General features: G+C 63.2%; 42 protein-coding genes (2 of these 42 running past the window's edge). 20 read left to right on the top strand and 22 right to left on the bottom strand.

What is annotated here, in order from left to right:
* Window positions 1-1,325: the 5' portion of an aminopeptidase P family protein gene (locus tag J5X93_RS08810; RefSeq protein WP_043213896.1), read on the bottom strand. It extends 484 nt beyond the left edge of the window; 1,325 of the gene's 1,809 nt are visible here — the first part of the coding sequence; its start codon is at window positions 1,323-1,325; the stop codon falls past the left edge of the window.
* A 175-nt stretch (window positions 1,326-1,500) separates the two neighbouring features.
* On the opposite strand from J5X93_RS08810, the gene J5X93_RS08805 reads away from it, so the two are divergent.
* Both J5X93_RS08805 and J5X93_RS08800 read left to right on the top strand, forming a co-directional pair.
* On the top strand, window positions 1,501-2,613 hold the full coding sequence (locus J5X93_RS08805; protein WP_043213895.1) for a DUF3182 family protein: 1,113 nt from the start codon (window positions 1,501-1,503) through the stop codon (window positions 2,611-2,613).
* Window positions 2,597-3,367: an alpha/beta hydrolase family protein gene (locus tag J5X93_RS08800; protein ID WP_182941350.1), complete on the top strand. Its 771-nt coding sequence runs from the start codon at window positions 2,597-2,599 to the stop codon at window positions 3,365-3,367. The genes J5X93_RS08805 and J5X93_RS08800 overlap by 17 nt, the downstream gene beginning before the upstream one ends.
* Here J5X93_RS08800 and J5X93_RS08795 read toward each other — a convergent pair.
* Window positions 3,346-3,726, bottom strand: coding sequence for a hypothetical protein (locus tag J5X93_RS08795; protein WP_043213891.1), 381 nt, complete (start codon window positions 3,724-3,726; stop codon window positions 3,346-3,348). The two genes, J5X93_RS08800 and J5X93_RS08795, sit on opposite strands and share 22 nt — an antisense overlap.
* A gap of 88 nt (window positions 3,727-3,814) precedes the next feature.
* On the opposite strand from J5X93_RS08795, the gene soxR reads away from it, so the two are divergent.
* Entirely contained in the window at window positions 3,815-4,255 is a 441-nt protein-coding gene (gene soxR / locus J5X93_RS08790) for a redox-sensitive transcriptional activator SoxR (RefSeq protein WP_182818458.1), read from the top strand.
* Window positions 4,256-4,268: 13 nt separating this feature from the next.
* Here soxR and J5X93_RS08785 read toward each other — a convergent pair whose 3' ends face one another.
* Complete coding sequence (locus tag J5X93_RS08785; protein WP_182818455.1) at window positions 4,269-5,249, bottom strand: GlxA family transcriptional regulator; 981 nt, start codon at window positions 5,247-5,249, stop codon at window positions 4,269-4,271.
* An 82-nt stretch (window positions 5,250-5,331) separates the two neighbouring features.
* Here J5X93_RS08785 and J5X93_RS08780 point away from each other — a divergent pair, with 82 nt between their 5' ends.
* Complete coding sequence (locus tag J5X93_RS08780; protein WP_043213887.1) at window positions 5,332-5,889, top strand: cysteine hydrolase family protein; 558 nt, start codon at window positions 5,332-5,334, stop codon at window positions 5,887-5,889.
* A gap of 4 nt (window positions 5,890-5,893) precedes the next feature.
* On the opposite strand, the gene J5X93_RS08775 is transcribed toward J5X93_RS08780, so the two are convergent.
* Window positions 5,894-6,457 carry a helix-turn-helix domain-containing protein gene (locus tag J5X93_RS08775; RefSeq protein ID WP_043213886.1) on the bottom strand — a complete coding sequence of 188 codons (564 nt, stop codon included), beginning with the start codon at window positions 6,455-6,457 and terminating at the stop codon, window positions 5,894-5,896.
* Window positions 6,458-6,541: 84 nt separating this feature from the next.
* Between J5X93_RS08775 and J5X93_RS08770 the strand changes: the two genes are divergently transcribed.
* The 7 genes from J5X93_RS08770 to J5X93_RS08740 all read left to right on the top strand — a co-directional run bounded on the left by J5X93_RS08770 (window position 6,542) and on the right by J5X93_RS08740 (window position 13,700).
* On the top strand, window positions 6,542-7,492 hold the full coding sequence (locus tag J5X93_RS08770) for a DMT family transporter (RefSeq protein WP_182941352.1): 951 nt from the start codon (window positions 6,542-6,544) through the stop codon (window positions 7,490-7,492).
* Between the two features lie 150 nt (window positions 7,493-7,642).
* Entirely contained in the window at window positions 7,643-10,558 is a 2,916-nt protein-coding gene (locus J5X93_RS08765) for a monovalent cation/H+ antiporter subunit A (RefSeq protein WP_043213883.1), read from the top strand.
* Window positions 10,558-10,902 (top strand): Na+/H+ antiporter subunit C, encoded by a 345-nt coding sequence (locus J5X93_RS08760; RefSeq protein WP_043213881.1) that lies wholly within the window; start codon window positions 10,558-10,560, stop codon window positions 10,900-10,902. Before J5X93_RS08765 ends, J5X93_RS08760 begins: the two co-directional genes overlap by 1 nt.
* Window positions 10,899-12,578: a monovalent cation/H+ antiporter subunit D gene (locus J5X93_RS08755; RefSeq protein ID WP_182941368.1), complete on the top strand. Its 1,680-nt coding sequence runs from the start codon at window positions 10,899-10,901 to the stop codon at window positions 12,576-12,578. The genes J5X93_RS08760 and J5X93_RS08755 overlap by 4 nt, the downstream gene beginning before the upstream one ends.
* Window positions 12,575-13,063, top strand: a complete 489-nt coding sequence (locus tag J5X93_RS08750) for a Na+/H+ antiporter subunit E (protein WP_070574068.1) — start codon at window positions 12,575-12,577, stop codon at window positions 13,061-13,063. Before J5X93_RS08755 ends, J5X93_RS08750 begins: the two co-directional genes overlap by 4 nt.
* Window positions 13,060-13,338, top strand: coding sequence for a K+/H+ antiporter subunit F (locus tag J5X93_RS08745; protein WP_043213878.1), 279 nt, complete (start codon window positions 13,060-13,062; stop codon window positions 13,336-13,338). Before J5X93_RS08750 ends, J5X93_RS08745 begins: the two co-directional genes overlap by 4 nt.
* Entirely contained in the window at window positions 13,335-13,700 is a 366-nt protein-coding gene (locus J5X93_RS08740) for a Na+/H+ antiporter subunit G (RefSeq protein WP_043213876.1), read from the top strand. Before J5X93_RS08745 ends, J5X93_RS08740 begins: the two co-directional genes overlap by 4 nt.
* Before the next feature lie 28 nt (window positions 13,701-13,728).
* Here J5X93_RS08740 and J5X93_RS08735 read toward each other — a convergent pair whose 3' ends face one another.
* From J5X93_RS08735 to J5X93_RS08715, 5 genes are all read right to left on the bottom strand, one after another.
* Window positions 13,729-13,935 carry a hypothetical protein gene (locus J5X93_RS08735; RefSeq protein ID WP_043213874.1) on the bottom strand — a complete coding sequence of 69 codons (207 nt, stop codon included), beginning with the start codon at window positions 13,933-13,935 and terminating at the stop codon, window positions 13,729-13,731.
* Window positions 13,932-14,402: a hypothetical protein gene (locus tag J5X93_RS08730; protein WP_043213872.1), complete on the bottom strand. Its 471-nt coding sequence runs from the start codon at window positions 14,400-14,402 to the stop codon at window positions 13,932-13,934. The genes J5X93_RS08735 and J5X93_RS08730 overlap by 4 nt, the downstream gene beginning before the upstream one ends.
* Window positions 14,403-14,679: 277 nt before the next feature.
* A complete protein-coding gene (locus tag J5X93_RS08725) occupies window positions 14,680-14,958 on the bottom strand; it encodes a hypothetical protein (RefSeq protein WP_180962689.1) in 279 nt (92 codons plus the stop codon).
* Window positions 14,910-15,104, bottom strand: a complete 195-nt coding sequence (locus J5X93_RS08720; RefSeq protein ID WP_043213867.1) for a hypothetical protein — start codon at window positions 15,102-15,104, stop codon at window positions 14,910-14,912. The genes J5X93_RS08725 and J5X93_RS08720 overlap by 49 nt, the downstream gene beginning before the upstream one ends.
* 179 nt (window positions 15,105-15,283) lie before the next feature.
* A complete protein-coding gene (locus J5X93_RS08715; RefSeq protein WP_043213866.1) occupies window positions 15,284-15,688 on the bottom strand; it encodes a TraR/DksA family transcriptional regulator in 405 nt (134 codons plus the stop codon).
* A gap of 327 nt (window positions 15,689-16,015) precedes the next feature.
* Between J5X93_RS08715 and J5X93_RS08710 the strand changes: the two genes are divergently transcribed.
* On the top strand, window positions 16,016-20,560 hold the full coding sequence (locus tag J5X93_RS08710; RefSeq protein ID WP_250034621.1) for a DUF6543 domain-containing protein: 4,545 nt from the start codon (window positions 16,016-16,018) through the stop codon (window positions 20,558-20,560).
* Window positions 20,561-20,595: 35 nt separating this feature from the next.
* On the opposite strand, the gene J5X93_RS08705 is transcribed toward J5X93_RS08710, so the two are convergent.
* The 8 genes from J5X93_RS08705 to J5X93_RS08670 all read right to left on the bottom strand — a co-directional run bounded on the left by J5X93_RS08705 (window position 20,596) and on the right by J5X93_RS08670 (window position 32,822).
* Complete coding sequence (locus J5X93_RS08705) at window positions 20,596-21,369, bottom strand: enoyl-CoA hydratase (RefSeq protein ID WP_182941373.1); 774 nt, start codon at window positions 21,367-21,369, stop codon at window positions 20,596-20,598.
* A gap of 13 nt (window positions 21,370-21,382) precedes the next feature.
* Window positions 21,383-22,510, bottom strand: coding sequence for an acyl-CoA dehydrogenase (locus tag J5X93_RS08700; RefSeq protein ID WP_182941375.1), 1,128 nt, complete (start codon window positions 22,508-22,510; stop codon window positions 21,383-21,385).
* Window positions 22,511-22,518: 8 nt separating this feature from the next.
* Window positions 22,519-23,712, bottom strand: coding sequence for an acetyl-CoA C-acyltransferase (locus J5X93_RS08695; RefSeq protein WP_182941377.1), 1,194 nt, complete (start codon window positions 23,710-23,712; stop codon window positions 22,519-22,521).
* A 12-nt stretch (window positions 23,713-23,724) separates the two neighbouring features.
* A complete protein-coding gene (locus J5X93_RS08690; protein ID WP_090345834.1) occupies window positions 23,725-24,492 on the bottom strand; it encodes an SDR family NAD(P)-dependent oxidoreductase in 768 nt (255 codons plus the stop codon).
* An 11-nt stretch (window positions 24,493-24,503) separates the two neighbouring features.
* A complete protein-coding gene (locus tag J5X93_RS08685; protein WP_182941379.1) occupies window positions 24,504-26,150 on the bottom strand; it encodes an AMP-binding protein in 1,647 nt (548 codons plus the stop codon).
* Between the two features lie 121 nt (window positions 26,151-26,271).
* A complete protein-coding gene (locus J5X93_RS08680; RefSeq protein ID WP_182941380.1) occupies window positions 26,272-30,759 on the bottom strand; it encodes an NEL-type E3 ubiquitin ligase domain-containing protein in 4,488 nt (1,495 codons plus the stop codon).
* 69 nt (window positions 30,760-30,828) lie between these two features.
* Window positions 30,829-31,860: an AraC family transcriptional regulator gene (locus tag J5X93_RS08675; RefSeq protein ID WP_043214117.1), complete on the bottom strand. Its 1,032-nt coding sequence runs from the start codon at window positions 31,858-31,860 to the stop codon at window positions 30,829-30,831.
* 98 nt (window positions 31,861-31,958) lie between these two features.
* Window positions 31,959-32,822 (bottom strand): LysR substrate-binding domain-containing protein, encoded by an 864-nt coding sequence (locus J5X93_RS08670; protein WP_043214119.1) that lies wholly within the window; start codon window positions 32,820-32,822, stop codon window positions 31,959-31,961.
* A 113-nt stretch (window positions 32,823-32,935) separates the two neighbouring features.
* Here J5X93_RS08670 and J5X93_RS08665 point away from each other — a divergent pair, with 113 nt between their 5' ends.
* The gene (locus tag J5X93_RS08665) at window positions 32,936-34,042 is read left to right on the top strand and encodes a 2-aminoethylphosphonate--pyruvate transaminase (protein ID WP_043214121.1); all 1,107 of its coding nucleotides are present in this window, start codon (window positions 32,936-32,938) and stop codon (window positions 34,040-34,042) included.
* Between the two features lie 37 nt (window positions 34,043-34,079).
* A complete protein-coding gene (phnX, locus tag J5X93_RS08660) occupies window positions 34,080-34,907 on the top strand; it encodes a phosphonoacetaldehyde hydrolase (RefSeq protein ID WP_043214125.1) in 828 nt (275 codons plus the stop codon).
* Between the two features lie 100 nt (window positions 34,908-35,007).
* On the opposite strand, the gene J5X93_RS08655 is transcribed toward phnX, so the two are convergent.
* Complete coding sequence (locus J5X93_RS08655; protein ID WP_090345844.1) at window positions 35,008-35,565, bottom strand: NADPH-dependent FMN reductase; 558 nt, start codon at window positions 35,563-35,565, stop codon at window positions 35,008-35,010.
* A 154-nt stretch (window positions 35,566-35,719) separates the two neighbouring features.
* On the opposite strand from J5X93_RS08655, the gene J5X93_RS08650 reads away from it, so the two are divergent.
* Window positions 35,720-35,938, top strand: coding sequence for a hypothetical protein (locus J5X93_RS08650; RefSeq protein WP_043214129.1), 219 nt, complete (start codon window positions 35,720-35,722; stop codon window positions 35,936-35,938).
* Here J5X93_RS08650 and J5X93_RS08645 read toward each other — a convergent pair.
* The 4 genes from J5X93_RS08645 to J5X93_RS08630 form a co-directional block, all read right to left on the bottom strand.
* Complete coding sequence (locus J5X93_RS08645) at window positions 35,922-38,183, bottom strand: Orn/Lys/Arg family decarboxylase (protein ID WP_102081781.1); 2,262 nt, start codon at window positions 38,181-38,183, stop codon at window positions 35,922-35,924. The two genes, J5X93_RS08650 and J5X93_RS08645, sit on opposite strands and share 17 nt — an antisense overlap.
* A gap of 129 nt (window positions 38,184-38,312) precedes the next feature.
* Window positions 38,313-39,089: a DNA polymerase III subunit epsilon gene (gene dnaQ, locus J5X93_RS08640; RefSeq protein WP_043214132.1), complete on the bottom strand. Its 777-nt coding sequence runs from the start codon at window positions 39,087-39,089 to the stop codon at window positions 38,313-38,315.
* A 131-nt stretch (window positions 39,090-39,220) separates the two neighbouring features.
* Window positions 39,221-39,667 carry a ribonuclease HI gene (gene rnhA, locus J5X93_RS08635; protein WP_043214135.1) on the bottom strand — a complete coding sequence of 149 codons (447 nt, stop codon included), beginning with the start codon at window positions 39,665-39,667 and terminating at the stop codon, window positions 39,221-39,223.
* A gap of 39 nt (window positions 39,668-39,706) precedes the next feature.
* Window positions 39,707-40,465, bottom strand: coding sequence for a class I SAM-dependent methyltransferase (locus J5X93_RS08630; RefSeq protein ID WP_043214136.1), 759 nt, complete (start codon window positions 40,463-40,465; stop codon window positions 39,707-39,709).
* 82 nt (window positions 40,466-40,547) lie between these two features.
* Between J5X93_RS08630 and gloB the strand changes: the two genes are divergently transcribed.
* The 5 genes from gloB to J5X93_RS08605 all read left to right on the top strand — a co-directional run.
* Entirely contained in the window at window positions 40,548-41,315 is a 768-nt protein-coding gene (gloB, locus tag J5X93_RS08625; RefSeq protein WP_043214138.1) for a hydroxyacylglutathione hydrolase, read from the top strand.
* Between the two features lie 100 nt (window positions 41,316-41,415).
* Window positions 41,416-42,843 (top strand): lytic transglycosylase domain-containing protein, encoded by a 1,428-nt coding sequence (locus J5X93_RS08620; RefSeq protein ID WP_090345848.1) that lies wholly within the window; start codon window positions 41,416-41,418, stop codon window positions 42,841-42,843.
* A gap of 167 nt (window positions 42,844-43,010) precedes the next feature.
* Window positions 43,011-44,843: an extracellular solute-binding protein gene (locus J5X93_RS08615; protein ID WP_202959342.1), complete on the top strand. Its 1,833-nt coding sequence runs from the start codon at window positions 43,011-43,013 to the stop codon at window positions 44,841-44,843.
* Window positions 44,840-46,687 (top strand): extracellular solute-binding protein, encoded by a 1,848-nt coding sequence (locus J5X93_RS08610; RefSeq protein WP_182941382.1) that lies wholly within the window; start codon window positions 44,840-44,842, stop codon window positions 46,685-46,687. The genes J5X93_RS08615 and J5X93_RS08610 overlap by 4 nt, the downstream gene beginning before the upstream one ends.
* Window position 46,688: 1 nt before the next feature.
* A protein-coding gene (locus tag J5X93_RS08605) for a microcin C ABC transporter permease YejB (protein ID WP_043214147.1) crosses the window boundary here: on the top strand, window positions 46,689-46,931 show its beginning. 831 nt of this gene lie beyond the right edge of the window; only the first 243 of its 1,074 coding nucleotides appear in the window; the start codon lies at window positions 46,689-46,691; its stop codon lies off the right edge, out of view.

Below are 46,931 nucleotides of genomic sequence, written 5' to 3'. Positions count from 1 at the left end.
AATGCAATCATGCCCTTGAGCACACGGGTACAATCCTGCTTCTGCTCGAGGCTGGGAACGCCGATCGGCACCATCCGGGTGATGTCAGTGGTACCCCCTACATATTGGCCACCAGAATCGATCAACAGCAAACCATCGCCTTCGATCACCGCATGGGACTGCTCAGTCGCCCGGTAATGCGGCATGGCACCGTTGGCGTTGAACGCTGCGATGGTGGAAAAACTCAACGACACGAACCCCGGCCGGCGCCCACGCGCCGCGCTCAATCGTTCGTCGATAGTCAGCTCGGTGATGGTTTGCTTGCCTAAGTTGGCCTCAAACCAGGCGAAGAATTCGCACAACGCCGCGCCGTCCTGCTCCATTACCTGACGGATATGCACCAGATCTTCTTCGCCCTTGCGGGACTTGCTCAAGGTGGTCGGATTGATACCCTCGAGCAATTGCACATCGGCGCTCAGGTGATCCAGCAAGCCACAGGTGACACGGGCCGGATCCACCAGCAAGCGGGCATTTGGGGGTATCGCGGCCAAGGCCCGGCCGATTTCTGCATAGTCGCGCACCGAGATCCCATCGACCGCCAGCACATGGCGCAGGTGATCATCGACCTTGTCCAGGCCGACGAACAGCGTTGCCTGCTCCTGCCCGATCAACGCGAAGGAGACAAATACCGGGTTGTAGGAGACATCGCTGCCGCGCAGGTTGAACAACCAGGCAATGTCGTCGAGAGTGGCGATGAAGTGCCAATCGGCGCCGCGCTCAGTCAGGGTCTGCCGCAGTTCGGCAAGTTTTTCCGCACGACTGACGGTCGCATGAGGCGGTAGATGCTGGTAGACCGGATTGCCTGGCAGAGCCGGCCGCCCGTCCCAGACCCGCTCCAGCAAATCCAGATGGGTCAGCAAGCGCACTTCGCGGGCCTTCAGTCGCTCCTGCAACTGCCGGGCGGAGGCCAACGCCATCACTGCTCCATCGACGGCCACCGTTCCCTGGTACCGAACATGCTCACCAAGCCACTCCAGCGCCCCTGGTTGGCCAGGCAGCAACTTCATCAGCTCGATGCCACTGCCCGCCAGTTCATGCTGGGCCTGCTCCCAGTAGCGGCTATCGGCCCACAGCCCGGCGAAATCGGCCGTGACGACCAAAGTCCCTACTGAGCCATGAAAGCCAGACAACCACTGGCGGCCTTGCCAGTGCCCTGGCAGATACTCGGATAGATGGGGGTCAGCCGAGGGGACCAGCAAGGCATCCACGCCTTCGCCGGCCATTATCTCGCGCACACGCGCCAGGCGGGCCGGAACGCTTTGCTGAATCGGGGACTGAATGTTCATGCGCACTCCTGCGGATACACCATCGGCTATTCCAAGCCGTTGATAATGGAGCAGCCGGCGATGCCCTGCAATCGCCGCGCGGCATCGGCGAGCCACGGCCATTGATCATGTCGGCTGAACTTTGCCCGCCCAAGTGCCTTCAGACTCCATACATCCCAGCGGACAGACTTCGCCTATGCCCCAGTCCAGCGACCCGAAAACCGCCGTTGTCCTGCTCGACACACGTGAACACACCCCCGAGCACGAGCACGCGGTCCATCTCAAAATCGCCAATTACCTGGCTCGACTGCTGGGTATCGATCGTGTGGAAACCCGACTGCCCTCGACCAGCACCGGTGCCTTCTATTATCTGCCCACCGAAACCCTGGTTGATTCACAACGCTACCGCGCCATGGGCATCCTCGACGAAGACGACCTGTTCGGTGGTGTGGTGCCTTTCCCATTCGTGGCGACCAAGGCGATTTCCCACCCTTTGCCGGCCAATGCCAGCTTCCCGCCCGGCTGGAGCGACGCCTTCGCCCAGGACGCGTGCGATGCCCTCTTGCGGGGCTATACCGTTTTCAGCAAAGCCGACGCTCGGCAAGCTGCGCGCTTGCTGCTAAACGAGGGTCCGCTGCGGGTCAAGCCGGTACTGGCCTGCGCCGGGCGAGGACAAGCCGTGATCGAAGAGGCACAGGACCTCGAACCGATGCTTGCGCAAATGGACGACAAGGCGTTGGCGCTCGTTGGCCTCGTGCTCGAAGAGCATCTGGAACAAGTACAGACCTTCAGTGTCGGCCAGGTGCGGGTGGGACAATTGAGCTGCAGCTACTACGGCACCCAACGCCTGACTCACGATCACTCGGGCACCGAAATCTACGGTGGCTCGGACCTGATCGTGGTTCGAGGGGGCTATGAGGCCTTGCTGCAACTGCCACTGGAAGATCATCTGCGTCTGGCGATCACCCAGGCCATGACCTACGAACGCGCCGCCCAGCAGCACTTTCCAGGCTTCATCGCTTCGCGCCGCAACTACGATATCGCCCGCGGTCTGGACGCGCGCCAGCACCTGCGCAGCGGGGTGTTAGAGCAATCCTGGCGCCTGGGCGGTGCCAGCAGCGCCGAGGTCCTGGCCCTGCAGGCCTTCGCCGATGACCCAGCCCTGTTGCAGGTACGCGCTTCGAGCCATGAAGTCTTCGGTACCGCCAAATTGCCGGCCGACGCCACACTTTTCTACCAAGGAAACGACAGTGAACTTGGACAACTCAGCAAATATGCACGGATACGCCACCATGACCATTCAGAGTGAAACCGTAGAGTTGCAGGTCGAGGACGGCCGCATCGCCGGCACCGTGGTCAGCCCCGGCAGCAAGATGCCGGCCATTCTCTTCGTCCACGGCTGGGGCGGCAGCCAGCAACGCGACTTGGCACGGGCACGACAGATCACCGGCCTAGGCTGCGTGTGCATGACCTTCGACCTGCGCGGCCACGAGAAGACCGAAAGTCAGCGATTGACCGTCACCCGCCAACAGAACCTCGAAGACCTTCTGGCCGCCTATGACCGCCTGGCCAGCCACCCAGCAGTGGACCCGAGCGCCATCGCGCTGATTGGCAGCAGCTATGGCGGCTACCTGGCGACTTTGCTCACCACTCACCGGCCAGTCAGATGGCTGGCCTTGCGGGTCCCGGCATTGTATTGGGACGAAGACTGGGGCACCCCCAAGCAAGCCTTGGACCGCCAGCGCCTGAACAACTATCGCCAGCGGATTCTGGGCCCAGCCGACAATCGCGCCCTGGCAGCTTGCGCCGAATTCACAGGCGATGTGCTGCTGGTGGAGTCCGAGCATGATGATTATGTGCCGCACAATACGTTGATGAGCTATCGCTCGGCGTTCGTTGCTGCCCATTCCCTGACCCATCGCATCGTCGATGGGGCGGATCATGCGCTGTCCAGCGAAGAGAGCCAGAAAGGCTACAGTTCGATCCTCGCGTCCTGGATCGCAGAAATGGTCATCGGCGCCCGTCTGGACCGTTACCCGCATTACGCCCCGTGGTATGCCTGAGGCTCACCGACCTGGCAATGCAGACCGCCATCCTCGCCTCGTACGAGGCTGCGCAACGTCTGGAAGGCGGCGAAGTTCACGCCCCGTGCTTGGTGCTGGCACAACAGGTCGAGAAACGGCTCCTCGACGAAGAAGCTGGCAGCCGCTGCCCATTCATGGCGTGATTGCCATTGCAGGTATTGGAGCACCCGACTGCCGTCATCGCTGGCTTGAATACTGACGCCAAGCAAACCGTCACAACGCACTGCCAGCTCTTCACTGCGCACTACCAAGGCATCAGCCAAGGCATGCTGGCAAGCTGCCGGCACTTCGTATTCAATCATCTGGGTAAACCATAAAGAATGGGGCTGAGCCGCCATGGACAGTCTCCTTGTTGCGGATGCTTGCTGCACGATGGCTAACAAGGCTAAAACCTCCAGTTAACTCAAGGTCAAGGGATTTTTTTCCATGTCTGGCACCCATCAGATGATGCTGAGCGTCGGCCAGTTGGCGGCCCGAAGCGGCGTGGCGGTCACCGCATTGCACTTCTACGAAACCAAGGGGCTGATCCAAAGTACGCGCAACGCCGGCAACCAGCGCCGCTATCCGCGCTCGATGCTGCGTAGAGTCGCCGTGATCAAGATGGCCCAGCGATTGGGTATCGCCCTTGCCGACATCGCCAAAGCCCTCGACAGCCTGCCCAACGATCACGTACCGACCGCCGAGGACTGGCGCCGGCTGTCGGCGCGATGGCGTGAGGACCTCAATCGCCGTATCGACGAACTGACCCTGTTGCGCGACCAGCTGGACGGCTGTATCGGTTGCGGCTGCCTGTCACTCAAAGAGTGCCCGCTGCGCAATCATCAGGACCGCCTGGCCGAGGAAGGGCCAGGGCCGCATCCGCAATGACAACCGCAGTCTGTCATGCCTGGACGAAGCGCCGGCGGTAATCGCTGGGTGTCGATCCGGTGATGCGCTGGAAGACCTTGCGAAACGCTCCCGGATCCTGATAGCCCACGCCCCAGGCGATCTGATCCACGCTGCGCCGCGTGAACTCCAGTAGCCGGCACGCCCTCACCACCCGTACCTGTTGGCAGTATTCGGTTGGCCGCATGCCGGTCGCCGCTCGAAAGCGACGCAAGAAAGTGCGCGGCTCAAGACCTGCGCACAACGCCATGGTCGTAAGGTCCACCTCCTGCGCGCCACTTCCCTGCAACCAGTGCTGGACTTTGAGCACTGCTTCGTCGCCATGGTCCAGCCGCGGGTTGAAGCGTGCGCCGGGTGAGGTCGTGGCAAGAGGCTCGACGGCCAAATAGCGTGCGGTCTCACGGGCCAGGGTCGCGCCGAGAAAGCGCTCCAGCAGGCGCAGTCCCAGATCGGTCCAGGCCATCAGACCTGCCGAGGTCAAGATGTCGCCATCATCGAGCAATGGCTGATTGGCCACCACCTCGATATTGGGAAAGCGCTCGGCCAGTGCCTGCGCGTAGTTCCAGTGAGTGCTGGCCTGACGGCCATCGAGCAAACCACTGGCGGCAATGAAGAACACTCCGATGCACACCGAGGCGAGCACCGCGCCCTGCCCATGCCATTGGCCGAGCGCGGCGCGATGATGCTCGAGCACCGTAGGCCCGGGGGCCGACGCCAGGCTTGGCGGAATCACCAACGCACGTACCTCATGCGAAGGTTGCGGCAAGCTGTCATGGATAGCCCGAACTTGCCCGTCGCCCTCGACCTGCCAATGGCTGACGCGCAACCTCGGCAGATCGCCCGCTCCAAGTTCCGCGGCCACCCGGTTGGCTACCGCGAACAGATCCGTCAGGCCCATCACCGCCGCACCCTGGGCGCCGGGATAGATCAACACGCCGATTTCCAGGATGTTGGGGCTGTCAGTTTTTGCCGTCATTGTGTCGATCGCGCCAATCCCAGAGGTGGTCGTCCAAGCCTATAACTATCCACATCCAACCACTACTGCCATAGGAGGCAGCATGAGCAAGCAGGCCCTGATCATCATCGACATCCAGAACGACTACTTCCCCGGCGGCAAGTGGACCCTCGACGGCGCCGATGCAGCCGCCGACAACGCCGCCCACCTGCTCGATGCCGCTCGCGAGCGGGGCGACTTGGTGGTGCATGTACGCCATGAGTTCGACAGCGCCGACGCGCCGTTCTTCGCTCCGGCCTCCAAGGGCGCGCAGATCCATCCCAAGGTCGCACCAGCGCCGGGAGAACCGGTGGTACTCAAGCATCAGGTCAACGCCTTCCGCGATACCGATCTCAAGTCCCTGCTGGACGAGCATCAGGTCAAGGCCGTGACCATCGTCGGCAGCATGAGCCATATGTGTATCGATGCCGCGACGCGCGCCGCCGCCGATCATGGCTACCAAGTCACAGTGGCCCATGATGCCTGCGCCACGCTACCTCTGGAGTTTGCCGGCGAGCTAGTTCCTGCCGCCCAGGTCCACGCCGCTTCCATGGCTGCCTTGGCGTTCGCCTATGCCCGCGTCGCGAGCACCGAGCAACTGCTCGGCGAATACGGTGCCTGAAAGGTCATATCACCACATTGCGCACGAACCGCGTGGGCTCGCTGCCGTCGTTGCGATAGGCGTACCGGCAATTGCTGGGAAACACGTGGAACTCGCCGACCTGCAAGCGAAGCTCGCGCGATTCGATCAGTAGTGTCAAGCAACCTGCGACCACGTAGATCTGCTCGCTCCACCCCTCGGCGTCAGCGTCGCTGACATAGCACTCCCCTGGCGCCAGGGTCCACTCCCACAATTCGACTTCACGCATGGCGGGGCTGCTGCCCAACAGCACGGCCTTGCTTAGTGGATGCTCGCCTGCCCAGGCCAGCTCGTTGATTCGGCTCGGATCGCGTTGTCCAGGCGCCTGGATAAGCGTGCTGAAGACCACTCCGAGCGCTTCGGCGATCAGGTCGAGCGTCGTCAGGCTGACGTTCTTTTCACCCGCCTCGATGGCGACCAGCATGCGCCGGCTGACCCCGGATCGTTCAGCCAGGGCCGTCTGGCTCAACCCCGCGGCATGGCGCAGTTGGCGGATGTTCTGACTGACATGTTGCAGCACCGAAGCACGGTGCGAGGCATCTTTGTGCACTATATTGCTCACAGATTAGGATTGCGCAGTATACTGCCCACTTTGCGGCGGATTGTGCGCCGCCCTCTTTGAGCGCGCAAGACCATGACTCCATCCTCCAGCCCGTCGAAAACCACCGTATCCCTGCGTTTGAGCAAGGCAGAACTGGTACTGGTATTCATCACCATGCTCTGGGGTGGCACTTTCCTGTTGGTGCATAACGTCATGACTGTCAGCGGCCCGATGTTTTTCGTCGGCCTGCGTTTTGCCGCCGCAGCGCTGTTCGTGGGCCTGGTGTCGGCGCGCTCACTACCGGGGCTGACCCTGACCGAGCTCAAGGCCGGCATGCTCATCGGCGTATCGATCATGCTGGGGTATGGCTTGCAGACCATGGGCCTGCAGACCATCAGCAGCAGCCAGTCGGCGTTCATCACAGCCCTTTATGTCCCCTTCGTGCCGCTGTTGCAGTGGCTGGTGCTCGGGCGCCGCCCGGGGCTGATGCCAAGCCTCGGGATTTGCCTGGCCTTCATCGGCTTGGTGCTGGTGGCAGGCCCTGATAGCGGAACCTTGAACCTCAGCGAAGGTGAGCTGCTGACCTTGGTCAGCGCCGTTGCCATCGCAGCCGAGATCATCCTGATCAGCCGGTATGCCGGCCAAGTCGATGTGCGTCGTGTCACGGTGGTTCAACTGCTAACCGCCTCGGCCCTGGCCTTTCTCATGATCGTTCCGACCCAGGAGCGCATCCCGGACTTCTCCTGGCTGCTTCTATGTAGCGCCATCGGCCTGGGCGCCATGAGCGCGGTGATCCAGGTAGCGATGAACTGGGCGCAGAAATCCGTATCCCCCACCCGCGCCACCCTCATCTACGCCGGCGAACCGGTGTGGGCCGGCATCGTCGGGCGCATCGCCGGGGAGCGACTGCCAGGCCTGGCATTGCTTGGGGGCTTGCTGATCGTGATCGCCGTGGTGGTCAGCGAATTGAAGATCCGCCGCACCGACGAGGGGCCGGCCACGCAAGAAAGCCGCGACGCTCACGAACGCGAACCAGGCCTGTGAAGTCCCGCTCAGCAGCTATGCTTTGAAAAAAACTGTTATAAAAAAACAGCTTTTCACACCCCATATGTAGGAATGTTCAACCGCTTGCGTGTTGGTGATCAACTCCTCGGCACGTATGATCCTTGGCAAACTCCTCCAGATTAGAACGCTATGTCATTGATAGTGCTATTGCTTCTGCCGTTCGTGGGCAGTTGCCTGGCAGCCGTGCTGCCGCACAACGCACGCAACGCAGAGTCCATTCTCGCCGGGCTCGTCGCCCTGGCGGGCACCATCCAGGTAGCATTGCTGTACCCGCAGATCGCCCATGGCGGCGTCATCCGCGAGGAGTTCCTCTGGTTGCCCAGCCTCGGGCTGAACCTGGTCCTGCGCATGGACGGCTTCGCCTGGCTGTTCTCCCTGCTGGTGCTCGGCATCGGTACGCTGGTGTCGCTGTATGCGCGCTACTACATGTCGCCCCAGGACCCTGTGCCCCGCTTCTTTGCCTTTTTCTTGGCGTTCATGGGCGCCATGCTCGGCCTGGTGATTTCCGGCAATCTCATTCAGCTGGTGTTCTTCTGGGAGTTGACCAGCCTGTTCTCCTTCCTGCTGATCGGCTACTGGCACCACCGCAGTGATGCTCGCCGGGGCGCCTACATGGCGCTCATGGTCACAGGTGCCGGCGGTTTGTGCATGTTGGTCGGGGTGCTGCTGCTCGGCCATGTGGTCGGCAGCTACGACCTGGACAAGGTCTTGGCTGCCGGCGACCTGATTCGCCAACATGCGCTGTATCCCGTCCTGCTTCCCTTGATCCTGATCGGAGCGCTGAGCAAGAGCGCCCAATTCCCTTTCCAGTTCTGGCTGCCCCATGCGATGGCAGCGCCAACCCCCGTCTCTGCGTACCTGCACTCGGCCACTATGGTCAAGGCGGGAGTGTTCCTGCTGGCCCGGCTGTGGCCGGTGCTTTCGGGCAGCGAGGAATGGTTCTGGATCGTCGGCGGTGCAGGTGCCATGACCCTGCTGCTCGGCGCCTTCTGCGCCATGTTCCAGAACGACCTCAAGGGCCTGCTGGCGTATTCCACCATCAGCCACCTGGGCTTGATTACCCTGCTGCTGGGCCTGAACAGCCCGCTGGCCGCCGTGGCCGCGGTGTTCCACATCCTCAACCATGCCACCTTCAAGGCCTCGCTGTTCATGGCCGCCGGCATCATCGACCATGAAAGCGGTACGCGTGACATTCGTCGCCTGAACGGGCTGTTCCGCCTGATTCCGTTCACCGCCACCTTGGCCATGGTGGCCAGCGCCTCGATGGCAGGCGTTCCGCTGATGAACGGTTTCCTGTCGAAGGAGATGTTCTTCGCCGAGACCGTGTTCATCAGCTCCACCGCCTGGGTCGAGGCCACATTGCCGGTGATTGCCACCCTGGCGGGCACTTTCAGCGTGGCATACGCGCTGCGCTTTACCGTCGACGTTTTCTTCGGCCCCACCGCCCAGGATCTGCCGCATACCCCCCACGAGCCGCCGCGCTGGATGCGCGCACCGGTCGAACTGCTGGTGCTGACGTGCCTGGTGGTGGGCATTTTCCCCGCTCAGTCGGTCGGCCCGTTGCTGGCCGCAGCCGCGTTGCCGGTGGTCGGCGGGACCTTGCCTGAATACAGCCTGGCCATCTGGCACGGCTGGAACGCCCCGCTGATCATGAGCCTGATCGCCATGTGCGGCGGTGTGGTGCTCTACCTGCTGTTGCGCGAGCAACTGCGTCGAGGCCGCTTCCCACACCCACCGCTGATCGAACGCTTCAACGGCAAGCGCCTGTTCGAGCGTGGCCTGGTGCGCCTGATGCTGCTGGCCCGCCGCCTTGAAGGGCTGCTGACCACCCGCCGCTTGCAGAAGCAACTGTTCATGCTGGCATTGGCGGCCTTCCTCGCCGGGCTCCTGCCGATGCTAGACAGCGGCCTGAGCTGGGGTGATCGACCGAAAATCCCCGGGTCGGGCGTGTTCGTCGCGCTCTGGCTGATCGCGATCGCCTGTGCCATCGGCGCCGCTTGGCAGGCCAAGTACCACCGCCTGGCGGCACTGATCATGGTCAGTGTCTGCGGCCTGATGACCTGCATCACCTTCGTCTGGTTCTCCGCGCCTGACTTGGCGCTGACCCAACTGGTGGTCGAAGTGGTGACCACCGTGCTCATCCTGCTCGGCCTACGCTGGCTGCCACGACGTATCGAAGGCGTCTCGGCGCTAGGTGCTACTCAGGAGCGTGCGCGCCTTCGCCGCCTGCGCGATCTGCTGCTGGCCGTATTGGTCGGCGGTGGCATGGCCTTGCTGTCCTACGCCATGCTGACCCGTCCTACGCCCAACGACATTTCTTCGTTCTACCTCAGCCGAGCCCTGCCTCAAGGCGGCGGTACCAACGTGGTCAACGTGATGCTGGTGGATTTTCGCGGCTTCGATACCCTCGGCGAAATTACCGTCCTGGTGGCCGTGGCCCTTACCGTATTTGCCCTGCTGCGGCGCTTCCGCCCACCGAAGGAAAGCATGCAGTTGCCGGCCCAGCAGCGCTCGCTGGCGCCAGATGTGGTCACTGATTTGATCAACCCGCGCCATGCCACCGACACCGCCCTGGGTTTCATGATGGTGCCGGCCGCGCTGGTTCGCCTGCTGTTGCCGATCGCATTGGTGGTGTCGATGTACCTGTTCATGCGCGGCCACAACCAGCCAGGCGGAGGATTCGTCGCTGGCCTGGTGATGTCGGTGGCGTTCATCCTCCAGTACATGGTCGCCGGTACCCAGTGGGTCGAGGCCCAGATGAGCCTGCGACCGCTGCGCTGGATGGGCACGGGCCTGCTGTGCGCCACCCTGACCGGCGCCGGAGCCATGCTCCTGGGCTATCCGTTCCTGACCACCCACACCGCCCATCTGCACTTGCCTGTGCTGGGTGACGTGCACGTGGCCAGCGCGTTGTTCTTCGACATCGGTGTCTACACCGTCGTGGTCGGCTCCACGCTGTTGATCCTCACTGCCCTGGCGCACCAGTCGGTACGCGCCTATCGACCGGGCACGCCCACTAAATCCAGCCAAGCAGGAGCCGCCTGATGGAAGAAGTCATTGCCGTGGCCATTGGCGTGCTAGCCGCCTCCGGGGTCTGGCTGATCCTGCGCCCACGTACCTACCAGGTCATCATGGGCCTGTGCCTGCTGTCCTATGGTGTCAATCTGTTCATCTTCAGCATGGGTAGCCTGTTCATCGGCAAGGAGCCGATCATCAAGGAAGGCGTGACACAGGATCTGCTGCATTACACCGATCCTCTGCCTCAGGCGCTTGTGCTCACCGCGATCGTCATCAGCTTTGCCATGACCGCACTGTTCCTGGTGGTGTTGCTGGCTTCGCGCGGCCTGACCGGCACCGACCACGTCGACGGCCGGGAGCGTGAAGAATGAGCCTGATGAACCAACTGATCATCGCTCCCATCCTGCTGCCGCTGGTCACAGCTGCCTTGATGCTGTTGCTGGGCGAAAAGCGTCGTCCGCTCAAGGGGCGCCTGAACCTGTTGTCCACGCTGATTGGCCTAGGCATCGCCATCGTGTTGCTGACGTGGATACGCGGCCAGGGTCAGGCCGAATCGATCGGCGTCTACCTGCCCGGCAACTGGCCCGCACCGTTCGGCATCGTCTTGGTGGTGGACCACCTGTCCGCACTGCTGTTGACGCTCACCGGCATCATCGGCGTCAGCGCCCTGCTCTTCGCCAGGGCCCGCTGGGATGGCGCCGGCGCCAGCTTCCACGCCCTGTTCCAGATCCAACTCATGGGCTTGTATGGCGCCTTCCTGACAGCGGACCTGTTCAACCTGTTCGTATTCTTCGAGGTGCTGCTGGCCGCCTCCTACGGCTTGCTGTTGCATGGTTCGGGACGGGCTCGGGTCAAAGCTGGCCTGCATTACATCGCCATTAACCTGTTCGCTTCCTCGCTGTTCCTGGTGGGCGCAGCGATGCTCTATGGCGTGACCGGAACCCTGAACATGGCCGACCTGGCGCTGAAGATCCCGCTGGTGCCGGAGGCTGATCGCGGCTTGCTGCACGCCGGCGCGGCAATCCTGGCCATGGCCTTCCTGGTCAAGGCCGGTATCTGGCCGCTGAATTTCTGGCTGGTGCCGGCCTATGCCTCGGCCAGTGCACCGGTCGCGGCACTGTTCGCCATCATGACCAAGGTTGGCCTGTATGCGGTGCTGCGCCTGTGGACCCTGCTGTTCTCCAGCCAGGCCGGCGCTTCGGCGCACTTCGGCGGCCAATGGCTGGTCTATGGCGGCTTGGCCACTTTGGCGGTGGCGGCACTGTCCATCCTCGCCGCCCAGCGCCTGGAGCGCCTGGCCGGCCTGAGCATCCTGGTCTCCGCCGGCACCCTCCTGGGGGCCATCGGTTTCGGCCAGCCGATCCTCACCGGCGGTGCATTGTTCTACCTGGTGAGCTCGACCCTGGCCCTGTGCGCGCTGTTCCTGCTTGCCGAGCTGGTGGAGCGCTCGCGCTCGGCCAACGAGGCGCCGCTGGATGAAGAGGACGATGCGATTCCTTCGCCACTGGAGTCGCTGCACCCACCCAAAGGCATCAATCTGGACGACGAACAAAAGGCGGTGATCGGCCAGATCATTCCTTGGACCATGGCATTCCTGGGGCTGAGCTTCATCGCCTGCGCCTTGCTGATCATCGGCATGCCACCGCTGTCGGGCTTCATTGGCAAACTGAGCCTGATCAGCGCGTTGTTCAATCCCCAAGGTTTGGGTGTGCCGGCCGATCAGCCGCTGTCCGCCTCCGCCTGGTGCCTGGTGGCGCTGTTGATCCTGTCGGGCATGGCCTCGCTGATCGCCTTTGGCCGTGTGGGTATCCAGCGTTTCTGGAAGCCAGAGGAGCGTCCTTCTCCCCTGCTGCGCCGCTATGAATGCCTGCCCATCGTCATCCTGCTAGGTCTGTGCATCCTGCTCAGCGTCCAGGCCGAACCCTTGCTGCGCTACACCCAGGACACGGCCGCCAGCCTGCAAACGCCCGATACTTATATCCAGGCGGTGATGGCGACGCGTCCGGTCCCTGGCCCGACCACCGCCGACATACAGGTGCAGCCATGAGCCGATTGATTCCCGCCCCACTGCTGTCACTGTCGCTGTTTGCCCTGTGGCTGCTGCTCAACCTGTCAGTCAGCCCCGGCAACCTGTTGCTCGGCGCTGCCCTGGGTATCCTTGCGCCCCTGCTGATGGCCCCGCTGCGTCCCCAGCACGCCCATGTCCGGCGGCCGTGGGCGGTGGTGCGGCTGATCTGTCGTGTCGGCCTGGATGTCATCCATTCCAACCTGCTGGTGGCCCGTGGTGTGCTGTGCGCCGGCCATCGCCCGCCGCGCTCGGCATTCGTCCATATTCCCCTGGCGCTGCGCGATGCCCATGGTCTGGCGGCGTTGTCGATGATCACGACGGTGGTACCAGGCACGGTCTGGTCGGAGCTGGCGCTGGACCGCAGCGTCTTGCTGCTGCATGTGTTCGATCTGGAGGACGAAGCAGCTTTCATCGAGCACTTCAAGCACACTTACGAGCGCCCGCTGATGGAGATTTTCGAATGACCGGCCTGCTTGCCAACGCCGTCCTCGCCAGCCTGTTCATCTTTGCCATCGCCATGGCATTGGCACTGGTCAGGCTGTTCCGTGGTCCCTCCGCTCAAGACCGGGTCCTGGCCCTGGACTACCTCTATATCCTAGGCATGCTGATGATGTTGGTCCTGGGTATCCGCTATGCCAGCGACACTTATTTCGAAGGCGCCTTGCTGATCGCGCTGTTCGGCTTCGTCGGGTCCTTCGCCTTGGCTAAATTCCTTCTGCGTGGCGAGGTGATCGAATGAACGAAGCCTTCGATATACCGCTCTGGCTGGAGCTGGTCACCGCCTTACTGCTCTTGGCGGGCAGTCTGTTCGCCCTGATCGGCGCTGTGGGAATGTTGCGATTGAAAGATTATTTCCAGCGCATGCACCCACCGGCCCTGGCCTCGACCTTGGGCGCCTGGTGCGTGTGCCTGGCCTCGATCCTGTATTTCTCCTGGCTCAAGCAAGGCCCGGTATTGCACGCCTGGCTGATACCGGTGCTGCTGTCGATCACCGTACCTGTGACCACGCTGTTGCTGGCCAGGGCGGCCCTGTTCCGCAAGCGCACAGCGGGAGAGGCTGTACCAGAAGAAGTCAGCAGTGGGCGGGACGGCGGAAACTGACGCCCGCATCAAAACCTCGGGGGTAGCCTCACCCCTGCGACAGGCGTTGCAGCTCCCGGCGCACCATGGCGGCGAATTCAGGCGGGCTGAGTTGGTACAGCTGGCCTGCAACCCAGGCCAGCCAGGCATTGCCCAGTGCCTCGCGCTGCGCCAGCAGCCGCTCAGCCTGCTCGACGGCCTGCGCCTGATATTCTCGATGAAATTGCGCCCTGCCGGTGGGTGCTTTGTCGCTCATTCGCTGGCCTTGAACGTGGTCAGCTCGCCCTTTCGCCATTTGGCGACCTTGCCGGTCACGGCCTTGAGCAACTTGCCGAGGCCTTCCTGCACTTGTTGCTGCGCCGCGAACACCAGCATCACGCCATGGCCTTCACGAAAGACGATACCTTCACCTTCCGGCACCGAAACGAAGGCATAGTCACCAACGCCATAGACGTTCAGCTTGATTTCCCGAAAGCGCAGCTCCAGCTTACCGCCCTCGCGGCTGGGCAATACTGCCGCGCGGAAGTGGTCGCCCACTTTCAATTCAAGGTGCTGCTTGTTGTCGACCACCAGAGCGTCATCGGTATCGATTTCGGCCATGTAAAGGCCATCGGGGCTCTGCTCGGTGACATAGACGAAACGCCCGTGAAACAGCTTGGCCAACTTGGCCCGCAAATCGCCCAGGGCGAACAACGCGTGGGTATCCAGTGTACTGACTGCCAATGAAGAATTCCTCGAACCGGTTACAGGCGCCCCAACCGAAGCCGGGGCGCAGACATATCAAGTCGATGTCATGAAAGACTAATGAAGCGATGCACGAAACGTCTGTGCAGGCATGCGATGCGGCAGGCAGGAATCGTTACTCTAGCTTGCCAGCCAAGACCCCAAGACGGCTTTTCGGCAGTTTCTTCAATAGGAAACGTAATGTTCTGACAACAAATTTGCAGGAAAAGATGCAATAGATAATGTCAGGCCCTTTGCAGTACAGGCCCGGTATCCATCAGCGCATTACAGGGGAAAGAATATGCACGAAAACACCGAAATCCGTCGAGAGTCCAAGCGCATTTCTTGCCTTAGCAGAAGCGACCCCCGGTTTATCGTCATTCCCGCCGGCATCGATTTCTTTCATATTGCCGAACGCACCACCGGCCGCATCAAGGGTTTTCGGCGTCGCCATCAGGACGCCTGCGACCTGGCACGCCGGCTTGAACAATAACGCCTGGCCACTGCTCAGGCTGCTTTGCCCTTTTCCAACTGTGCCAACCATGCCGCCTGGCATTCGACTGCCTCTTTGCGACTGCCAAAGGCCGTACCGCGGCGCTCGCCGTTGACCAACACCACCCAGCAGACACGTCGGCCCATGGCCTGCAGTGTCGCAGGTACACCTGAACCAATCATGACAGCGACATCGACTCGGCTATTCATCATCCCCTCCGGAACTTAATTAGCAACCTAACGATATCGCCATCATACGCCCGCCCGGCAAGCGGAAAAAGCGCGCGCCAGCACAGCTGTATTGCATCTACGGCAACAAATGCGCCCAGCAGACGAAAACGCAAAAGGCCCCATGAATCGCTTCATGGGGCCTCTGCTGGACATGACGATCAGATCTGGCGCTGGTGGCGGTCGAGCTGTTCGTGACGTTCCTGGGCTTCGATGCAGTATTTGGTGGTTGGGCTGATCAGCAGACGCTGCAGGCCGATAGGCTCACCGCTGTCGTCGCACCAGCCGAAGCTTTCGTCAGCGATGCGGCCCAGAGCCATTTCCAGCTGCGGCAGCAGGCGCTGGTCACGCTCGATGGCGTTGACCAGCCAGTGGCGCTCTTCTTCCACCGAGGCCACGTCGGCCGGATCCGAAGGCGTGTCCAGGCTTTCGATGGTGGCGCGGCTCAGCTCGATGCGCTCGTGGGTTTCGACTTTCATCGCTTGCAGCAGGCCAGTGAAGAAAGCCAACTGTTCGGCATTCATGTAGTCATCGGCCGACATAGCCAGCAACTGTTCCTTGGTCATCGATTTCTCTATGAAAATATAGGCATTTTGGGCGATTCGGGTGTCGCCAACGACAGTTCGTGGGCAACGAAATTCTTAAAGCGCCAACCGGCTCTGTTTTACAGGGGGCGGCAGTCTAAGGCGGCGGGCCGTGTGGGGCAACACCATTGATCCGTGAATTTACCCGAAATGCCCCTTGTTGCGACCAGCACCACGGCATCAGCTCGTCGGTTTTACGCTGCAAAAGGCAAAGCCAGGCGAGGCGCATGCACAACGTGGTAGCGGGCTACCGACCTCGGCGTCACGAAGGCGGCTTTGCTAATGGACCGTTCATATTCGGAGCTGTCCATGAGCAACCCTTCCCAACGCCCCGCAAGCCCAAGCCTGGAATGCCAGGTGGCGATCCGCTTCAGCACTCGCCCGAGCCTGTTCGACATCGCTGACCAGGTGCTTGCCGAACAATGGCTGACACGCCGCCTGCCGTCCAGTGAGGACCCTCGTGAGCTGTTTCTGGTCAGTCTCGGCCCGGCGTCGGCGCCACCTTTTATCCGCCCGTTGAGCCATGTGCTCGTCGAGCGTTATTGCCTGCGCCGTACGCTGAATCTGACGCCTCACGAAGATTACGTCACCTCCGTACCAGAACATGCGCCCCAGAAGGCATTGTCACTGGATCTTGACCCTCTGGCACTCATGATCAATGAATGCGGCCCGTTCATGCTGGAAGCCTATCAGCAAGCCCTGATCAGCTTCTGGAGCGATACCGATGACAAGGGACAGACGCCCTGGCAGTGGTACAGCGATTACCTGCAGCAACAGTTCACCCAGGCCGTTCTGGACAGCAAACGTGACACGACACTGCCTGAGCAGGCCCTGACGACGGCGCAATGGGTGCAGGCGCATCCTGACCCACGCACACACGCCAGCCTGGAGCCCTTCCAGATTCAGGTCAACAATCTGCGCATGGACTTCATGAACAACTGGCAGCTGGATCCGGAGCTCTCCAGTGCGCTATTGATCGAACACGGTGGCGCCCCAGCCGAGAAGAACACGACATTGCTCTTCACCCCTACCGGGAAATTGACGTCCTTCCCTTCACGCCAAGCGCTGCTGGCCCACACCGCCAGGCCCTGGCCATCGTTGCCCGGTGTATCCGGGCCAGACGTACACCTGATTGTTCCGACCTTGCCCTATTTTCAAAGCCAGGCACTCGGAGTGCTGTGCCAGCAGTTACATGGATCGCATCTGACAGCCTGGCCAGAAGACGATCTGGTCCGCGCGACCGATCTGTCGACCGCCCTGGACCGCCTGACATCGATGTTCGGCCTGTGCAGCCCGGCCGAGGCCACCCTGCACGAGCGCCTGGCAGGCCATTTGCCCGTCTGGCTGAAGGAAGCTTCCCCGAAAAAACTGTTGCGCTACAGCACGCTGCTGACCCAGATCGCCCAAGGCTATCATGACGCCCAGTACACCTCCTGGCTCGATGGCGTGCCCGATGCCCAGACATTCGCCACGCAGCAACTTCTGGCGCGCATTCAGAAGGATCACCCCGAGGCCAACCTGGACCTCTCGACGCTCAGAGTCGTCAATGCCCAAACCACCGTAGCCGCACTGCCGGTCCAGGAAACCATCGCCACGGACAATGCGCCACACACCGAAACCTTCACCCTGCCTCAACTGGCAATCAGCAACCTGGGGCTGTTACGCCCAGGCAAGGTCACGGTCCAGGCACTCGACGGCAAGCCGGTGCCGGACTGGTTCGATGAATCCTACTTGCGCAACCTCATCACCAAGGTGGATGTCGCACAGCACTACCCGGCCGTGCTGCTTTCCACGCTGCTCGATGATCCGATGCAACGGTCTCGTCGGGAATCGTTGCTCAGACGGCAGTTGCACACACAACTCCCCGCCCTTGCCTTGGAACTGAACCTGCGAGGCAAACCAATAGGCTTCGACGTCATCAAGGATATCGGAGACGTATTTGGCGAGGCCCCGCAACGCAGTACTGCCTGGCAAATGCGCCCACTCGGATTGCTTAGAAGCCTGGATGCCAGCCCCGACCATCCGCTCAACACCTGGCTGATCGAAGCACAAACCGCCACCTCACAGCCCTGTCTGCTCTACCGCCCGCTGCACAGCGAGCCCTTGTTAGCTTTCGAGGACAGACAGGCGCTGCTTGACGCAATTGCCGCCCCCGGTCCACTACAAGATGACCTGCTCGAGCGTTTGCCCGAACAGGCCCGCAAGATCTACGCCCATGGGGGCTTTCTCGAACCGCACCTGTTCCATCCCCTGGAAGATGACTGGGCCGTCCCGTTCGGCGCCCCCGCCCCGGTCACCCTGGCGCAGGAGCCAGCACTGACCGACCCGGCCCACGCCATCTACCACGGGTGCATCGATGAAACCATCAGCCAATTCCAAGCCCATGCCCAGACCAGCGCCCAGGCCCGTTGGGAGCGCTGGAAATCCCTGGGCTGGCTGCTGCTCAATACTGCACTGCCCTTCGCAGCCGAACCGTTGGCCGCACCGATCTGGACCATCCAGCTGGAAACCGCCTTCCTCGAACTGGTGGGCGAGCACCAATACCAGAGCGCGGGCGAACGCATCGCTTCCCTCGTGGAGTTTCTCGTCAATCTGGCGCTGCTTCTACTCAACCATGCTTTCAAGCGTATCGAGGTGGTGCGTGAAGCCGCTTCGCGCGGTTCTCAAGCCGACTCTGCCACAGCCTTGCTACCGGCCCTGCCGACCTTGACAGTGTCGCCACGTGAGCAAGTCCTCGACTTTTCCTGGGCAAACCCCAAACGCACGCTCGACCCGCTACAGCGAAAGACTCTAGAAGGACTCTGCGCGGATATCCCCTTGGCCCGGTTGGGCAAGCCCATCCCCAGCGGCCCCTTGAAAGAGCTGTTTCTCTATAAAGACAGAAGCTGGGTTGCGATCGACGACAAGGTCTACCAGGTCGAGTTCGACGCCAATCAGCAATGCCCGCGCATCGTCAACAGCAAAGACGAACTCATCAAAGGCCCTTGGCTGCGACGCGATGAAGCCGGTCGCTGGCAACTGGATCTGGGCCTGCGCCTGCGCGCTGGCATGCCCCTGCACCGCCGGGTCGAACAGTTGCGCAACGCCAACCAACAAGAGTTGGCAGCGCTGCAGGCTCAGATCCAGCAGGACGTGACCTACCAGAAAAGCCAACGAGAATACCTCGACAAGGTGGCACGGCTCGCCCACCGCCACGCACCCGACAGCATCCTGCGCAACTATCTGGCAAAGCTCGAGGACTTCACCACGTTCTGGCAAGAACACTTGAAACGCATCCATCAATTCAACGGCCTCAAGCCGCTGCACGAATACAAGATCAAACGCGCCTACGCCCTGTACCAGCAATTGCACTATGCAAAGAAAGTCGATGAAACCCTGACTTGGTTGCACGCGCCCATCCGGGAGCAAATCGATGAAATGATCAAGCGTCATCACGGGGGCTACGAGCTTACCGAGGCCGACAAACGTAGCCTGGGCCAACGCATCGAGACCTTGCTGCCACTGCTGAACAAGTTGCTGGACAACAGCCAGCACCTGGTCGATAGCATGGAGCAACTTCAGCGCCTTGCCAGCCGTTCGCAACCGAAGATCGTCGAGTATCGCGACGCGGCCGCGATCGATTGGGAGTTGGTCAAGTCGCCACTGGCGTGGCGCTGGTCGCGCATCGAGGCTTGCGTCAACCGCTTGTCGCTGCTCGAAGCACTCGACGACGACAGTGAGTATTGGCTGCAGCGCTGTGGCGAAACCCTTGATCTGGCGTTCGCCCAGCGCCAGCAACTGCTTACCCTCGGGCAACCTAATGACGATGTGATCAGTCGGTTGGCCGTCAGCATCGACCGCCACTTCAAGACGGCTCGTCGTCAGCTGGGCAACCTCAAGACACACTTGGACCAGGACACAGCCCGACAGACCCTTGCCCGCCTCCAGGAAGACATCGACAGCGCTGCCCAGGAGCTGCAACCCACGCTCGACGAGCACGCGGCAACGCTCCCCCGCACCACCGTCAACCAGCTGCGCAAACAAGTGCCAGGCCTGATCGAAACCCAGGAAGGCGATGTGCTACTGGGCAATGTCCGTCCAGATGACGACACTGTCGTCGATATCCCCATTGCCTCGCACAATGCCGGTGCTCGCAGCTACAAACTGGAGAACGATCGGTGGGTGCAGTTGGCGACGAAAACACCTACCAAACCCACAGCCGTGCGCAAGCTCAAACACGTGCTCAAGGACAGCCAAGCGCGCCTACAGAGCGCACGCAAAGAACTGCAACGCCTGGAAGGCGGCACCTTCAGCCAGTACCTGCCCATTGAGATCGAAGAGCTGCTGCACCACCAGCGCGATCGCCTGCGTACCTTGCGCGAAGCGATCGAACAGCACCTGACGGCCGACAACCAGACAGACGAGGTCAGTGGCAACCGCGATGCCGCGGGGACGATCAAGGAACTGGAAGACCTGGACGCCCTGCTCACCCGCAAAGCGATCGAGCTGCGCACCAACGCGGCGCTGGAGCAAAAACCGCGCATGGCCGAGCTGCGTTTTCTGATTGACCAAGGAGTAGTGACCGTCCGCAGGGAGAACCCGCGCAAGCTGCTCGCCCGGGTCAAGGGCAGACCCGCGGACTACCTGGACGACTACGGGATCTACAAGGGCGAATCATTGCTGTGGGTCGCGCACTTTCACTACCGTACGCTCGAGGCCGACCAGCGTGCCTTCGTCGCTGGTCACCTCAAGCCGGCAGCGCAGCGATACGCCCAAGGCGCGCAGGTCAATCGGCCGGACACGGGCCAGACCGAAGACGTCTACCGCAGCCCAATTTCCCTGGCCGACGCACAGCAGTACTTCTTCAACATCTGAAACGACCGGGGCGCCCTCAGGCGCCCCGACTGTTCTCAACGATCCTTGAATTGCGCCTCGCGCTTGGCGATGAAGGCGGCCATGCCTTCTTTCTGGTCCTCGGTGGCGAACGCTGCATGGAACACCCGGCGCTCGAAGCGCACCCCTTCGCTGAGGGTGACTTCGAAGGCGCGGTTGACGCTTTCCTTGACCATCATGCTCACCGGGATGGATTTGCTGGCGATGGTCGCGGCGACCTTCAGGGCCTCCTCGAGCAATTCAGCCTGCGGCACCACGCGGGCCACCAGGCCAGCGCGCTCGGCCTCTTCGGCGCCCATCAGGCGACCAGTCAGGCACAGTTCCATGGCCTTGGCCTTGCCCACCGCACGGGTCAGGCGCTGGGTACCGCCCATGCCAGGCAGCACGCCGAGGTTGATCTCAGGCTGGCCGAACTTGGCGTTGTCGGCGGCCAGGATGAAGTCGCAAATCATCGCCAGCTCACAACCACCGCCCAAGGCAAAGCCGGACACAGCCGCGATGATCGGCTTGCGGCGGTTGGCGATACGGTCGGCGTCGCTGAACAGGTCTTCGACGTAGATCTGCGGATACTTGAGCTCGGCCATTTCCTTGATGTCAGCACCCGCGGCGAAGGCCTTGGCCGAGCCGGTGAGCACCACGCAGCCAATGTTCGGGTCACGCTCGAGCTGGTCCAAAGCCTGGTTGATCTCGCCGACGATCTGCGCGTTCAGGGCATTGAGCGCCTGGGGCCGGTTGAGGGTGATCAGGCCGACCTTGCCATGGATGTCCAACAGGATGGTTTCGAATGCCATGCAGACTGCTCCTTCAAAGATTGCGCGCAATGACCATGCGCTGAATGTCGCTGGTGCCTTCGTAGATCTGGCAGACCCGAACGTCGCGGTAGATCCGCTCCAGCGGGAAGTCGCTCAGATAGCCATAACCGCCGAGCGTCTGCAAGGCATCCGAACAGACCTTTTCTGCCATTTCCGAGGCGAAAAGCTTCGCCATGGAGGCTTCGACCAGCGCCGGACGGCCTGCGTCGCGCAGTGCCGCGGCATGCAGCACCATCTGCCGGGCCACGGCGATGCGCGTGGCCATATCGGCCAGGCGGAAGGCCACGGCCTGATGCTCGATCAGTGGCTTGCCGAAGCTCTGGCGCTCATTGGCGTAGTCGCGCGCCACTTCGAATGCCGCCCTGGCCATACCCACGGCCTGGGAGGCAATGCCGATGCGCCCGCCCTCAAGGTTGGCCAGGGCAATCTTGTAACCCTCGCCCTCTTCGCCCAGGCGATTGGCCACCGGCACACGCACCTCGTCGAACACGATCTGGCAAGTGTCGGAAGCATGCTGACCCAGCTTGTCTTCGACCCGCGCCACCTGGTAACCCGGCGAATCGGTGGGCACGATGAACGCACTGATGCCACGCTTACCGGCCTCAGGGTCGGTCACGGCGAAGACAATCACCACCCCGGCGTTCTGTCCGGAGGTGATGAACTGTTTGCTGCCGCTGAGCACATAGTGGTCGCCGTCGCGGCGTGCGCGGGTTTTCAGGCTGCTGGCGTCGGAGCCGGCCTGGGGTTCGGTCAGGGCGAACGCGCCGAGCATTTGGCCGCTGGCCAGCGGCGTCAGGAACTGCGCTTTTTGCTGCTCGTTGCCAAAGCGCAGGATCGGCACGCAGCCGACCGAGTTGTGCACGCTCATGATGGTCGAACAGGCACCATCGCCCGCGGCGATTTCTTCCAGCGCCATGGCATAGGCCACATACCCGGTGTCGCTACCGCCCCATTGCTCCGGCACCAGCATGCCGAACAGGCCCAGCTCAGCCATCTCGGCGATGGCCTCGCGAGGGAAGCGGTGCTCCTTGTCCCACTGCTCGGCAAAAGGTTTCAGGCGCTCCTGCGCGAATGCACGGACGGCGTCGGCGATCTGTTGTTGCTCGTCAGTTACCAGCATGGTTCACCTCAATACAGGCACTCGACGGCCATGGCCGTAGCCTCGCCACCGCCGATGCAGATGGCCGCCACGCCGCGGCGCAGATTGTTCTGGCGCAAGGCCGATAGCAAGGTCACCAGGATGCGTGCGCCGGAGGCACCGATCGGATGGCCCAGGGCGCAGGCGCCGCCATGGATATTGACCTTCTCGTGCGGCAGGTCCAGGTGTTTCATGGCCACCAAGGTGACCACCGCGAAGGCCTCGTTGATCTCGAACAGGTCCACCTCGGCCAGGTTCCAGCCAGTGCGCTTGATCAATTTGTCGATGGCGCCAATGGGTGCGGTGGGGAACAACGCCGGGGCGTCGGCGAAGGCCGCGTGGCCATGGATCACCGCCAGCGGCTTGAGCCCGCGCTTTTGCGCCTCGGAGCGGCGCATCAACACCAGCGCGGCAGCGCCATCGGAAATCGAGCTGGAGTTGGCGGCCGTCACGGTGCCGCCGTCGCGGAAGGCCGGGCGCAGTTGCGGGATCTTGTCCAGGCGAGCCTTCGGTGGCTGCTCGTCGTCACTGACCAGGCGCTTCTCTTTGCCCTCGGTGACCTCCACCGGCACGATCTCTGCGGCGAAGCGGCCGTTCTTGATAGCGTCCTGAGCGCGGGTCAACGAGGCGATGGCGAACTGGTCCTGAGCCTCGCGGCTGAACCCATTGGCCTGGGCGCAATCCTCGGCGAAGGTGCCCATCAGACGGCCCTTGTCGTAGGCGTCTTCCAGACCGTCCATGAACATGTGGTCGATGATCTTGCCATGGCCCATGCGGTAGCCGCCGCGGGCTTTGTCCAGCAGGTATGGCGCATTGGTCATGCTTTCCATGCCGCCGGCCACCACCACATCGGCGCTGCCGGCCAGCAGCAGGTCATGGGCCATGATCGCCGCCTGCATGCCCGAGCCGCACATCTTGTTCAGGGTGGTACAGGTGGTGTGCTTGTTCAGCCCCGCGCCAAGCGCAGCCTGGCGTGCCGGTGCCTGGCCGAGGCCTGCCGGCAGGACACAACCGAACAGCACCTGCTCGACGCTGTCGCCCTGGATACCGGCACGCTCGACGGCGGCACGGATGGCGGCAGCGCCCAGCTGCGGCGCACTCAGGCTCTTGAGGTCGCCCTGCAGACCGCCCATGGGCGTGCGCACGGCGCTGACGATGACGATCGGGTCGTTGGCGAGTGTCATGTGCGGATCTCCTTACTTGGCAGCCATGCGCAAGGCACCGTCGAGGCGGATCACCTCGCCGTTGAGCATGCTGTTCTCGATGATATGGCGGGCCAGGGCTGCGTATTCCTGCGGGCGCCCAAGGCGCGGCGGGAACGGCACGCCAGCGGCCAGGGAGTCGCGGACCTCCTGGGTCATGCCGGCCATCATGGGCGTCTCGAAGATGCCTGGGGCAATGGTCATCACGCGGATACCGAAACGCGCCAGCTCACGGGCCGTCGGCAAGGTCAGGCTGGCGATGGCGCCTTTGGAAGCGGCATAGGCGGCCTGGCCGATCTGCCCGTCGTAGGCGGCGATCGAGGCGGTATTGATGATCACCCCGCGCTCGCCGCCTTCGTCCGCCGCCCCTTCGGCCATGGCCGCCGCCGCCAGGCGCAGCAGGTTGAAACTGCCGATCAGGTTGACGTTGATCACCTTGGCGAAGCTGGCCAGGCCATGGGGGCCATGTTTGCCTAGGACCTTCTCGGCGCCGACGATGCCGGCGCAATTGACCAGCCCGTGCAGGCTGCCGAAGGCGCTGACCGCAGCATCGACGGCCGCTTTGGCCGCCTGCTCGTCGCTGATGTCGGCGACGGCGAAGCGGGCCTGCTCGCCCAGCTCACGGGCCTTGGCCTCGACCGCTTCGGCATTGAGGTCGACCAGCATGACCTTGGCACCGGCGGCGACCAGCATCTGCGCGGTGGCAGCACCGAGCCCGGAAGCTGCGCCACTGACGATGAAATGCTTGTTGGCTATCTGCATGATGTACTTCCTCAGGCGCTGGCGTGTGAAGCCTGCGCGGCTTGTTGTAGGGCAATTTCCTGATTACGCAGGATGAAGCGTTGCAGCTTGCCGCTCGGCGTCTTGGGCAGCTCGCTGACGAATTCGATTTCCCTCGGGTAGGCATGGGCGTACAGACGCTGACGCACATGCTGGCGCAGGGCTTCCTCCAGTTCGGCGCTGCCTTCGAACCCCTTGGCCAGCACCACGAATGCCTTGATCAGTTCGGTACGTTCCGGATCGGGTTTGCCGATCACCGCAGCCTCGATCACCGCTGGATGTTCGATCAGCGCACTCTCCACGTCGAACGGCCCGACCCGGTAGCCTGAGGTGGTGATCACATCGTCACTGCGACCGACAAAGCTGATGCTGCCATCGGCATTGAGCTCGACGGTGTCACCGCTCAGGTAGTACTTGCCGACGAAGGCCTTGGTCGGCAACCCGTGGTAGCCCCCGAACCAGCATAGCGGCGACTGTTCGCGATCGACGGCGAGGATGCCGGGCTGTCCGGACGGCAACTCGTTGCCCTGCTCGTTCAGCACCACGATGCGGTGGCCGGGGATGGCGAAACCGGCCGAGCCTGGGTGGACGGTATGCTTGAGCGCGTGGTGGTTGCACAGCACCATGCCGAGCTCAGTCTGGCCGTAATGGTCGTGGATGGTCACGCCCAGCTCGTCCGCGAACCAGCGAATGACCTCCGGGTTCAGCGGCTCGCCGGCACTGCTGACCACCCGCAGGCGACCTTTGATCGGTGCCGAGAAATCGCTGCCGGCGGCTATCAGCAGCCGATAAGCAGTCGGTGAGCCGGCCAGGTTGGTGATGCCGTGCTTGTCGATCATCCGTGCGCAGCTCTCGACGCTGAACGGGCCGTCGTAGAAGGTGGTGGCGTGCCCCAAGGCCAACGGGCCGGTGACGGCGTAGTAAAGACCATAGGCCCAGCCCGGATCCGCCAGGTTCCAGAAGTTGTCGTCCGGGCGCAGATCGATGGCATCGCGCATGTAGCCTTGGAAGGCGACGATGGCCCGCAACGGCACCTCCAGTGGCTTGGCCGGCCCGGTGGTGCCGGAGGTGAACATCAGCAGGAAGGGGTCGTCCCCAGTACGCCACACAGGCTCGCATTCGTTGGGGGCAGCGTTGAGCTCGGTATGAAAATCCAGCTCACCGGCCGCCGCGCCCACCGTGATGATCGTCGGGCAATCCGCGACATCGTTGAGCTTGGGCCGGTTGTTGCGCTCGGTGACCACCACACGGGCGTGGGACTGCTCCAGGCGATGCTCGATCGCCTTGGGACCGAAGGCGGTGAATAGCGGCTGGTAGACCGCCCCCAGACGCCAAGTGGCGAGAATGCTCACCAACAACTCAGGGGTGCGTGGCATCAGGCCGGCGACCCGGTCACCGGCGCCGACGCCTTGAGCCTTCAACACATTGGCAAAGCGCTTGGCCAGGGCCTGCAGTTGGTCGAAGCTGTAGACCGCGCCATTACCGTCGCGATCCTCCCAGATCAACGCAGGCCGATCGCTGCCCACATGGCGGTCGCAGCATTCGACACAGGCATTCAGGGCCTGCAGGTTGCCCTGCAACGCAGCCTGGACAGCCTGGGTGTAATCGAACGAACGGGCGGCTTCGGCGTAGTTACGCATCGTCAGACTCCTGGTTATTGTTGTTGGAGTGGACCCTTTGTCTGACGATGTTCGCGCCGGTCACCCAGGCCGGCAATGGCCAAAGCTGTCAATCTGGATGACCGGTTTGGCCGTTGTCATCTCACGCCTGATCGAGGGCCTGCGACTCGAGGATTTCGCAGGTCAACAGCTCGACCCTCTTCTGCACCGCCGCCTCTCGCGCCTTCTGCAAACGCGCCCATCGCTCGGTGTACTCCTGGCTGGAGAGCCCTGTGCGGGCGTCGTCCAGTTCCGAGCCTTGCGCCTCGAAAGACGCGCCAAGATCGGCAAAGGCCGCCGGATGGCGGGCTTGCACGTAGTCGCGCCAGAACTGCCTCCCCCCCAGGCTCTCGGCCAGCGCTTGATTGGTTTGCGCAGCCTGCACGGTGCGCAAGGCCTCTTGCAACTGTGCTTCGCTGACGTTGGCCAGGTTCGTGAAGCGCATCGTGCGCGGCTGGAAAGGCAAGTCCAGGGTCTGGGCCAGGCGCACCCGGTAGAACAGATCGATCTCGACGGCATCGACGGCCCGCCCGGCAGCCACCCGCTGGGCAATGTCCCGGGAGGCGAAACGCTGCACCTGATCCAGGCGGAACAACTTGCGGCCCAGCTCCAGCAGCGCTTCGCCTGCGTCTTCAATACCCGTTCGATTTTCCACCTCGACCACCTGCCGGTGCACCAGCAGGTCACTGAACTGACGGGCAACGCTGTCGCTGCAGGTGCGCGGCTGATTGGCCCACGCATACAGACCGTCGCGCAGGGACGGGTTGTCGGCCAGGAACCCAATGAGTTCCCAGACTTGCTCGGCCAGATCCGCTGGCGTGCGTTGGTAATCCGATGTGCGTCGCAGTTCGCCCAATAGTTCGAACAGGCCGTTGCTTTCGGGTGTCGCGGCAAGGCTGTCCCATTGCGCCTGTCGAGCCTCGCGCAGATCGGCCTGGCCATCGTGCAGCCACCGGTCACGGGTTGTGATTGCTTCCACAACCTCGATGTCCAGCGGGTCATGGGGCAAATGGTCGATATCCAGCGCAACCAGGCGAGCCAATTCCCAAGACGGCAGCGGATTGCCCTCGATGATGAACGCCATCCGATGCGCCAAAGGCATGTGCAGCGTCTCGGTCGGAACACTGGCGATCAGGTTGTCACGCAGATCCACGTATGTGAGCCGTTCGCACAACTCGAGGCCCGACGGCCAGGTAGCCAGGCTGCATCGGCGCAGGCGTAGCTGATCCAGCCTTGGGAGATGGTTCCAGCGCATCTCCTGCGCCCCCAGTGGATTGAAGCTCAGGTCCAGCACCTGAAGCTCGGGCAATGTCGTGAGAATAGCGATGCCGGCGGCATCGAGCCGAATGCCGTTGCGCGCCAGCTGCAGGCTGCGCAGTTCGGACAGATATCCCAAGCCTTGGGGCACACGGCGCAGGCGGTTGTCCGCCAGGTTCAATCGCCGTACGGAACCGAAGCAGCGCAGGAACGGCGTAGGCACCTGCTCAAGATCCATGCTCGACAGTGACAGTTCCGTTACGTGCGCGAACTCGACCTCCGTGGGTATCTCAGGCAGGACCTGCGACGCGAAACCGCTCAGGTCCAAGCGCATGCCTTGTGGCTGCCCGTCTTCCCCGGTCACCGACTCCCCCTGCAGCCGCCAGCATTGGCGCAACCGCTGGCCCAGGTGTTGGCGCAGCGTGCGCCTGGATGCGCTCCCTTCAGCCGACACCCATCGGTTGAGCGCCTCGTCGAGCTGGGCATATTGGCTCTCCTGGACCAGCAACACTTCGAACGGCGAACCCGGTAAGCTGAGCAATTGCGCGAGAAATGCTTCCACCCGCTCGTCATCGAACTGCGGGTACAGGCTGCGAATACGTATCCGCAAGGTGTCCGCCGCACGCTGACGCACCGCGCCACGGCCACTGAGTGGATAGCCGAGCCGGCCATCGGTCAGGCGCCGGGGCAGATTGAGCGACGCTGCATGCTCCGGCCAGCTGAGCAGTTGCAACAGTGCCTTGCGCGTCGTCGGCAGTCGACCTTGAACCAGCAAACGCAACGCCTGTGGCACATCGCCGGCTGCCAAGCCCAACCGAGTGGCCTGCTCGGACGTCAGCGCGGCGCTGACCGCCTCGAAGATCCCGCCCGGCTCGGCGACGTCTGTTTCCAGCTCACGCCCATGGTAGTCATAGAGACGGAACCGGCCTTCCTTGCGCACCAGCAACGTTCGGGCCTCGTCACGCCTGGCCGTGGGCGCGATCACCGCCAGACGCGGGCCGGTGTCCGAACCTTCACGCAGCTCCAGGTTCACCTCTTGTGGCCAGTTGGGCACACGCGACAGCACGGCCAACACCAGTTCACCACACAGGTTGCTGTCGGCATGGGACAGGTAGACCCCTTCCAAGGCGCGCGCCAATCGAGCGTGCTGACTGAGCACGCGCGCCCTGCGCGCGAGCGCCAGAGGTATTCGGGATTCGGCCAACGCCAGGCTACGCTGCGCCGCGGACACATCGCTGATCGCGTCCTGAGCATAGGCCTCCGGTAATCCGGGAAAATCCCGCTTCAGCAGGGTGCGCAACGCATCGTCGGCCAGGGTCTCCTGGCTCAGGTGCTGGAGCAGTTGCTCGCGTAGCAGCGCCTGGTCACCCAGCAATTTTTCACGTCGGGCCGTCGGGCTCAGCGTCTGCAGTTCAGGTCGGGCATCGCACCATGCCTGGATCTGCGCCTCGCCCTCGGTGCCGGCGACCAGGTGATCGAAGAACGCCTCGATTCGTCCATGGGCCTCGAAACGCCGCAAGGTGCTGCGCAGTTGCACTGGCAATGGGCGGTTCTCCACCAGTAACGCGCGCAACTGGGTTTGGTCCATCACCGCGATGCGCAGAATCTGCTCGGCATGCTCGGCGTCCAGGGGCTCGGGCATCGGCCACAAGGTATCGAGCATTTGGGCGCTGTCGCTCCACTCCAGCGGGTTGTCCTGGCGCAGACGCCAGCAGCGCTCGCCATTGGTCTCGACGATTGGACCAAACGCGTCCTGGCGCTCAGGATGACGCAGACGCCAGGGGCCGTCCGATACCGGCCGGTGTACTTCGTAGTAGCGTTGCCCCCGGCGCAGCCAGCGCCGCTCGCCCGTGCCACAGAGCCCATCCGGCGCAGGCTGGGGGTCGGCCGGCGAACACGCATAGACACTCAAGTCGTTGTTCCAGAGCCGAGCCGTGCTGCCATCGACCGTCACCGGTTCCAGCGCATCGACGAACGCGCTGCGCTCAAACCCACTGGCCACGGCCTGGGCGCCGGTGGCCACCACGCCGGCCACCGCCAGGTTCTCTGCAACACCCAGCATATGATCAAGCGCCTCGTGCTGATGACCGCGCTGCCAGTCCACTGCCCCCTCGAACACATGAGCCAATGTCTGCACGACGAACTGCCCCAGCAGCACGGCCCCGACAGTAGGCACGAACAACCCGGCCAGATTGGCCAAGCCAAGCCCCGCGTCCTTCCAAGCCTGCAGCCTGGACTTGCTGGCCTGGTGGTCCACTTCGGCGGTCGGTACCAACAGCAGGCGGGCATCGGCTTTCAGGCGCTCAACCTGGCGCTGCACAAGGCCATCGAATACATCGCCAGTCACCGGTTCGCCTTCGATCTGCAGATCAGGCTGGGTATCGGCCAGGCGCAGTTTGAGCAGTGCCAGCCATTCTGGCCGCTGGCCGAGCGCGATTCGCTGGCCGAACGATTGTTGATACTCCGGCCGCTTGAGTGACTCAACCAGGGCCTGGTTCAAGGCCGAGCGGGAAGAATAATGGCGCACGGCATGCTCCGGATCCCCTCCCAGGTAGAGCACCTGCCCCACATCCTCACCTTCACTGTCGCGCAGTTGCACCAGCAACCCATCCACCAAAGGCTGCCCGAGTACCGTCAGCAAGCCGGGATAGGCGAGTGTCTGCCCGCCCTGCTCGCTGCCAGCATCCACCACCCGCTCCAAGGCCGCCTGCGCGCTGCTGTCCAGCCGTCCTTCCAGCCCAGCGACAGCGGCCGCAAGCTTCAGACCTGCGCGCTTTTCGCCAGCCAGGGCGGTGCAAGTGGACGGGTCGAATACCTTGTTCAGCAAAGCCTGATAGCCAGCACCGGCGTCCAGTGCGCGGCATTGCCGGACCAGCTCGGTCAGGTCAGGTGTCAGCACGGTGTCTTTGCCTTCGGCCACCAAACCACTGCCGTCGTAGAACCGGGCGCCCTCGGTGAAGTTCTGCATCAGTCTCAGCAGACCGGGATGGCGACGCTCATCGGGCGTGTAATCCAGCCAACCGGTGCTCAATGGAACCTGCAGACTGGGCAGGATCTCGCGCCATTGCAGCGTATCGGGGGCCGGCGTGGTGGGCAGCAGCGGGCGCAGTTTTTCCTCCGCATACGCCTTGAGCCCGACCAGGGCTTCGGTCGCCTTGCTCACCTTGGCCTGGCTGGCCTTCAGAGCCTTGTAATGCGTCCGAAGCGCGCTGATCTGCCCAGGCGTGCCCTGCTCCAGCCAAGCAGGCAATCGCTTGATGATGAAGTCATCGGTAGCCGTGGCCAGCTTGGCTTTTTTTGCCGCATCCAGGGGTAGGTTGTCGCGCTTTGTCATGGTGAACCCTTCGTGTCGAAAGGCGCCACCTTGGCGACAGGCCGTCTCGCGCGGCAGACGGAAATCCGCCTAGGGCAGTGCCTTGGCCGGGCCGGACATTCCGCTCAGCTCGCGGTAGTGCCCTGGGTTGCACCCAAACCATTTACGAAACGCCTTGTAGAAGGAGCTGCTGTCAGCGAACCCCAGACGTTCGGCGATAGTGCCCAGCCCTACCTCACAATCGGCCAGCCATTGGATCGCCAATTGGCGCCTTACGCTGTCCTTGAGGCCCTGGTAGGTTTGGCCTTCTTCGGCCAGACGGCGGCGCAGCGTCGATGCAGACAGGCACAGCTGGCGCGCCAGCGTTTCGGCATCCGGCCAGGAGGCCGGGTCCAAGACCAGCAGGTCGTGGCGAATGCGCCGTGCCAGGCTGGCCGGATCGCGGTACTTGACGAGGATGTTGCCCGGCGCCTCGGCCAGAAAACGCTGCAGTTCCTCTGCTGTGCGCTTGAGCGGTACATCCAGGCAGTCGGCGGCGATGATCATGCGCGTGCGGGGTCGGTCGAACTGCAGGTTTTCCGAGAACATCACCCGGTAATCGTCGCAAAACGGCGGCTCGGCACAGCGCAAATCGATGGCCAGGATCGGGATGCGTCGCCCGGCCAGCCAGCAGGCCACGCCGTGTACGATCATCCAGAAGGTGAAGTAGGTAAAGGCGCGGCGCGGTGTCTCCCGCGGCTCGTTGATGACGATTTCGGCCAGGCTCTGCTGGCGCACCAGGCTCGGCTGCAGGTCCTCGAGCATCAACGACAGAAACGCCAGGGCAGTTTCCAGCCCTGCACCGAGGGTGGGTTGGGCCATGCTGGCCCGGCACAGGAACGCCAGGCTGCCACTGCGCAGGCCGCGCGGGTCCATGGCGAAGAATTCGTCATTGCAACGGCGCGCCAGCAGGCGCCAGAGCCGGGCGTAGGCTTCTGCACTGACCCGTGCCTGGGGCAGGTCGAGCTCGCTGGCGTCGATGCCAGCACGGGCCAGCAAGGGCGCGTCAGCCTGCCCGGCCGGGCAGGTCTGCAACAGCGCCTCGCGCACCAGTTGCATGGAAATGGTGTCTTTCTCGCTCATTGGCCATCCAGCGCCTGTGTTGTTTCAGCCGGCCATCTTAGGCCCGTGGGGGAAAAACGCCAGCGCCGGGCAGCGGGGCTTGCTGCGTGGCGCTTGCTTCAAAGGCTTGCGGCCAACCCCAGGAACGCCTGGATCAGCCGCAATTCCCGGCGCCGCTCCAGGCAGCCGATCATGTGCCGATTGACCAAGCCTTCCCCGGCCAATGGCCTGGCCACCACCCGAGGGTCGTGGGCCACCTCCATCGACGAGACGATGCCAAAGCCCAACTCGGCCGCCACCGCCTCGGTGACCGCCTCGCGGCTGTCCAGCTCCAGCAACACCCGAGGCTGCACCTTGGCCGCGGTGCAGGCCTGGTCGAAGGTGCGCCGGGTCATGGAGCTGGGTTCGCGCAGTACCATGATCTGGCGGTCCAGGTCAGCCAGAGGCAACTCGCCCTCGCCTGCAGCCCAAGGATGGCTGGCCGGCAACAACACGCACAGCCGCGAGTCCCCCAGGCTTTGCAAGTACAGGCCCTTGCGCGGCTCGACCTCGGTGAGCACGGCCACGTCGGCGTGCTCGGACAACAGCGCCGCCAAGGTCTCCTGGGCATTGCCCAGGCGCAGATTGACGGTGATGCCCGGATAGCGCGCCCGCAGCATGCCAAGCATCGGCATCACCCGGTGCGGGCCATCGGCCGCGACCTCCAGGCGCCCAGTGAGCAATTGCCGATTGGCCTCGAGCATCGCCTGGGCCTCTTCGGCCAGGCTGAACATCGCCCGGGTGATGGCCGCCAGACGCGTGCCCTCCTCGGTCAACTCCACCCGTCGCGCGGTCCGGCGCAACAACGTGATCTGGTAGTGCTCCTCCAGCGCCTTGACGTGTCCGGTCACCGCCGGCTGGCTGATGAACAGGCGCGCCGCGGCGCGGGTGAAGCTGCCTTCGCGGGCCACCGCATCGAAGGCACGCAGTTGGAACAGGTTCATAGCTATCGGCCTTACTTATGGCTGGCATAACGACAAACAATTTGATTGATAACTCGGCAAATTGCAATTTAGGCCCCGTAAGTTTCAGCCCACCGCTTGTGAGGAATACCGGAATGAGCAACGCCCCGATCCTGCTGACCCCTGGCCCATTGACCACCTCGTCCCGCACCCGCCAAGCCATGCTGGTGGACTGGGGCTCCTGGGACCGCGACTTCAACCAGCTGACCGCCAGCCTGTGCGAGCAACTGCTGGCCATCGTCAACGGCGCGGCCACCCACCACTGCGTCCCTCTGCAGGGCAGCGGCACCTTCGCCGTGGAGGCCGCCATCGGCACCCTGGTGCCACGCGACGGCAAAGTGCTGGTGCTGATCAACGGTGCCTACGGCCAGCGCCTGGCCAAGATCTGCAAGGTCCTGGGCCGTGCCTACAGCACCTTCGAGACCGCCGAAGACCAACCGACCACCGCCGCCGATGTCGACCGCCTGCTGGCCGCCGACCCGGCCGTCACCCACGTGGCGCTGATCCACTGCGAAACCAGCACCGGCATCCTCAACCCGCTGCCCGAGATCGCCCAGGTGGTCAAACGCCACGGCAAGCGCCTGATCATCGACGCCATGAGTTCCTTCGGCGCCCTGCCGATCGATGCCGCACACGTACCTTTCGAAGCCCTTATCGCCGCCTCCGGCAAGTGCCTTGAAGGCGTACCGGGGATGGGCTTCGTCTTCGCCGAGAAAAACGCCCTGGCCGCCTCCGAAGGCAACTGCCACTCCCTGGCCATGGACCTGCAAGACCAGCAGGCGTACATGGCCAAGACCGGCCAATGGCGCTTCACCCCGCCCACTCACGTAGTGGCGGCGTTGCATGAAGCCCTGGTGCAATACAACGAGGAAGGCGGCCTGCCCGCTCGTCACCAACGCTACGCCGACAACTGCAAGACCCTGCTCGAGGGCATGGCCAAGCTCGGCCTGCGCAGCTTCCTGCCTGCCGAGATCCAGGCGCCGATCATCGTCACCTTCCATGCTCCGCGAGACGCTCGCTACCAGTTCAAGGACTTTTACGAGCGCGTCAAGGCCAAGGGTTTCATCCTCTATCCGGGCAAGCTGACCCAGGTGGAAACTTTCCGCGTCGGCTGCATCGGCGTGGTGGGTGCCGAGGGCATGCAAGCTGCCGTCGATGCCGTAGCCCAAGTGCTGCGGGAAATGGAAGTGCTGGACATCTAATTCAACGACCGACCCTTTTCTTCAGGAACCCGCGCACATGAACTACAGCAACCCAACCCAGCTGCAAGCCGCCATCCTCGACTGGGCCGGTACCGTGGTCGACTTCGGCTCCTTCGCCCCGACCCAGATCTTCGTCGAAGCCTTCGCCGAATTCGATGTCCAGGTATCCATCGAAGAAGCCCGTGGCCCGATGGGCATGGGCAAGTGGGATCACATCCGTACCCTGTGCGATGTGCCCGAGATTGCCGAGCGCTACCGCAAAGTGTTCGGCCGTACGCCGACCGATGACGATGTCACCGCCATCTACGAACGCTTCATGCCCCTGCAGATCGAGAAGATCGCTGTGCACTCGGCGCTGATCCCAGGCGCCCTGGACACCCTGACAGGCCTGCGCAAGGATGGCCTGAAGATCGGCTCCTGCTCCGGCTACCCGAAAGTGGTGATGGACAAGGTGGTGGAGCTGGCCAAGCAGAATGGGTATGTCGCCGACCACGTGGTGGCCACCGACGAAACCCCGAACGGTCGTCCGTGGCCGGCCCAGGCCCTGGCCAACGTGATCGCCTTGGGCATCGATGATGTCGCCGCCTGCGTCAAGGTCGACGACACCGTGCCAGGCATACTCGAAGGCCGTCGCGCCGGCATGTGGACCGTCGCTCTGGTCTGTTCGGGCAACGCCCTGGGCCTGACCTGGGAGGGTTACCGCGCCCTGAGCGCCGAGAAGCTCGAAAGCGAGCGCAAGCGCATCCACGCGATGTTCGAAAGCTCCCGCCCACACTATCTGATCGACACCATCAACGAGCTGCCAGAGGTCATCGCCGACATCAACCGTCGCCTGGCCAAAGGGGAAATGCCACAGGCCTCGTAAGCCTCAGGTGCCGCTCGCGGACAAGCCCCCACTTACAAGGGATGCACTGCCCCGTCAGTGCGGGCTCGTCCACGAATGGGTCGGATCGCTCATGCAGATGTCAGACCGCGCGGTTGAGCTTCACCCAGGCCGCGAACTTGTCGATGAAGGCCTGCAGGAACGGGCGAGTCTTGTCATTGAGCTTGCCCGAATCTTCGAACAGGCTCGCCGCCCCCCCGAGGTAGGCCTCCGGCATCTGCATGCAGGGCATGTCCAGGAACACCAGCGCCTGACGCACCGCATGGTTGGCCCCGAACCCTCCAATCGCGCCCGGCGATACGCTCACCACCGCTGCTGGCTTGCCGCTCCAGGCGCTTTGCCCGTAGGGTCGCGAGCCCACATCGATGGCATTCTTCAACCCACCAGGGACCGAGCGGTTGTATTCAGGGGTGACGAACAGCACCGCGTCGCTGCGCCGGATCTCGTCGCGAAAACGCTTCCAGGCCTCCGGCGCATTGGCCTCGACATCTTCGTTGTACAACGGCAGGTCGCCGATTTCGACGATCTTCAGCGCAAGGCTGGAGGGCGCCAACTCTCCCAGGGCCCGGGCCACCTTGCGGTTGTAGGAATCCTTACGCAAGCTGCCGACGACGACCGCTACCGAATAAACCTGGCTCATGGTGGTGTGCAACCTCTATTGGTTGGGGAAGTTGTAGTTATAGATGACCGCTCCCCATTCCCGGAGTTTTTTTCCCACCTGCGGAAAACTTCCCCCCGGTTTCATCGGTCTATGCCTGCAGATGTTTCCGATAATTTCAGAGGTTTTCTCGCAAATGGCAGCAATCCTGGTCGGCCAATTCCACGCTCGTGACGCCGAAGGCCGCATCTATCCCGTGCACGAGTTCCAGGAGTCGACGCTCCAGGCCGACGGCAGCACCCTCGGCGCCCCCATCGTCACCTACCGACTGCCCGTCGGCGACCGGGTCAATCACCTGGGCGAAGACCGCTTCGAACTGGCCCGCAGCGGCGTTGAACTCATCCGCATTCCTTGATGCAGTCGACCGTATAGACGGGGCCCTGGCCAGCGTCTTCGCATTGCAGGCCATGGACATCGGCGACAAAACCCGGAAAACCGCTGTTGAAGGCCCGGGCGAAGGCCAGATAGTCGATGATTGCCCGCGTGGAGTCGGTAAAGCGCTCCCCCGGCATGATCAACGGAATGCCCGGTGGATACGGCACCAGCATGACCGCCGAGACACGCCCCAGCAGCGCCTCGATCGGCACGGCCTCCACCTCTGCCCGCACGAGTTGGTCATAGGCTTGGGCCGGGCTCATGGCCATCTCCGGCAAACGGGTGAACAGCCGCTTGAGCTGCTTGGCCGTTGCATTGGTCCGGTAGCAGTCATGCAACTGCTCACACAGATCACGCAGCCCTAGGCCCTGATAGCGTGACGGCGCTACCGCCATCACGCTGGGCAGACAAAGACTCAACGGTGTGTTGCCATCGTAGTGGCGCTTGAACTCCAGAAGCTCGGTGAGCAAGGTGCTCCACTTGCCCTTGGTAATACCCATGGAGAACAACACCAGGAAGCTGTACAACCCGGTCTTCTCCACCACCAGCCCTCGCTCCCAGAGAAACTTGCTCACCACCGCCGCCGGAATGCCGTGCTCGCCCAAGGCGCCCCCTGCCGTGAGCCCCGGCATCACCAGGGTGACCTTCAGCGGGTCGAGCAGCACGTAGTCCTGCTCCACTTCGCCAAAACCGTGCCACTCGGCGCCCGGCTGCAGCAGCCAGTCCTGCGCCGCCAGGCGGTGGATCCCTTCGGCTGCAGGTGGCTGCCAGATGCTGAACCACCAGTCATCAGCGGCGATGTGTTCACGCAGGTTAGCCAGTGCACGACGAAAGCTCAGGGCTTCGTCAAACATCTCCTGCAACAGCGAGCGCCCGGCCGGGCCTTCCATCATGCTCGACGCCACGTCCAGTGACGCCAGAATGCTGTACTGCGGCGAGGTGGAGATGTGCATCATGAAGGCTTCGTTGAAGCGGTCGCGGTCCAGTTGCCGCTGGCTGCCATCCTGCACGTGGATCATCGACGCCTGGCTGAACGCTGCCAGCAGTTTGTGGGTGGAATGGGTGCTGAACACCAGCGGGCTGCCGTCGCCACGCGCTGTGCCCATGGCATAGCGCCCGGCAAAGAACTCGTGGAAGGCGGCATAGGCGAACCAGGCTTCGTCGAAGTGCAGCACCTCGACACTGGCGCCGAGCTCCTGCTTGATCAGCCCTGCGTGATAGCACAAACCGTCATAGGTGGAGTTGGTCACCACGGCCAGGCGAATACGCGCCGCCCGCCCCCGGGCCAGAGGGTTGGCCTTGATTTTCGCCTGGATCGAGGCCGCGCTGAATTCGCTGAGCGGGATCGGACCGATGATGCCCAGTTCGTTGCGCTCCGGGCACAGGTAGACCGGGATGGCGCCAGTCATGATGATGGCGTGGACCACCGACTTGTGGCAGTTGCGATCCACCAGCACCAAGTCGTCGCGACCGACCATGGCATGCCAGACGATCTTGTTGGCGGTCGATGTGCCGTTGATCACGAAGAACGTGTGGTCGGCGCCGAAGTTACGCGCAGCTCGGGCTTCGGCCTCGGCCAAAGGGCCTGTGTGGTCGAGCAGTGAGCCGAGCTCGGGCACCGAGACCGACAGGTCCGAGCGCAAGGTGTTTTCCCCGAAGAACTGATGGAACGCCTGCCCCACCGGGCTCTTGCGGTAGGCCACGCCACCGCCATGACCGGGCGTGTGCCAGGAATAGTTCGATTGCGCGGTGTGCTGCACCAGGGCCTTGAAGAACGGCGGTAACAAGCCGTCGAGATAATTGTGGGCGGCGCGGGCGACTTGACGGGCAAGAAAGGGGACGGTGTCTTCGAACAGGTAGAGGATGCCGCGCAACTGGTTGAGCTCGCTCATGGCTTCAGCCGGGGCATATTCGAGGGTGACCTGTTCACCGAGGGCGAAGATCGGCAGGTCTGGCGCACGTTGTCGCGCCAGGCGAATCAGCTCAGCCATGCTTTGCAACAGATGAGCGTCTTCTCCGACGCCTTCGGCGGCGATCAACATGCAGGCCAGGCCGTGATGGGTCGCCGCTACCAGCCTGGCTTCAGCCTGGTCGGCGGCGGCCAGGATGGCGAAACCGTCCTGGGCGAGCTCCTCGGCAATGCCGCGCACGCGCTCACCGGCGACGCTGTCGGCCTTGATCGCGCGGTGGACGATGAGGATGGGGAACTTGAGGTCCTTGTACATCGGCAACTACTCCCTTCGCAGGACAGGTCCGTCCTTTCAGGGTAGAAGCTGGCCGATCAGGCTGCGCATCTTTCTGCGGGCGCTGGCGTCGCCTGGGAAAGGGCCGCAGAGCGGCCCCGGTATAGCCAATCAGCTGGCGGCAGGCTCCGTGAGCGCCTGCCACATCGACGGCGCCCCCGCCGATTTGGCGATCGCTGCCAAGCGCTCGGCATGTGCTTCGAGCTCCTCGGCACTGGCCAGGATGACCCGCCCCGGCTGGCGCCCGACAATGCGGCGGATCTCGCTGCCGGTACCGCCTTCGCCGGACTCGTCGCCGTCTGCCCCATGGGCCGCCAGCGACAGGCTGGTCTGGCCACCGGTCATCGCCAGGTAGACGTCGGCCAGCAGTTCGGAGTCGAGCAGTGCGCCGTGCAGCTCACGACCGGAGTTGTCGATGCCATAGCGTTTGCACAACGCATCGAGGCTGTTGCGCTGGCCCGGGTGCCGCGCCCGCGCCAGCATCAGGGTGTCGATGACGGTGCAGTATTGGGAAACGTCGGCGCGGTCGTGCTGGCCCAGCAGGGCGAACTCGTTGTTGATGAAGCCAACGTCGAACGCCGCGTTGTGGATGACCAGGTGCGCGCCTTTGATGTACTCGAAGAACTCTTCGGCGACATCGGCGAATCGCGGTTTGCCGATCAGGAAGGCATCGGTGATGCCGTGCACCCCGATCGCGCCTTCGTCACTCTCGCGGTCCGGTTGCAGATAGACGTGGAAGTTGCGCCCGGTCAGGCGCCGGCCGATGACCTCGACGCAGCCGATCTCGATGATCCGGTGGCCTTCGGTGACCGGCATGCCGGTGGTTTCGGTATCGAGGACAACGTACCGGTTGACTTGCTGCTCCACGCGGGTGGCTCCAACTTGCATCAGGACAAAGCCGGGATTGTACCCCAAACGACAGGGTGGGGCGCTACGTCGGGTGAACCCGCTACCACCTGACCAACCCAGGCTTTGTGGCAGCGGCCATACCCGCTGCAGTGCACCTTTGACTCAAGGACTCAGCGCTTGGCACGCACTTCGTCGACACCGCGGTTGGCCAGTTGGTCGGCACGCTCGTTGCCAGGGTGGCCGATGTGTCCACGCACCCACTTCCAGGTAACCTTGTGACGGTTGACCTGCTCGTCGAGCTGCTGCCAGAGGTCGGCGTTTTTCACCGGTTCCTTGGCCGCCGTTTTCCAACCGCGCTTCTTCCAGTTGGCCATCCACTCGTTGATGCCCTTCATGACGTATTGCGAATCGGTGGTGAGCACCACCTCGCATTCACGCTTGAGTGCCATCAGCCCCTGGATCGCAGCCATCAGTTCCATGCGGTTGTTGGTGGTTTCGCGCTCGCCGCCCCACAGCTCCTTCTCGACGCCTTTGTAAATCATCAGCACACCCCAGCCACCCGGGCCCGGGTTGCCCTTGCAGGCACCATCGGTGTAGATCTCGACGCTCTCGCTCATGTACCGCCTTTTCGCTCTGTGATATCGACCGCAGGCCCCTCAGGGCTCACTGTGGCGACGATTGACCTTGGCCAGCGGCAACGGCAGCAGTTTGCCCATGGGCTCGCGGCGCTCCAGGCGCAGCGGCCGCAGGCCCACCACCATCTTGCGCGCCACCACCAGGTAAACCCCGCCGCCAGCAGTCTGCCAACCGCCGGCCATGCGCTCCCAACCGGCCAAGCGCTGGTGCCAGGCCGGCGAAGCAAGCGGCGGACGATAGCACCCGAAGCGGCGTTTCTCCAGCGCGAAGCCCAGCAGGTTGAGCCAGTCGCCAAGACGCGACGGCGAGATGCAACGAGCCTTGCGCAACGCCCCGTGACTGAAGAAATGGCGCACGCCCCAACTGCTCCAGGGGTTGATCCCGACGATCAGCAGATGCCCGCCCGGGCGCACGGCGCTGGCGGCTTCACGCAACAAGCCATGGGGCGAGAGGCTGAAATCCAGGCCATGCTGCAGCACCACCACGTCGGCGGCATGCTCGGAAAGCGGCCAGGCCTGTTCTTCGCAGACGATTTCCACTCCCGGCAAGGGGGCGCCCAGGCGCACGTTGCGCTGCACTTGAGGCGCATTGGGCGGAGGCTCGGCACAGGGGCCGTAATGCACCAAGAAGCCGCCGAAGAAGCGGCCGAGTTCATCCTCGAGGAGTTTTTCCTCCTCGCGCAACATCAACTGCCCGAGCGGCCCGTTGAACCACTCACGGGCCAGGCTCATCAGCGCGATCCAGTCAGGATCGGCCTGGGCAAAGGCTTTGTCGGTCATTGCGTTCTCCCTCGAAGGTTCTCCGTCCGCGCCATCGCGGCTAAGATGCCTTCATGTTCACGCCAGGCGATTCGGTACGCACATGATACAGATCGATGCTCTTCCCGCTTTCTCCGACAATTACATCTGGCTGTTACAGGATACTGCCAAACGCCGCTGCGCGGTGGTCGACCCCGGCGATGCCGCCCCGGTGCAGGCCTGGCTTGCGGCCAACCCCGGCTGGGTGCTGGAAGACATCCTGATCACCCATCACCACCACGACCACGTCGGCGGCGTTGAAGCCCTTAAGCACGCCACCGGCGCACGCGTCTGCGGCCCGGCCCAGGAACGCATTCCAGCCCGCGACCTGGCGCTGGACGACGGCGACCAAGTAAAGGTGTTGGGCCTGGACTTCGACATCATTGCAGTGCCCGGCCACACCCTGGGCCATATCGCTTACTACAGCGCGCCGCTGCTGTTCTGCGGAGACACCCTGTTCGCCGCCGGATGCGGTCGCCTGTTCGAAGGCACGCCCGAACAGATGCACCAGTCCCTGTCGCGGCTGGCCGCACTGCCCACCGAGACCCGAGTGTACTGCACCCACGAATACACCTTGAGCAACCTGCGTTTCGCCAAGGCCGTGGAGCCGGAAAACCTGCACGTTGCCCAACGATTTGCCGACGTTACCCGGTTGCGCGATGAAGATCGCATCAGCTTGCCCTCGACCATCGGTCTGGAACGGCTCACCAACCCCTTTCTTCGCACGGCTGAAACATCAGTTAAACAAAAAGCAGACGAATGGAAGGGACATTCCAATACAAGCCAAGCCTCTGTTTTTGCTGCCTTGAGGTCTTGGAAAGACACCTTCTGATAACCCCAAGATATATCGCAACCCGTTGTCAACGGTTGACCCGGGGGGGACCGGTTTCTAGAATCGCCGAAATTTTTCGCCCGGAAACCTGTCCCAGCCGATGTCTTCCCGTAGCCGCAGAACCTCTCATTCCGTCGCCCTGACGCGTCTGGCCCAAATCAGCGCGCTGGCTCTGGCCGCCACCTTGGTGGGCTGCCAGAGCACCCGTCAGCTCGACGAATCCGACAGCGTTCGCGCAAGCTACCAGGCGCGCGTCAAGCACAAGCCTGCCCCGCTGATGGTCAAGAAAGCCGAGCAAGCCCCCCAGGATGTCTGGGAGCGCATGCGCCAGGGCTTCGCCTTGCAAGACAACATCGACGTCAACCCACGCATCGAGCAGCAACGCCTGTGGTTCGCCAGCAACCCGTCGTTCCTGGAAAACGCTGGCGAGCGTGGCAGCCTCTATCTGCACTACATTGTCGAGCGCCTCGAAGAGCGCGACATGCCGCTGGAGCTGGCCCTGCTGCCAGCGATCGAAAGCGCCTACAACCCGATGGCCTACTCCCGCGCCCATGCGGTCGGCCTGTGGCAGTTCATCCCCTCGACCGGTCGCCACTTCAATCTGCGTCAAACCAATTTCTACGATGGCCGCCGCGACATCACCGCGTCGACCAACGCTGCGCTCGATTATCTGGGCCGCCTGCACGACATGTTCAACGGCGACTGGCTGCTGGCCCTGGCGGCCTACAACGCCGGTGAAGGTACCGTGAGCCGGGCTATCGAGCGCAACGAGCGCCTGGGCCTGCCCACCGACTACTGGAACCTGCCGCTGCCCCAGGAAACCCGCGACTACGTGCCCAAATTGCTGGCCCTGTCGCAAGTGGTCATGACTCCGCAAGCCTACGGCGTCAGCCTCAGCCCCATCGCCAACGAACCTTACTTCGAAGCCGTGGCCATCAACGATCGCCTGGACCTGTCGCGTGTTGCGGCGTTCGCCGACATCGACGAGGACGAGCTGATCCAGCTCAATCCGGCCTTCAAGAAACGCATGACCGTGGACGGTCCCAAGCAGCTGCTGGTGCCCACTGCCAAGGCCCAATTGCTGACCGACAGCCTGTCCAACCTCAAGCCTGAGGAACTGGTTAGCCTGCAACCGAACAAGGCCGTGTTCCAGGCTGCCCTGGCCGAGACCAAGGCACCTGCGGCGACCCGCAGCTACCGGGTCAAGCGTGGCGACAACCTGGGCGCCATCGCCAAGGCCAACCGCGTGTCGGTGAGCGACCTGAAGCGTTGGAACCGCCTCTCGGGCAACCACCTCAAGGCCGGCCAGGTGCTCGCCTTGCGCGGTGGCAACCCATCGAGCGGAGCCGCCAACCGTGTCGCGGCCTCCAAGCAGCGCTCCACTCAATACAAAGTCCGCAAGGGCGACTCCCTGTATGCGGTGGCCAAACGCTTCAACGTCGAGATGAAGCATCTCAAGCGCTGGAATCCACGTAGCGGCCATGCCCTCAAGCCTGGCCAGACGCTGACCGTCTACCTGTCGCACTGATCCGATTGCCTTGGGGCCGCTGCGATGGGTGACAAAGCAGCCCCCGAGGACAAATCCAGTCACACTCCCCCGCGCCCAGCCCCGCGCCAGACACCCTTTTTCCATCCCAGACAAGCTGTTACTGTAGCCCGACCAACGCCCCACGCTGCCTGGATCGGATCACCGACTTGATACGTCCCCTCCTGTTGCTTTCACTCAGCCTCGCCATGAGCCTTCCCGCTGCCGCAACGGTGAGCGAAAGCCACGGTTATGCGCAGTTCGGCACCCTCAAGTATCCAGCCACGTTCACCCATTTCGACTGGGTCAACCCGCAAGCACCCAAGGGCGGCACGTTGCGGGCAATGGCGTTCGGCACCTTCGATACGCTCAACCCTTACACCTTCAAAGGCTCGAGCCCGGTCACCACGCCGAATTTCCTGCAGTACGGGGTCAACGAGCTTAATGAGCCGCTGATGGTCGGCACTGGTCAGTACGATCCTTCCGGAGACGAGCCCACCTCCAGCTACGGACTGATCGCCCGCTCCGTTGAGTACAGCGAGGACCGCAGCTGGGTCGTGTTCAACCTGCGCCCCGAGGCGCGATTCCACGACGGCCACCCCATCACCTCAGCGGATGTCGCGTTCTCCTACCGCACCCTGCTCAAGGAAGGCCATCCGATCTACCGCACCAACCTGCAGGAAGTGCAGCGCGTGGACATCCTCGGCCCGCTGCGCATCCGCTTTGTCTTCAAGCGCGCCGGCAACCCGCTTTTGATCCTGCGCCTGGGCGAGATGCCGGTGTTGCCCAAGCACTACTGGAAAGGCCGCGACTTCAAGGCCACCACGTTCGAACCACCGCTGGGCAGCGGCCCGTACCGTATCACCGAAGTTCAGCCCGGCCGGCGTCTGGTGTTCGAGCGAGTGAAGAACTACTGGGGCAAGCACCTCGCCGTCAACCGCGGCAAGTACAACTTCGACCGTGTCGAGTACGAGTTCTACCGCGACGCCACGGTCGCCTTCGAAGCCTTCAAGGCCGGCGAGTTCGACATCTACATCGAGCATCAGGCCAAGAACTGGGCCAACGGTTACACCTTCCCGGCCATCCGCCGCGGCCAGGTGATCAAGGCGCAGATCCCGCACCGCATCCCGACGCAAACCCAGGGGCTGTTCATGAACAGCCGCCGGGCCAACTTTAGTGACCCGCGGGTGCGCCAGGCCCTGGGCCTGATGCTCGACTTCGAGTGGACCAACCGCGCCCTGTTCAGCAGTGCCTACCGCCGCTCGACCAGCTACTACCCCAACAGCGAGTTCGCCGCCAGCGGTCTGCCCAAGGGCAAGGAGTGGCTGCTGCTGGCGCCGTTCCGTGACGAACTGCCGCCCAAGCTGTTCACCGAACCCTACACGGTGAGCCACACCGACGGGCGCGGCATCAGCCGCCAGACCCTGCGCCAGGCCCTGGCGCTGTTCGCCCAGGCCGGCTGGAAGCTCGATGGCCAGCGTCTGGTCAATGCCAAGGGCCAACAGTTCCGCATGGAGTTGCTGCTGGTCAACCCGAACCTCGAACGCATCCTTCAGCCCTACGTGGAAAACCTCGCCAGCATGGGCATCGACGCCCACCTGCGCACGGTCGACCGCGCCCAGTACAAGCAGCGCCTGGATCAGTTCGACTTCGACATGATCCTCATGACCCTCAACCAGACCCTGAGCCCGGGCCTGGAGCAATGGCTGTACTTCCACTCGAGCCAAGCCTCGGTCAAGGGCAGCAAGAACTACGCTGGTGTGAAAGACCCTGTGGTCGATCACTTGCTCGACACCCTGCTCGCCGCCCGCACCCGCGCCGACCAGGTCGCTGCGGCCCGCGCCCTGGACCGGGTGCTGTCGTGGCAGTACTACATGATTCCCAACTGGTATCTCGACAATCACCGCCTGGCCTACCGCAACCGGTTCGCCTTCGTCACCACGCCGCCCTATACCCTGGGCCTGAACAGCTGGTGGCTCAAGACTTCGGAGAAAGCCCAATGATGCCAACGCACCCTTTGCGCCTGCTGGCCGGCAGCCTGTTGCTGGCCTGCCTGAGCCTACCGGCGATGGCCGCGCCGCAACACGCCCTGACCCTCTACGGCGAGCCGCCAAAATACCCGGCGGACTTCAAGCATTTCGCCTATGTAAACCCTGACGCCCCCAAGGGCGGCACCTTCCGCCAGTCCAGCTTCGGCGGTTTCGACAGCCTCAACCCGTTCATCAACAAGGGCGTGCCAGCCGACGACATCGGCCTGATCTACGACACCCTGATGCGCCAGAGCCTCGATGAGCCCTTCACCGAGTACGGCCTGGTGGCCGAGAAGATCGAAAAAGCCCCCGACAACGGCTGGGTACGCTTCTACCTGCGCCCCGAGGCACGCTTCCACGACGGCCACCCGATGCGCGCGGACGACGTGGTGTTCACTTTCAACGCGCTGATGAGCAAAGGCGCACCGCTGTACCGCGGCTACTACGCCGACGTCGCCGAGGTGATCGCCGAAGACCCGCTGCGGGTGCTGTTCAAGTTCAAGCACAAGAACAACCGCGAGCTGCCACTGATCCTCGGCCAGCTGCCGGTGCTGCCCAAGCACTGGTGGGAAGGCCGCGACTTCGACCGTGGCAACCTGGAGATTCCGCTGGGCAGCGGCCCGTACAAGGTCGCCCAGGTCAAGGCTGGGCGCTCGATCCGCTACGAGCGGGTCAAGGACTACTGGGCCAAGGACCTGCCGATCAACCGCGGCTTCTACAACTTCGATGTCATGACCTACGACGCGTATCGCGATAACACCGTCGCACTGGAAGCGCTCAAGGCCGGGCAGTTCGACTATTGGCTGGAGACCAGTGCGAAGAACTGGGCCACCGCCTACGACATCCCGGCGGTGCGCGAAGGCCGGCTGATCCGCGAGCAATTGGCCAACGGCAACCCCACCGGCATGCAGGGTTTCATCTTCAACTTGCGCCGCCCTGTGTTCCAGGACGTGCGGGTGCGCGAGGCGCTGAGTCTGCTGCTGGACTACGAATGGACCAACAAGCAGTTGTTCAACGGCGCCTACACTCGCACCGGCAGCTATTTCGAGAACTCCGAGATGGCCGCCAGCGGCCTGCCAGGGCCGGATGAACTGGAGATCCTCGAGCCCCTGCGCGGCAAGATCCCCGAGCAAGTCTTCACCCAAGCCTTCCGCAACCCGGTCAGCGATGGCAGCGGCATGATCCGCGACCAACAACGCAAGGCCTACAAACTGCTGCAGGAAGCCGGCTGGAAGATCGTCGACGACAAGATGGTCGATGCCCAGGGCAAACCGGTGTCCCTCGAGTTTCTGCTAGCCCAGACCGAGTTCGAGCGCATCCTGCTGCCGTTCAAGCGCAACCTCGCCGACCTTGGAATCGAGCTGAACATCCGCCGCGTCGACGTTTCCCAATACATCAACCGCCTGCGCTCGCGCGACTTCGACATGATCGTCGGCGGTTACCCGCAATCGAGCTCGCCGGGTAACGAGCAGCGTGAGTTCTGGACCAGCGCCGCCGCCGACAACCCAGGCAGCCGCAACTTCATCGGCCTGCGCGACCCGGCCATCGACCAACTGGTCGAGCAGTTGATCAACGCAGACTCGCGCCAGAGCCTGATCGCCCACACCCGCGCGCTGGACCGCGTGCTGCTGTGGGGCTACTACGTAATCCCCAACTGGCACATCAAGACCTGGCGCGTGGCCTACTGGAACCACATCGGCCATCCTGAGGTGTCGCCCAAGTACGACATCGGCATCAACACCTGGTGGATCAAGCCCGGTGCGAAGCCGGCCGAGGCCCAGGCCGAAGAAGCGGCAGCCGCGCAAGGGGCGAACTGACATGCTGGCCTACATCCTGCGTCGCCTGCTGCTGATTATCCCGACCCTGTTCGGCATCCTGATCATCAACTTCATCATCGTCCAGGCCGCTCCCGGCGGCCCGGTGGAACAGATGATCGCCAAGCTCGAAGGCTTCGAAGGCGCCACCAGCCGCATCGCCGGCGGCGGCGCTGAAGTCTCGGTGGCCGGCTCCAACTACCGTGGCGCCCAAGGCCTGGATCCGGCCCTGATCGCCGAAATCGAG

The organism is Pseudomonas sp. BYT-1, from assembly GCF_023611805.1.
Taxonomy (GTDB): Bacteria; Pseudomonadota; Gammaproteobacteria; order Pseudomonadales; family Pseudomonadaceae; genus Aquipseudomonas; species Aquipseudomonas guariconensis.
The sequence above is the reverse complement of the archived record's forward strand: the minus strand, read 5'-3'. Positions and strand labels throughout refer to the sequence as shown.

Excerpts from the sequence above, each read along its gene's own strand:
- J5X93_RS08685 (WP_182941379.1), bottom strand. The coding sequence starts at position 26,150 with ATGCGTAACTACGCCGAAGCCGCCCGTTCGTTCGATTACACCCAGGCT.
- J5X93_RS08720 (WP_043213867.1), bottom strand. The coding sequence starts at position 15,104 with ATGAATAGCCGAGTCGATGTCGCTGTCATGATTGGTTCAGGTGTACCT.
- J5X93_RS08770 (WP_182941352.1), top strand. The coding sequence starts at position 6,542 with ATGACTCCATCCTCCAGCCCGTCGAAAACCACCGTATCCCTGCGTTTG.
- J5X93_RS08650 (WP_043214129.1), top strand. The coding sequence starts at position 35,720 with ATGGCAGCAATCCTGGTCGGCCAATTCCACGCTCGTGACGCCGAAGGC.
- J5X93_RS08805 (WP_043213895.1), top strand. The coding sequence starts at position 1,501 with ATGCCCCAGTCCAGCGACCCGAAAACCGCCGTTGTCCTGCTCGACACA.
- J5X93_RS08645 (WP_102081781.1), bottom strand. The coding sequence starts at position 38,183 with ATGTACAAGGACCTCAAGTTCCCCATCCTCATCGTCCACCGCGCGATC.
- J5X93_RS08800 (WP_182941350.1), top strand. The coding sequence starts at position 2,597 with ATGACCATTCAGAGTGAAACCGTAGAGTTGCAGGTCGAGGACGGCCGC.
- J5X93_RS08765 (WP_043213883.1), top strand. The coding sequence starts at position 7,643 with ATGTCATTGATAGTGCTATTGCTTCTGCCGTTCGTGGGCAGTTGCCTG.
- J5X93_RS08705 (WP_182941373.1), bottom strand. The coding sequence starts at position 21,369 with ATGGCATTCGAAACCATCCTGTTGGACATCCATGGCAAGGTCGGCCTG.
- J5X93_RS08785 (WP_182818455.1), bottom strand. The coding sequence starts at position 5,249 with ATGACGGCAAAAACTGACAGCCCCAACATCCTGGAAATCGGCGTGTTG.
- soxR (WP_182818458.1), top strand. The coding sequence starts at position 3,815 with ATGTCTGGCACCCATCAGATGATGCTGAGCGTCGGCCAGTTGGCGGCC.
- J5X93_RS08780 (WP_043213887.1), top strand. The coding sequence starts at position 5,332 with ATGAGCAAGCAGGCCCTGATCATCATCGACATCCAGAACGACTACTTC.
- J5X93_RS08610 (WP_182941382.1), top strand. The coding sequence starts at position 44,840 with ATGATGCCAACGCACCCTTTGCGCCTGCTGGCCGGCAGCCTGTTGCTG.
- J5X93_RS08715 (WP_043213866.1), bottom strand. The coding sequence starts at position 15,688 with ATGACCAAGGAACAGTTGCTGGCTATGTCGGCCGATGACTACATGAAT.
- J5X93_RS08620 (WP_090345848.1), top strand. The coding sequence starts at position 41,416 with ATGTCTTCCCGTAGCCGCAGAACCTCTCATTCCGTCGCCCTGACGCGT.
- J5X93_RS08725 (WP_180962689.1), bottom strand. The coding sequence starts at position 14,958 with ATGCCAGGCGGCATGGTTGGCACAGTTGGAAAAGGGCAAAGCAGCCTG.
- J5X93_RS08700 (WP_182941375.1), bottom strand. The coding sequence starts at position 22,510 with ATGCTGGTAACTGACGAGCAACAACAGATCGCCGACGCCGTCCGTGCA.
- J5X93_RS08760 (WP_043213881.1), top strand. The coding sequence starts at position 10,558 with ATGGAAGAAGTCATTGCCGTGGCCATTGGCGTGCTAGCCGCCTCCGGG.
- J5X93_RS08750 (WP_070574068.1), top strand. The coding sequence starts at position 12,575 with ATGAGCCGATTGATTCCCGCCCCACTGCTGTCACTGTCGCTGTTTGCC.
- phnX (WP_043214125.1), top strand. The coding sequence starts at position 34,080 with ATGAACTACAGCAACCCAACCCAGCTGCAAGCCGCCATCCTCGACTGG.
- J5X93_RS08740 (WP_043213876.1), top strand. The coding sequence starts at position 13,335 with ATGAACGAAGCCTTCGATATACCGCTCTGGCTGGAGCTGGTCACCGCC.
- J5X93_RS08755 (WP_182941368.1), top strand. The coding sequence starts at position 10,899 with ATGAGCCTGATGAACCAACTGATCATCGCTCCCATCCTGCTGCCGCTG.
- rnhA (WP_043214135.1), bottom strand. The coding sequence starts at position 39,667 with ATGAGCGAGAGCGTCGAGATCTACACCGATGGTGCCTGCAAGGGCAAC.
- dnaQ (WP_043214132.1), bottom strand. The coding sequence starts at position 39,089 with ATGCAAGTTGGAGCCACCCGCGTGGAGCAGCAAGTCAACCGGTACGTT.
- J5X93_RS08630 (WP_043214136.1), bottom strand. The coding sequence starts at position 40,465 with ATGACCGACAAAGCCTTTGCCCAGGCCGATCCTGACTGGATCGCGCTG.
- J5X93_RS08710 (WP_250034621.1), top strand. The coding sequence starts at position 16,016 with ATGAGCAACCCTTCCCAACGCCCCGCAAGCCCAAGCCTGGAATGCCAG.
- J5X93_RS08670 (WP_043214119.1), bottom strand. The coding sequence starts at position 32,822 with ATGAACCTGTTCCAACTGCGTGCCTTCGATGCGGTGGCCCGCGAAGGC.
- J5X93_RS08680 (WP_182941380.1), bottom strand. The coding sequence starts at position 30,759 with ATGACAAAGCGCGACAACCTACCCCTGGATGCGGCAAAAAAAGCCAAG.
- J5X93_RS08735 (WP_043213874.1), bottom strand. The coding sequence starts at position 13,935 with ATGAGCGACAAAGCACCCACCGGCAGGGCGCAATTTCATCGAGAATAT.
- gloB (WP_043214138.1), top strand. The coding sequence starts at position 40,548 with ATGATACAGATCGATGCTCTTCCCGCTTTCTCCGACAATTACATCTGG.
- J5X93_RS08665 (WP_043214121.1), top strand. The coding sequence starts at position 32,936 with ATGAGCAACGCCCCGATCCTGCTGACCCCTGGCCCATTGACCACCTCG.
- J5X93_RS08695 (WP_182941377.1), bottom strand. The coding sequence starts at position 23,712 with ATGACACTCGCCAACGACCCGATCGTCATCGTCAGCGCCGTGCGCACG.
- J5X93_RS08675 (WP_043214117.1), bottom strand. The coding sequence starts at position 31,860 with ATGAGCGAGAAAGACACCATTTCCATGCAACTGGTGCGCGAGGCGCTG.
- J5X93_RS08655 (WP_090345844.1), bottom strand. The coding sequence starts at position 35,565 with ATGAGCCAGGTTTATTCGGTAGCGGTCGTCGTCGGCAGCTTGCGTAAG.
- J5X93_RS08795 (WP_043213891.1), bottom strand. The coding sequence starts at position 3,726 with ATGGCGGCTCAGCCCCATTCTTTATGGTTTACCCAGATGATTGAATAC.
- J5X93_RS08690 (WP_090345834.1), bottom strand. The coding sequence starts at position 24,492 with ATGCAGATAGCCAACAAGCATTTCATCGTCAGTGGCGCAGCTTCCGGG.
- J5X93_RS08745 (WP_043213878.1), top strand. The coding sequence starts at position 13,060 with ATGACCGGCCTGCTTGCCAACGCCGTCCTCGCCAGCCTGTTCATCTTT.